Annotated in this window: 31 protein-coding genes and 1 pseudogene (1 of these 32 running past the window's edge); 5 read left to right on the top strand and 27 right to left on the bottom strand. The window is 73.8% G+C overall.

Features of this window, described 5'->3' with window-relative positions; all coding sequences use genetic code 11:
• From EV374_RS33665 to EV374_RS30915, 7 genes and pseudogenes are all read right to left on the bottom strand, one after another.
• On the bottom strand, positions 1 to 5,123 hold the 5' portion of the coding sequence (locus EV374_RS33665; RefSeq protein WP_132240702.1) for a type I polyketide synthase. 5,728 nt of this gene lie to the left of the window's left edge; only the first 5,123 of its 10,851 coding nucleotides appear in the window; its start codon is at positions 5,121 to 5,123; its stop codon lies off the left edge, out of view.
• A gap of 22 nt (positions 5,124 to 5,145) precedes the next feature.
• Positions 5,146 to 15,510, bottom strand: coding sequence for a type I polyketide synthase (locus EV374_RS30940; protein WP_132240701.1), 10,365 nt, complete (start codon positions 15,508 to 15,510; stop codon positions 5,146 to 5,148).
• A 4-nt stretch (positions 15,511 to 15,514) separates the two neighbouring features.
• Positions 15,515 to 20,701, bottom strand: a pseudogene (locus tag EV374_RS30935) (SDR family NAD(P)-dependent oxidoreductase); the annotation flags it as partial.
• Between the two features lie 51 nt (positions 20,702 to 20,752).
• Positions 20,753 to 21,085, bottom strand: a complete 333-nt coding sequence (locus EV374_RS30930; protein ID WP_132240699.1) for a hypothetical protein — start codon at positions 21,083 to 21,085, stop codon at positions 20,753 to 20,755.
• A 5-nt stretch (positions 21,086 to 21,090) separates the two neighbouring features.
• The gene (locus EV374_RS30925; RefSeq protein WP_207914682.1) at positions 21,091 to 22,659 is read right to left on the bottom strand and encodes a fatty acid--CoA ligase; all 1,569 of its coding nucleotides are present in this window, start codon (positions 22,657 to 22,659) and stop codon (positions 21,091 to 21,093) included.
• 37 nt (positions 22,660 to 22,696) lie between these two features.
• Positions 22,697 to 23,269, bottom strand: a complete 573-nt coding sequence (locus tag EV374_RS30920) for an FcoT family thioesterase (protein ID WP_132240698.1) — start codon at positions 23,267 to 23,269, stop codon at positions 22,697 to 22,699.
• Between the two features lie 55 nt (positions 23,270 to 23,324).
• Positions 23,325 to 24,353, bottom strand: a complete 1,029-nt coding sequence (locus EV374_RS30915; RefSeq protein WP_165947957.1) for an AfsR/SARP family transcriptional regulator — start codon at positions 24,351 to 24,353, stop codon at positions 23,325 to 23,327.
• A gap of 193 nt (positions 24,354 to 24,546) precedes the next feature.
• Here EV374_RS30915 and EV374_RS30910 point away from each other — a divergent pair, with 193 nt between their 5' ends.
• From EV374_RS30910 to EV374_RS30900, 3 genes are all read left to right on the top strand, one after another.
• Positions 24,547 to 26,952 carry a TOMM precursor leader peptide-binding protein gene (locus tag EV374_RS30910; RefSeq protein WP_207914681.1) on the top strand — a complete coding sequence of 802 codons (2,406 nt, stop codon included), beginning with the start codon at positions 24,547 to 24,549 and terminating at the stop codon, positions 26,950 to 26,952.
• A gap of 44 nt (positions 26,953 to 26,996) precedes the next feature.
• On the top strand, positions 26,997 to 28,466 hold the full coding sequence (locus tag EV374_RS30905; RefSeq protein WP_132240695.1) for a SagB family peptide dehydrogenase: 1,470 nt from the start codon (positions 26,997 to 26,999) through the stop codon (positions 28,464 to 28,466).
• A 138-nt stretch (positions 28,467 to 28,604) separates the two neighbouring features.
• Entirely contained in the window at positions 28,605 to 29,201 is a 597-nt protein-coding gene (locus EV374_RS30900; protein ID WP_425858299.1) for a response regulator transcription factor, read from the top strand.
• On the opposite strand, the gene EV374_RS30895 is transcribed toward EV374_RS30900, so the two are convergent.
• From EV374_RS30895 to EV374_RS30885, 3 genes are all read right to left on the bottom strand, one after another.
• Positions 29,097 to 30,296, bottom strand: a complete 1,200-nt coding sequence (locus EV374_RS30895) for a histidine kinase (RefSeq protein ID WP_132240693.1) — start codon at positions 30,294 to 30,296, stop codon at positions 29,097 to 29,099. The genes EV374_RS30900 and EV374_RS30895 overlap by 105 nt on opposite strands.
• A 545-nt stretch (positions 30,297 to 30,841) precedes the next feature.
• On the bottom strand, positions 30,842 to 31,417 hold the full coding sequence (locus EV374_RS30890; protein ID WP_132240692.1) for a sigma-70 family RNA polymerase sigma factor: 576 nt from the start codon (positions 31,415 to 31,417) through the stop codon (positions 30,842 to 30,844).
• 242 nt (positions 31,418 to 31,659) lie between these two features.
• On the bottom strand, positions 31,660 to 32,439 hold the full coding sequence (locus tag EV374_RS30885) for an ABC transporter ATP-binding protein (RefSeq protein ID WP_132240691.1): 780 nt from the start codon (positions 32,437 to 32,439) through the stop codon (positions 31,660 to 31,662).
• A 155-nt stretch (positions 32,440 to 32,594) separates the two neighbouring features.
• Here EV374_RS30885 and EV374_RS30880 point away from each other — a divergent pair, with 155 nt between their 5' ends.
• Positions 32,595 to 33,806, top strand: a complete 1,212-nt coding sequence (locus tag EV374_RS30880; RefSeq protein WP_132240690.1) for an RNA-guided endonuclease InsQ/TnpB family protein — start codon at positions 32,595 to 32,597, stop codon at positions 33,804 to 33,806.
• A gap of 14 nt (positions 33,807 to 33,820) precedes the next feature.
• Here EV374_RS30880 and EV374_RS30875 read toward each other — a convergent pair whose 3' ends face one another.
• The 10 genes from EV374_RS30875 to EV374_RS30825 all read right to left on the bottom strand — a co-directional run bounded on the left by EV374_RS30875 (position 33,821) and on the right by EV374_RS30825 (position 48,100).
• Entirely contained in the window at positions 33,821 to 34,921 is a 1,101-nt protein-coding gene (locus EV374_RS30875; RefSeq protein WP_132240689.1) for an iron ABC transporter permease, read from the bottom strand.
• Positions 34,922 to 34,926: 5 nt separating this feature from the next.
• Positions 34,927 to 35,955 carry an ABC transporter substrate-binding protein gene (locus EV374_RS30870; RefSeq protein ID WP_132240688.1) on the bottom strand — a complete coding sequence of 343 codons (1,029 nt, stop codon included), beginning with the start codon at positions 35,953 to 35,955 and terminating at the stop codon, positions 34,927 to 34,929.
• On the bottom strand, positions 35,952 to 37,433 hold the full coding sequence (locus tag EV374_RS30865) for an MFS transporter (RefSeq protein ID WP_132240687.1): 1,482 nt from the start codon (positions 37,431 to 37,433) through the stop codon (positions 35,952 to 35,954). Before EV374_RS30865 ends, EV374_RS30870 begins: the two co-directional genes overlap by 4 nt.
• A complete protein-coding gene (locus EV374_RS30860) occupies positions 37,430 to 41,260 on the bottom strand; it encodes a non-ribosomal peptide synthetase (protein WP_207914680.1) in 3,831 nt (1,276 codons plus the stop codon). The genes EV374_RS30865 and EV374_RS30860 overlap by 4 nt, the downstream gene beginning before the upstream one ends.
• Positions 41,253 to 41,489, bottom strand: coding sequence for a phosphopantetheine-binding protein (locus EV374_RS30855; RefSeq protein WP_132240708.1), 237 nt, complete (start codon positions 41,487 to 41,489; stop codon positions 41,253 to 41,255). Before EV374_RS30855 ends, EV374_RS30860 begins: the two co-directional genes overlap by 8 nt.
• Positions 41,490 to 41,582: 93 nt before the next feature.
• On the bottom strand, positions 41,583 to 42,455 hold the full coding sequence (gene scoE, locus EV374_RS30850) for a (3R)-3-[(carboxymethyl)amino]fatty acid oxygenase/decarboxylase (protein WP_132240686.1): 873 nt from the start codon (positions 42,453 to 42,455) through the stop codon (positions 41,583 to 41,585).
• Positions 42,456 to 42,560: 105 nt separating this feature from the next.
• On the bottom strand, positions 42,561 to 43,406 hold the full coding sequence (locus EV374_RS30845; protein ID WP_132240685.1) for an alpha/beta fold hydrolase: 846 nt from the start codon (positions 43,404 to 43,406) through the stop codon (positions 42,561 to 42,563).
• Between the two features lie 45 nt (positions 43,407 to 43,451).
• Positions 43,452 to 46,001 carry a heavy metal translocating P-type ATPase gene (locus EV374_RS30840; RefSeq protein WP_207914679.1) on the bottom strand — a complete coding sequence of 850 codons (2,550 nt, stop codon included), beginning with the start codon at positions 45,999 to 46,001 and terminating at the stop codon, positions 43,452 to 43,454.
• Positions 45,988 to 47,001, bottom strand: a complete 1,014-nt coding sequence (locus EV374_RS30830; protein WP_207914678.1) for a hypothetical protein — start codon at positions 46,999 to 47,001, stop codon at positions 45,988 to 45,990. The genes EV374_RS30840 and EV374_RS30830 overlap by 14 nt, the downstream gene beginning before the upstream one ends.
• A 76-nt stretch (positions 47,002 to 47,077) precedes the next feature.
• Positions 47,078 to 48,100, bottom strand: a complete 1,023-nt coding sequence (locus EV374_RS30825; RefSeq protein ID WP_132240684.1) for a ketoacyl-ACP synthase III — start codon at positions 48,098 to 48,100, stop codon at positions 47,078 to 47,080.
• Positions 48,101 to 48,715: 615 nt separating this feature from the next.
• Between EV374_RS30825 and EV374_RS30820 the strand changes: the two genes are divergently transcribed.
• Positions 48,716 to 49,906 (top strand): histidine kinase, encoded by a 1,191-nt coding sequence (locus tag EV374_RS30820; RefSeq protein ID WP_132240683.1) that lies wholly within the window; start codon positions 48,716 to 48,718, stop codon positions 49,904 to 49,906.
• 81 nt (positions 49,907 to 49,987) lie between these two features.
• On the opposite strand, the gene idi is transcribed toward EV374_RS30820, so the two are convergent.
• Genes idi through EV374_RS32825 form a run of 7 tightly spaced genes read right to left on the bottom strand, consistent with a single transcriptional unit; the run spans position 49,988 to position 57,218 of the window.
• Positions 49,988 to 50,572, bottom strand: a complete 585-nt coding sequence (gene idi, locus EV374_RS30815) for an isopentenyl-diphosphate Delta-isomerase (protein ID WP_132240682.1) — start codon at positions 50,570 to 50,572, stop codon at positions 49,988 to 49,990.
• 21 nt (positions 50,573 to 50,593) lie between these two features.
• On the bottom strand, positions 50,594 to 51,559 hold the full coding sequence (locus EV374_RS30810) for a UbiA family prenyltransferase (RefSeq protein WP_132240681.1): 966 nt from the start codon (positions 51,557 to 51,559) through the stop codon (positions 50,594 to 50,596).
• A 58-nt stretch (positions 51,560 to 51,617) separates the two neighbouring features.
• Positions 51,618 to 52,424: a TauD/TfdA family dioxygenase gene (locus tag EV374_RS30805; RefSeq protein ID WP_132240680.1), complete on the bottom strand. Its 807-nt coding sequence runs from the start codon at positions 52,422 to 52,424 to the stop codon at positions 51,618 to 51,620.
• On the bottom strand, positions 52,421 to 53,407 hold the full coding sequence (locus EV374_RS30800; protein ID WP_132240679.1) for an isocyanide synthase family protein: 987 nt from the start codon (positions 53,405 to 53,407) through the stop codon (positions 52,421 to 52,423). Before EV374_RS30800 ends, EV374_RS30805 begins: the two co-directional genes overlap by 4 nt.
• Entirely contained in the window at positions 53,404 to 56,151 is a 2,748-nt protein-coding gene (locus EV374_RS30795; RefSeq protein WP_132240678.1) for a LuxR family transcriptional regulator, read from the bottom strand. Before EV374_RS30795 ends, EV374_RS30800 begins: the two co-directional genes overlap by 4 nt.
• A gap of 46 nt (positions 56,152 to 56,197) precedes the next feature.
• The gene (locus EV374_RS30790; protein ID WP_132240677.1) at positions 56,198 to 56,989 is read right to left on the bottom strand and encodes an alpha/beta fold hydrolase; all 792 of its coding nucleotides are present in this window, start codon (positions 56,987 to 56,989) and stop codon (positions 56,198 to 56,200) included.
• A gap of 55 nt (positions 56,990 to 57,044) precedes the next feature.
• On the bottom strand, positions 57,045 to 57,218 hold the full coding sequence (locus EV374_RS32825; protein WP_165947956.1) for a hypothetical protein: 174 nt from the start codon (positions 57,216 to 57,218) through the stop codon (positions 57,045 to 57,047).
• Positions 57,219 to 57,671: the final 453 nt, after the last annotated feature.

Genomic DNA, 57,671 nt, shown 5'->3' with positions numbered 1-57,671 from the left:
CCCGGCGTCGACATGGCGGTGACGCCGCCCGCGACCGCCATCGCGCACTCGCCCGAGCGCAGCGCCCGCACCGCCAGGTGCATCGCCACCAGCGACGACGAGCAGGCGGTGTCCACGGTCACGGCCGGGCCCTCCAGCCCCAGCACGTACGAGAGGCGACCGGAGAGGATGCTCGCGGCGTTGCCGGTGGCCATGAAGCCTTCCGCGCTCGCCCCGGCCGCGCCGGTGATCCGGGCGTAGTCGACGTTGTTGGCGCCGACGTACACGCCGGTCGCGCTGCCCCGCAGCCCGGTCGGGTCGATGCCGGCGTCCTCGAAGGCCGCCCAGGACGCCTCCAGCACCAACCGCTGCTGCGGGTCCATGGCCTCCGCCTCGCGGGGGCTGATGCCGAAGAAGGCCGCGTCGAAGCCCGGCAGGTCGGCGAGGAAGCCGCCCTCGCGGACGTAGCTGGTCCCGGAGTGCTCCGGGTCGGGGTGGAACAGGCCGTCGAGGTCCCAGCCGCGGTCGGTGGGGAACGGGCCGATGCCGTCGCGCCCCTCGCGCAGCATCGCCCACAGCTCCTCGGGCGAGCTGACGCCCCCGGGGAAGCGGCAGCTCATGCCGACGATGGCGATCGGCTCGTCGGCGGCGACGGTGCCGACGACCACCTCGGTGCGACCGGTCTCTAGCAGGTGCTCGGCCAGCGCGACCGGGGTCGGGTAGTCGAAGGCGACGGCCGCGGAGAGCCGTACGCCGGTGGCTTCGACCATCCGGTTGCGGAACTCCACGGCGGTGACCGAGTCGAAGCCCAGTTCCTTGAACGCGGAGGCCGGCTCGACCGCCTCCGGGCCCGCGTAGCCGAGCGTGAGCGCAACCTGGGTGCGGACCAGCCCGACGACGTGGTCGAGGCGCTCCGCCTCGGGCAGGTCGGCGAGCCGGCGGGCGAAGTCCGACGAGGTGGAGGCCTCGGCCGGCGCCTCGTCGACCACGGCCTCGGGGATGGTGTCGAACAGCCGGCTCGGCCGCAGCGCGGCGAACGACGGCACGAAGGTGGCCCAGTCCACGTCGGCGAGCACGACGTCCGTGTCCCCGGCCGCCAGGGCCGTACGCATGGCCGCGACGGCCCGCTCCGGCGCCATCGGCGCCAGGCCCCGCTTGCGCAGCGAGGCCGAGATCTCGTCGTCCACCAGCGTGCTCTCGGCCCACGGGCCCCAGGCGAGGGCGGTGGCGACCTGCCCCCGGGCGCGCCGCGCCTCGGCGAGGGCGCACAGGTGCGCGTTGCCGGCGGCGTAGGCGGCCTGCCCGCCGCTGCCCCAGACGCCGGCCACGGAGGAGAAGAGCACGAACTCGTCGAGGTCGCGGTCCGCGAAGATCGCGTCGAGGTGGGTGGCGCCGGCGACCTTGGCGGAGACGACGTCGGCGTACTCGGCGAGGTCCATGTCCGCGATGCCGGTCAGCTGTGCCAGCCCCGCCACGTGCACCACGGCGCGTACGTCGGGGTAGTCGTCGACGACCGCCGCCAGGGCGGCCCGGTCGGCCACGTCGCAGGCGACGACGTCGACCTGCGCGCCCAGTCCGCGCAGCTCGTCGAGCGCCTCGGCGGGGGCGGTGCCGCGCCGGCTCAGCAGCACGACCCGCTCGGCGCCGTGGCGCGCGTACAGGCGGGCGGCCTCGATGCCGAGGGTGCCGGTGCCGCCGGTGATCAGCACGGTGCCGGACGCGCCGCGCCAGCGCGGGGCGCCGGTCACCGGCGCGCGGTGCAGCCGGCGGACGAACACCCCGTCCGGGCGCACCGCGACCTGGTCCTCCCCGATGCCGGCGAGCACGCCGGCCAGCGCGGCGGCGGTGCGCCCGTCCAGCTCGGCGGGCAGGTCGACCAGGCCGCCCCAGGTGTCGGGCAGCTCCAGCGCGGCGACCCGGCCGAGGCCCCACACCTGCGACTGGGCCACGCCGGTCACCGGATCGGCCGGGGAGGTGGCGACGGCCCCACGGGTGAGGCACCACAGCCTGGCGCCCCGCCCGGCGAGCGTGCGGATCAGGTCCAGGGTGGCGGCGGCGCCCGCCGGGACGCCGGGGTGGCCGGGCAGGAACGCCTCGTCGAGCGCGAGGAGGGAGACCACGCCGGCCGGAGCTGCGTCGAGGTGGCCGGCCAGGTCCGCCGGGCCGGTGGTGACGACCGTGGCGCCGTGCGCGGCCAGCGCGTCGGCCACCGCTGCGCCCGCGTCGCCCGGCGCCGCCGGGTCGGCGACCACCAGCAGCCAGGTGCCGGTCAGCGCCGCCGGGGTGCCGCCGGGGCGGCGCTCCCACCGGGCCTCGTAGCGCCAGCGGTCCAGCGCGGAGCGCTCCTGCCGTCCCCTGCGCCACGCGGAGAGCGCGGGCAGCACCGACGCCAGGGGCGCCTGCGGGTCCACGTCGAGCGTGGTGACCACCGTGTCGAGGTCACCGCTGTCCACCGCCGCCCACAGGCCGTCGTCGTCGCCGGCCTGGCCGGAGCCGGCCGGGTCCACGCTGTCCTGCCAGAAACGCTCGTGCTGGAAGGGGTACGTCGGCAGGTCCACCCAGGACCGCCCGGACCGGTGGTAGAACGCCTCCGGGTCCAGCGCGACGCCCCGGGTCTCCAGCCGTGCCAGCGCCTCCACCAGGGCACTCGGCTCGTCGCGGTCCCGGCGCAGCACCGGCGCGGTCAGCACGTCGCCGTCGAGGCAGTCCGCCGCCATGGTGGCGAGCACCGAGTCCGGGCCCAGTTCGAGGAACGTCGTGGCGCCGGTCGCGGCGGCGGCGCGTACCGCGTCCGCGAAGCGTACGGTCGCGCGGACCTGCCCGACCCAGTAGTCGGGCGTCGCCAGCTCGTCACCCGCGGGCGCGCCGGTGACCGTGGAGACCAGCGGGATGCTCGGCGGCGCGTACGAGACCGTCTCGGCCACCGCCCGGAACTGCGCGAGCATCGGGTCCATCAGCGGCGAGTGGAAGGCGTGCGACACGGTCAGCCGCCGGGTGCGGCGGTCGGCGAACCGCTCGGCCACCGCCGCCACCGCCTCCTCGGTGCCGGAGACGACCACCGAGTCCGGGCCGTTGACGGCGGCGATGTCGGCGTCCGCGCCGAGCAGCGGCGCGACCTCGTCCTCGGTGGCCTGCACGGCGAGCATCGCCCCGCCGGCCGGCAGCGCCTGCATCAGCCGGCCCCGGGCGGCGACCAGGCGGGCCGCGTCGGCGAGCGTGAACACCCCCGCGACGTGCGCGGCGGCCAGCTCGCCGATCGAGTGCCCGGCCAGGACCGAGGGGGTGACGCCCCACGACCGGACGAGCCGGTACAGGGCCACCTCGACGGCGAACAGGGCGGGCTGGGTCCAGCCGGTCAGGTGCAGATCCTCGGTGTCGAGGACGTCGCGCAGCGGCCGGTCCAGGTGCGGGTCCAGGGCGGCGCACACCTCGTCGAACGCCGCCGCGAACTCGGGGTACGCCGCGTACAGCCCACGGCCCATGCCGAGCCGCTGCGCGCCCTGCCCGGAGAAGAGCATCGCGACCCCGCCGTCGGCCACCCGGCCGCGGACCAGGTTGGCGGCCTGCTCGTCGCGGGCCAGGACGCCCAGGCCGGCGGCCAGTTCCTCGGCGGTGCCGCCGAGCACCGCGGCCCGGTGCGCGAAGCGGGACCGGGTGGTGGCCAGGGCGTAGCCCAGCTCGGCCGGCTCCACCTGCGACACCACGGCGGAGAGCCGCCGCGCCTGGTCCCGCAACGCGTTGGCGTCGCGGGCGGTGAGCAGCAGCGACGTCACCGGCGCGGCGGCCGGCTCGGGCGCGACGACGGTGTCCGGCGCCTGCTCCACGATCACGTGGGCGTTGGTGCCGCTGAACCCGAACGACGAGACCGCGGCCCGGCGCGGCTGCCCGGTCTGCGGCCACTGCGTGGCGGCGGTCAGCAGCCGTACGTTGCCGGCCGTCCAGTCCACCTGGTCCGACGGCTGCTCGGCGTGCAGCGTCGCGGGCAGGACGCCGCGCCGGATCGCCTCCACCATCTTGATGACCCCGGCGACCCCGGCCGCAGCCTGGGTGTGGCCGATGTTCGACTTCACCGAGCCGAGCCAGAGCGGGTCCTCCCGGTCCTGGCCGTACGTGGCGAGCAGCGCCTGCGCCTCGATCGGGTCGCCCAGGGTCGTGCCGGTGCCGTGTCCCTCGACCACGTCGACCTGGCGCGTCGACAGGCCCGCGTCGACCAGCGCGGCCTCGATGACCCGCTGCTGCGACGGCCCGTTGGGCGCGGTCAGCCCGTTCGACGCGCCGTCCTGGTTGACCGCGGAGCCCCGCACGACCGCCAGGACGCGGTGGCCGTGCTCGATCGCGTCCGACAGCCGCTCCACCAGCAGCACGCCGGCGCCCTCGGCGAACCCGGTGCCGTCGGCGTCCGCCGAGTACGAGCGGCACCGCCCGTCCGGTGACAGGCCACGCTGGCGGGAGAACTCGACGAACGTCAGCGGCGTCGCCATGACCGAGACGCCGCCGACGAGCGCGAGGGTGCAGTCGCCCCGGCGCAGCGCCTGGATCGCCAGGTGCAGCGCGACGAGCGACGACGAGCAGGCGGTGTCGACGGTGACCGCCGGCCCCTCCAGCCCCAGGGTGTAGGCGACCCGGCCGGAGACCACGCTGCCGGAGCTGTTGCTGCCCGCGTAGTCGTGGTACATCAGGCCGGTGAAGACGCCGGTCGGGCTGCCGGCGAGCGAGGCGGGGTCGATGCCGGCGCGCTCCAGCGTCTCCCACGCGACCTCCAGCAGCAGCCGCTGCTGGGGGTCCAGGCCGACCGCCTCGCGGGGGCTGATGCCGAAGAACGTCGGGTCGAAGTCCGCCGCGTCGTACAGGAAACCGCCGCGCGAGGTGTACGAGGTGCCCTCCCGCTGCGACTGGGGGTCGTACAGCGACTCCAGGTCCCAGCCGCGGTCGGTCGGGAACGCGCCGGTGGCGTCGGTCCCGGACTCCACCAGCCGCCACAGGTCCTCGGGACTCGTCACGCCGCCGGGGTAGCGGCAGGCCATGCCGACGATCGCGACCGGCTCGTGCGCGGACGCCTCCACCTCGTGCAGGCGCTGCCGGGTCTTCTGCAGGTCGACCGTGACCCGCTTCAGGTAGTCCCGGAGCTTGTCCTCGTTGGCCACTACGGTCGCCCTCCTCGCACTGTCATGAGATCCCCAGCTCGCTGTCGATGAGAGCGAAGACCTCGTCGTCGGTCGCGGATTCGATGTCGTTGCCGGTGGACGCCGGCTCGCCGCCCAGCTTCGAGAGCACGTCGCGCAGCCGCAGCGTCAGCCGGGTGCGGGACTGCTCGTCGACGTCCGACAGGACCGCCTCGAGGCGGTCGAGTTCGGCGAACGCGGCCAGCACCGCGTTGGTGTCGCCCGCCTCGCCGGAGAGTTCGGCCCGCAGGTACCCGGCGAGGGCCTTCGACGTGGGGTGGTCGAACACCAGCGTCGCGGGCAGTCGCAGCCCGGTCGCCGCGTTCACCCGGTTGCGCAGCTCGACCGCGGTGAGCGAGTCGAAGCCGAGCTCGTTGAACGGCCGGTCGGCGGCGACCGCGCCCGGGTCCGGGTAGGCCAGCACCCCCGCCACCTGGGTACGCACCAGGTCGAGCAGGATCGCCTCGGCCTCCTCGGCGTCCCGGCCGGCGAGCCGCTGCCGCAGCGCGTCGGCCGCTCCCGCGTCGGCGCCGGCCGTCCGCCGGGCGGGCACCCGGACCAGCCCGCTCAGCACCGGTGGCACCATGCCCGCTACGGCGCGTTCCCGCAGGGCCCGGTGGTCGAGCTTGATGGGCGCCACCATGCCCCCGGTGTGCAGCGCCGCGTCGAAGAGCTCCAGCGCCTCCTCGACTCCGAGTGCGCCGACGCCGGAGCGCGACATGCGCCGCAGGTCGGCCTCGGTCAGCTGCTCCGCCATGCCCGCCTGCTCCCAGCGGCCCCAGGCCAGCGACACGGCCGGCAGGCCGTTCGCCCGCCGGTGCTGGGCGAGCGCGTCCAGGTAGGCGTTGGCGGCGGCGTAGTTGCCCTGGCCGGGGCCGCCGAGCACCCCGGAGGCCGAGGAGAACAGGACGAACGCGGTCAGGTCCCCGGTCAGCTCGTGCAGGTTCGTCGCGGCGTCGACCTTGGGCCGCAGCACCCGGTCTACCTGCTCGGGGGTGAGCGAGGAGATGACGGCGTCGTCGACGACGCCGGCCGTGTGCACCACCCCGCGCACCGGGTGCGCCGCGAGCAGCGCGGCGAGGGCGGGCCGGTCGGCGACGTCGCACGCGGCGACGGTGACCTCGGCGCCCAGGGCGACGAGTTCGTCGCGCAGCTCGGCCGCGCCCTCGGCGGCGGGGCCGCTGCGGCTGACCAGCACCAGCTCGCGTACCCCGTGCCGGGTGACCAGGTGCCGGGCGACGAGCCGGCCGAGCGCGCCGGTGGCGCCGGTGACCAGGACGGTCCCCTCGAACCCGGTCGCGGCGGTCTCGTCGATGGCGCCGGCCCGCGCCAGGCGGGGCACCAGGACGTCGGCGCCGCGGACGGCGAGCTGCGGCTCGTCGGAGCCGAGCGCGGCCGACAGGCCGGTCCCGGCGGTCCGGTCGTCGTCGGCGTCGACCAGGACGAACCGGTCGCCGTGTTCGGACTGCGCGGAGCGGACCAGGCCCCAGGCCGCCGCCCCGGCGAGGTCGGTGACGTCGCCGTCGGGACGGGTGGCCACCGCGCCGACGGTCAGGACGGCGAGGCGGGCGGCGGCGAACCGCTCGTCGGCGAGCCACTGCTGCGCCAGGGCGAGGACGTGGTGGGTGGCCGCCCGGGCCCGCGCGTCCTCCGCGACGCCCCGGTCCGGGGCGCACCGCGCCACCACCACCTCGGGCACCGCGGCGCCGGCGTCGACGGCGGCGGCGAGGGCGGCCAGGTCGGGGTACGCGGTCGCGTCGAGGCCGTCGATCCGCTCCCCGAGCACCGCGAGGGTGCGTGGCCGGGGCGACCCGGTCAGTGGCGTCCAGTCCAGGCGCAGCAGCGACTCGTGCCGGTCGCGGCGCAGCGACGCCAGTTGTTCGGGCGACACCGGGCGTACCGCCAGCGCCTCGACCGAGGCCACCGGGGCCCCGGTCGCGTCGGCCAGGGTGATGGCCACCGTGCCGTCGCCCGGCACGATCCGGGCCCGCAGCCGGTCGGCGCCCGCCGCGTGCACGGTGAATCCGCGCCACGAGAACGGCAGCACGGGGTCGCCGTCGCCGGTCGACGCCACCGCGTGCAGGACGGCGTCCAGCAGCGCCGGGTGCAGGCCGAAGCGGCCGGCGTCGTCGTGGGCCTGCTCGGGCAGGGTGATCTCCGCGAACACCTCGTCGCCGCGCCGCCACGCCGCGGTCAGGCCCTGGAAGACCGGGCCGTAACGCAGGCCGCGCGCGAACAGGTCGTCGTACGCCGTGGCGACGTCGACCGGCTCGGCGTCCGGCGGCCAGGCGCGCAGGTCGGCGCCGGCGGTCCCGGCCGGGGTCAGCCGGCCCACCGCGTGGGTGGTCCACCCGTCCCCGTCCTCGGTCCGCGAGTGGACGCCCACCTCCCGGCCGCCGTCCGACGCCGGTTCGCCCACCGTCACGCGCACCTGGACGCCGCCGGAGTCCGGCAGCACCAGCGGCGCCTCCAACGTCAGCTCCTCGACGCGCGGGCAGCCGACCTCGCGGCCGGTGTGGGCCGCCAGCTCGACCAGCGCCGCACCGGGCAGCAGTACCAGGTCCGCCACCGCGTGGTCGGCCAGCCACGGGTGGGTGGTCAGCGCGAGGCGGCCGGTGAAGACCGCGCCGCCGTCCGGCAGCTCGACCGCCGCGCCCAGCAGCGGGTGGTTCGCCCGTGTCTGGCCCAGCCCGCTCGCGTCGCCGGTGCCGGCGCCCGCCCGGGGCCAGTACGGCTGGTGCTGGAACGCGGACGTGGGCAGTTCGACGGTCCGCCCCGGCACCACCGAGGGCCAGTCGACGGGCGCGCCGCGCACCGCGAGCCGGGCGAGCGCGGTGGCGACGGTCTCCGGCTCGGCGCGGCCCTTGCGGCACGCCGGGATCCACTCGCCGTCGGCCACGTTGCGCCCGAGCGCGGTCAGCACCGCGTCGGGGCCGATCTCCAGGAAGGTGGTGGCCCCGGACGCGGCCAGCGTGGCGACGGCGTCGGCGTACCGGACCGGTTCGCGCACCTGCCGCACCCAGTGCTCGGCGTCCAGGGTGGTGGGCCCGCCCGTGACGGTCGAGACCAGCGCGACGGCCGGCTCCCGGCAGTCCACCTGGGCCACGACCGCGCGGTAGGAGTCGAGCATGGGGTCCATCAGCGGCGAGTGGAACGCGTGCGACACGGTCAGCCGCCGCGCCCTGCGGCCCTTCCCCGACAGCTTCTCGGCCACGGCGAGGGTGGCGACCTCCTCGCCGGAGAGCACCACCGACTCCGGCCCGTTCACGGCGGCGATCGCCACGGCGTCGGAGAGCAGCGGGACGACCTCGTCCTCGGTGGCGCGTACGGCCACCATCGCGCCACCGGTCGGCAGCGCCTGCATCAGCCGGCCCCGCGCCGCGACGACCCTCGCGGCGTCGGCCAGCGACCAGACCCCCGCCACGTGCGCCGCCGCCAGCTCACCGATCGAGTGCCCCGCCACGAAGTCCGGCCGCACCCCCCACGACTCGAACAACCGGAACAGCGCCACCTCCACCGCGAACAACGCCGGCTGCGCCCACCCCGTCTGATGCACCTCCTCGGAACCCAACACCTCCCGCAACGGCCGCTCGAGGTGCCGGTCGAGTTCCGAGCACACCTCGTCGAACGCCGCCGCGAACACCGGGAAGGCCATCAGCTCCGCCGTCATGCCGACGCGCTGCGACCCCTGCCCGGTGAAGACCATGGCGAGCTTCCCGCCGTCGGCCGTGCCGGTCACCACCTCGTCGCCGAGCAGCACCGCGCGGTGCGCGAACCCGGCCCGCCCGGTGGCGAGGGTGTACGCGACGTCGACGGGGCGCAGCGTCGGGTCGGCGGCGACGTGGGCGCGCAGCCGCGGGATCTGCTCCCGCAGCCCCTCCTCGGTCCGCGCGGAGAGCAGCCACGGCGTGAACGGCACGGCCGGCTCGTCGGCCGGCGGCGCCGGGTCTGCCTGCTCCAGTACGACGTGGGCGTTGGTGCCGCTGATGCCGAAGGAGGACACCGCGGCCCGCAGCGGGCGGTCGGCGGCGGTGAGCGGCACGGTCTCCGAGGCGACGCGTACCGCGCCGGCGGACCAGTCCACGTGCGGCGAGGGCTCGTCCACGTGCAGGGTCTGCGGGAGCACGCCGTGGCGCAGCGCCAGCACCATCTTCATGATGCCGGCGACCCCGGCGGCGGCCTGCGTGTGCCCGAGGTTCGACTTGACCGAACCGAGCAGCACGGGCGTGGCCCGGTCCTGCCCGTACGTGGCGAGGACGGCCTGCGCCTCGATCGGGTCGCCCAGCGTGGTGCCGGTGCCGTGCGCCTCGACCACGTCGACCTCGGACGGCGACAGCCGCGCGTCGGCCAGGGCGGCCCGGATCACCCGCTGCTGCGACGGCCCGTTGGGTGCGGTGAGCCCGTTGGAGGCGCCGTCGGAGTTGACGGCCGAGCCGCGCACCACGGCCAGTACGGGGTGTCCGTGGCGCCGGGCGTCGGAGAGCCGCTCGACCACCAGCACGCCGACGCCCTCGGAGAGCGACGTGCCGTCGGCCGCGCCCGCGAACGACTTGCACCGCCCGTCGGGGGCGAGGTTGCGCTGCCGGGAGAACTCCAGGAAGGTGCCCGGCGTCGACATCACCGACACGCCACCGGCGAGCGCGAGGGAGCACTCCCCGTTGCGCAGCGCGGAGATGGCGAGGTGCAGGGCGACCAGCGACGACGAGCAGGCGGTGTCGACGGTCATCGTCGGGCCCTCCAGCCCGAGCGTGTACGAGATCCGGCCGGAGATGACGCCGCCGGAGTTGCCGGTGGAGAGGAAACCGTCGACCGACTCAGCGGAGCGGCTCAGCACGGTGCCGTAGTCGTTGTACATGACGCCCGCGTACACCCCGGTGCGGCTGCCGCGCAGCCCGGTCGGGTCGATGCCGGCCCGCTCCAGCGCCTCCCACGAGGTCTCCAGCAGCAGCCGCTGCTGCGGGTCCATCGCCAGCGCCTCGCGCGGGGAGATGCCGAAGAAGCCGGGGTCGAAGTGGGCCGCGTCGTGGAGGAAGCCGCCCCGCTCGACGTAGCTGGTGCCCGGCGTGTCCGGGTCGGGGTCGAAGAGCGCGTCGAGGTTCCATCCCCGGTTGCCGGGGAACGGCCCGATCGCGTCGCCGCCGCCCACCAGCAGCCGCCACAGGTCCTCGGGCGTACGCACGTCGCCGGGGAAGCGGCAGGCCATGCCGACGATCGCGACCGGCTCGTGGTCGTGCCGGGTCACGGCGACGTCCGCCGTCGCGGTCCGCCCGCCCGCCAACTGCGAGACCAGGTGACCGGCCAGCGCCTCGGGCGTCGGGTAGTCGAACACCAGGGTCGCCGGCAGCCGCAGCCCGGTCGCCGCGCCGAGCTGGTTGCGCAGGTCGAGCGCGGTGAGCGAGTCGAAGCCCAGTTCCTTGAAGGGGCGTCCGGCCGGCAGCTTGTCCGCCCGGGCGTAGCCGAGGACGGACGCGACCCGGGTGAGCACCACCTCCAGCACGACCTCGGCCCAGCGCTCGCCGGGCACCTCGGCCAGCCGCTGGGCGAGGGAGGAGCCGCCCACCGCCCGGCGGGCCGGGGCGCGGACCAGGCCGCGCAGCAGCGCCGGCGGTTCCCGGTCGTCGCGGCCGAACGCGGCGAGATCCACCGGCACCGGCGCGAGCAGCGCGTCGGCCGACCGGACCGCGGCGTCGAACAGCGCCAGGCCGTCCTTGCTGGACAGCTCGCTCATGCCGCTGCGCGCCATCCGGCCCAGCTGGGCGCCGCCCACGTCGGCGGTCATCTCGCTGCGCTCGGCCCACAGTCCCCAGGCGAGCGAGTGGGCGGGCAGTCCCGCGGCCCGGCGCCGCGCCGCGAGCGCGTCGAGCAGCGCGTTCGCGGCGGCGTAGGCGCCCTGGCCGGGGCTGCCGAAGATGCCGGCGGCCGAGGAGAACAGCACGAAGGCGGTGACGTCGCCGGCCAGCTCGTGCAGGTGCCAGGCCGCGTCCACCTTGGGTCGCAGCACCGCGGCCAGCTGGTCGGGGGTGAGCGTGGCGATGGTGGCGTCGCCCATCACGCCCGCCGTGTGCACGACGCCGGTGACCGGGTGGGCCGCCAGCAGCGCCGCGACCTGGTCGCGGTCGGCGACGTCGCAGGCCAGCACCGTCACGGTCGCGCCCAGCTCGGCGAGTTCGTCGCGCAGTTCCGCCGCGCCGGCGGCGGCGAGGCCGCGGCGGCTGGTCAGCACGAGATCGCGTACGCCGTGCCCGGTGACCAGGTGGCGGGCGACCAGCCCGCCCAGGGTGCCGGTGCCGCCGGTGACGAGCACCCGGCTGTCCGGCCCGAACACCGCCGGCCCGGCGACGTCCTGCTCGGGCACCCGGGCCAGGCGGGGTGCGCGCACCACGCCGTCGCGGACGGTGAGCACCGGCTCGCCCGTCGCCAGCGCCGCCGCCACCAGTTCGTCGGCGGTGTCGTCGGCCTCCAGCAGGACGATCCGCCCCGGGTTCTCCGCCTGCGCGGAGCGGACCAGGCCGTGCACCGCCGCGCCGGCGAGGTCGTCCGGGCGGGTCACCACGACGAGCCTGGTCTCGGCCTGGCGGGGGTCGGCGAGCCACTGCTGGATCGTGGTCAGCGCATGCGCCGTGAGGCCGGGCACCGCGGCGATGCCGGGCGCGGCGGAGAAGCACGGCAGGAAGAGCGTGTCGGCGGCCACGTCGGCCAGCGCCACCGGCGGCGCGCCGAAGGCCGCCGTGTCGCCCAGCGTCTGCCACGTGCCGCGCTCGCCCCGGCCGGCGGGCAGCGGCACGTGCTCCAGCCGGAACAGCGACTCGACGAAGCCGCTGCGTCCCTTGAGCGCCTGCGGGGCCACCGTGCGTACGGTGAGCGCCGCCACGGAGGCGACGGGGGCACCCGTGTGGTCCGCGAGGAGCAGGGTCGCGCTGTCCGCCCCCGTCCTGGTGAGCCGGACGCGCAGGCTCGTCGCGCCGGCCCCGTGCAGCGTCACGCCGCTCCACGAGAACGGCAGCTTCGCCGCCCCGTCCCCGACGTCCGCGGCGAGCGCGTGCAGGGCGACGTCGAACAGCGCCGGGTGCAGGCCGAACCCGTCGACGTCGACGCCCTGCGGCAGGGCCACCTCGGCGTACGTCTCGTCGCCGCGCCGCCACGCGGCCCGCAGGCCCTGGAACACCGGGCCGTACCGCAGGCCGAGCCCGGCGAGCCGGTCGTACAGGTCGCCGAGGTCGACGGCCAGCGCGTCGGCGGGCGGCCACTCGGTGAGCTGCTCCCCCGCTGCCGTGGCGGCGGCGAGGACACCGGTGGCGTGCCGGGTCCACATGCCGATCCTCGCCTCGGTGTCGGTCTGCCCGTAGACGCCGAGCGCGCGCCGGCCGTGCTCGTCCGGCGCCTCCACGGTGAGCCGAAGGGCCACGCCGCCGTGTGCCGGTACGACGAGCGGGGCGGTGATGACGAGTTCCTCGACGGCCGGGCAGCCGACCTCGTCGCCGGCGCGGACGGCCAGCTCGACGAGCGCCGTGCCGGGCAGCAGGACGGTGTCCAGGACGGCGTGGTCGGCCAGCCACGGGTGTGTCTCCAGGCTGATCCGGCCGGCGAGGACGACGAGGTCCCGCTCCGGGACGGTGAGCGCGGCGCCGAGCAGCGGGTGGCCGACGACGTCGATGCCGAGACCGCGGGCGTCCACGGCGGACGCCGCCGCGAGCTGCCAGTAGCGCTGGTGCTGGAACGCGTACGTCGGCAGCGGGGCCGCGACGCCGCGGGTGTGCGGGGACCAGTCGACGGCGACCCCGCGCACGTACGCCTCGGCCAGGGAGAGCAGGAAGCGCGACAGGCCGCCCTCGTCGCGCCGCAGCGAGCCGACGAGCGCGGCCGGGGCGCCGGCGCGGTCCAGGATCTCGCGTACCCCCATGCCGAGCACGGGGTGGGGGCTGATCTCCACGAGGACGTCGTGCCCGTCGGCGAGCAGGCGGTCGATGGCATCCTCGAACCGGACCGTGCCGCGCAGGTTCGCGTACCAGTAGTCGGCGTCGAGGGTGGCGGTGTCGACGACCTCGCCGGTGAGCGTGGAATACAGCGGCACATCGGCGCTTCGCGGCCGCACGTCGGCGAGGACGTGCAGCAGCTCGTCCCGGATGGCCTCGACCTGCGCGGAGTGCGAGGCGTAGTCCACGGGGATCATCCGCATCCGCACGCCGTCGGCCTCGCACGCGGCCAGCAGCTCGGCGAGGGCGTCGGGCTCGCCGGAGACGACGGTGGCGGCGGGGCCGTTGACCGCCGCGACGGAGATCCGCTCGCCCCACCGGGCGAGCAGCGCCTCCACGTCCGCGCGGGGCGCCGCGACCGAGGCCATGCCGCCGCGCCCGGCCAGCCCGGCGGCGATCGCCCGGCTGCGCAGCGCGACCACGCGGGCACCGTCGTCGAGGGTGAGCGCGCCGGCGACGACGGCGGCGGCGATCTCGCCCTGCGAGTGCCCCACCACGGCGGCGGGCCGCACGCCGTACGAGCGCCACAGCGCCGCGAGCGACACCATGACGGCGAACAGCACGGGCTGCACCACGTCCACCCGCTCCAGCGACGGCGCGCCGGGCACGCCCCGGACGACGTCCAGCAGCGACCAGTCGGTGAACGCGTCGACGGCGCGGGCGCACTCGTCCATCCGGTCCGCGAACACCTCGGCGGTGTCCATCAGCTCGACGGCCATGCCCGCCCACTGCGAGCCCTGGCCGGGGAACATGAAGACGACCCGGGGCTCGTCGCCCAGCACGGCGCCGGTGGCGACGGTCGGCCCGGGTTCGTCCGCAGCGACGGCGGCCAGGCCGGCCCGCAGCTCGGCGGGGTCCGCGCCGACCACGACCGCGCGGTGCTCGAACCGGGCGCGCGTCGCCAGGGCGGCGGCGACGTCGGCCGGGGCGGCGGGGTGCCGGTCAAGGTGGGCCACCAGCCGGGCGGCCTGCTCGCGCCGGGCCTCGGGCGTACGGCCGGACACCACCCAGGGCACCGGCCCGGTCGTCGCCACGGCGGGCTGCGCGGCCTCCGGCGCGGGCGGCTCCTCGATGATCACGTGGGCGTTGGTGCCGCTCACGCCGAACGACGAGACGCCGGCGCGGGACGGCTCCGCGCCCCGGGGCCAGGCGACGGCCTCGGTCAGCAGGTCGACCGAGCCCTCGGTCCAGTCGACCTGATCGCTGGGGGCGTCCACGTGCAGCGTCTTCGGCAGCAGCCGGTGCCGCATGGCGAGCACCATCTTGATGATGCCGCCCACGCCGGCGGCGGCCTGGGTGTGGCCGATGTTGGACTTGACCGAGCCGAGCCACAGCGGCCGGTCCCGGTCCTGGCCGTAGGTGGCGAGGATGGCCTGGGCCTCGATCGGGTCGCCGAGGGTGGTGCCGGTGCCGTGCGCCTCGACCACGTCGATCTGGTTGGCCGACAGCCGCGCGTTGGCCAGCGCCGCCTGGATGACCCGCTGCTGCGCCGGCCCGTTCGGGGCGGTCAGGCCGTTGGAGGCGCCGTCCTGGTTGACCGCCGTCCCGCGGACGACGGCGAGCACCTGGTGCCCGTTGCGCCGGGCGTCGGTGAGCCGCTCCACGATCAGCATGCCGACGCCCTCGGCGAAGCCGGTGCCGTCGGCGGCGGCGGCGAAGGACTTGCACCGGCCGTCCGGCGACAGCCCGCGCTGCTTGGAGAACGCGACGTAGGTCTCCGGGGTCGCCATCACGGTGACCCCGCCGGCCAGCGCGAGCGAGCACTCGCCGTTGCGCAGGGCCTGCACGGCCAGGTGCAGGGCGACCAGCGACGACGAGCACGCGGTGTCGACGGTGACGGCGGGCCCCTCCAGGCCGAAGGTGTACGCCACCCGGCCGGAGGCGATCGCGCCGGTGGCGTTGTTCTCCGCGTAGTCGTGGTACATCATCCCGGCGAAGACGCCCGTGTCGCTGCCGCGCAGCCCGGTCGGGTCGATGCCGGCGTTCTCCAGTGCCTCCCACGACGTCTCCAGCAGCAGCCGCTGCTGCGGGTCCATCGTCAACGCCTCGCGCGGGCTGATCCCGAAGAACTCCGGGTCGAACTGGGCCGCGTCGTGCAGGAAGCCGCCCTCGCGGGTGTACGAGCGCCCCGGCGTGCCGGGCGTGGGGTCGTAGAGTTCCGCGACGTTCCAGCCGCGGTCGGTGGGGAAGCCGGTGATGCCGTCCCCGCCAGCGGCGACGAGGTCCCACAGGTCGTCGGGGGTCCGCACCCCGCCGGGGTAGCGGCAGGCCATGCCGACGATGGCGATCGGCTCGCGCAGCGTCGAGTTGAGCTTGCGGTTCTGCTCCCGCAGCCACTCGTTCTCCTTGAGCGAGGCCCGCAGCGCGGTGACGAGCTTCTCCTGCGAGTTGGCCATGTGGTCAGCTCCCCGCTTCCGTCGTCGCTTCACCGAGGTCGGCGAGCGCCATGCTGATCAGTGCGTCGGCGTCCATGTCGTCGATGGATCCGCTGGGTGCGGCGTCCGGCTCGGCGGCGGCGACCCGGACGCCGCCCAGTTCGAGCAGGCTGTCCATCAGGCCGGCGTCCCGGAGCCGGCTGAGGGGGATGGCGAGCAGGATGCGGCGGACCTCGTCCTCCGGCAGCCCGCCGTCGCTGCCGGTGTCGGGGACGAGCCGCTCGTACAGCAGCTCCGCGACCGCGCGGGTGTTTGGCCGGTCGAAGGTCAGGGTGGCGGGCAGCCGCAGGCCGGTCGCGGCGTTGAGCTGGTTGCGCAGTTCCAGCGCGGCGAGCGAGTCGAAGCCCAGCTCGGTGAAGGCGCGACCGGGGTCGACGGCGTCGGGGTCCCGGTGCCCGAGCACCGTCGCGACGTTCGTGCGGACCAGGCCCAGCAGCAGGTCCGCGCACTCCGGTCCGGAGAGGCCGGCCAGGCGCGCGGCGAGGCCGTCGCCGGTGGACGCCGCCCGCCGGGTCCGGGGACGGACCAGGCCGCGGTAGAGCGGACCGTCGACCACACCGAGGTCGAGCCCGATGGGTACGAGGACCGGCGCGGCGCAGGTGAGCGCGGCGTCGAAGAGGCGCAGGCCCTCGTCGACCGGCAGGGCGCGTACGCCCGCCTGGGCCAGCCGCTGCCGCTCTGCGGCGGTCAGCTCGCCCGCCATCCCCCCGTCCCACATGCCCCACGCCAGGGACTGCCCGCTCAGGCCGGCCGCCCGGCGCCGCACGACCAGCGCGTCCAGGAACGCGTTCGCGGCGGAGTACGCCGCCTGGCCCACGTTGCCGAACACGCCCGCCGCCGACGAGAACACCACGAACGCCGACAGGGGCGTCCCGGCCGTCACCTCGTGCAGGTGCCACGCCGCGTCCACCTTCGGCGCCAGCACCCGGTCGAGGCGCTCCGGCGACAACGACGCCAGCAGACCGTCGTCCACCACGCCGGCGACGTGCACGACCGCCGACAGGTCGCAGCCGGCGACCAGCTTCGCCACCGCGTCCCGGTCGGCCACGTCGCAGGCCGCCCAGCGCACCGACGCGCCCGACGCGGTCAGCTCCGCCGCCAGCTCCTCGGCGCCCGGGGCGCCCGCGCCACGGCGGGACACCAGCAGCAGGTCGCGCACCCCGTGCACGGCCACCACGTGCCGGGCCACCACCGCGCCCAACGCGCCGGACGCGCCGGAGACCAGCACCGTCCCGGCGCCGAGGTCCGTGGTGACCGGGTCGGCGGTGGCCGCCCGGGCCAGCCGGGCGGCGTGCGGGACGCCGTCGCGGACCACGAGCTGCGGCTCGTCGTCGGCCAGCACCACGTCGCCGTCGATGAGGACGACGCGGTCGGGGTGCTCGGCCTGGACCGAGCGGACGAACCCCCACACGGCGGCGCCCGCGAGGTCGGTGACGTCCTCGCCGGGCAGGGCCACCGCGCCGCGGGTACGCACGACGATGCGGGAGCCGGCGGGTTCGGCCAGCCACGACGTGAGCTCGTCGAGGACGCGGTGCAGCACGGCGCGGACGCCGGCCGGGGTGTCCGCCGGGGCGGGGCCGGGCGGGAACGTGGTCGTGTCGAGCAGCCGCACGTCCCCGTCCTGCCCTGCGGCGGCCGGCACGGGGGTCCAGGTCAGCTCGTACAGCGAGTCGTGGTGGGCCGGGCGGGCGTCGAGCGCGCCGACCGGCCGGGTCTCCAGCCGGCCCACCGACACCACGGGGGCGCCCGTGCCGTCGGTCGCGGTGATCGCCCAGCCGGAGTCGACGGGGGCGATACGGACCCGCAGGGCGGTGGCGTTCGTGGCGTGCAGCACGACCTGCTGCCACGAGAACGGGAGCACGGTGTCGCCCGTGCCGGCGGGGTCGGAAAGCAGCGGGGCGTGCAGCGCGGCGTCCAGCAGGGCGGGGTGCAGCGCGAACCGCTCGTCCGCCTCGGGGAGGGTGACCTCGGCGAACAGTTCGTCGCCGCGTTCCCAGACCGCCGTGACGCCACGGAACGCCCGCCCGTACTCGTAGCCGGAGTCGGCGAGCCGGTCGTAGGCGTCGGTCAGGTCGACCGGTCGGGCGTCGGCGGGGGGCCACTCGGTCACGGCGTCCGGCGCGGTGACCGCGTCGGCGGCGACGGTTCCGGTGGCGTGCGCCGTCCAGGTCCCGGTGTGCTCGCCGCGCGAGTGGATCTCGACGGTGCGGCGGCCCTCCTCGTCCGGCTCGCCGACGCGCAGCCGCAGTTGCACCGCGCTGTCGGTGGGCAGGACCAGCGGGGCGACCGTGGTCAGCTCCTCCAGCACCGGGCAGCCGACCGCGTCCGCGGCGTGCAGCGCGAGTTCGACGAGCGCCGCGCCGGGAACGAGCACGACGCCCGCGACGACGTGGTCGGCGAGCCACGGGTGGGTGCCGGTCGACAGCCGGCCGGTGTAGACGACGCCGTCGAAGTCGGGCAGCGCGACGGCCGCGCCGAGCAGGGGGTGCTCGGTGTCGGCGAGCCCGAGCCGGCTCGCCGCCCCGGTCGCGGCGGCGTTCTCCGCCCAGTACCGCTGGCGTTCGAAGGGGTACGTGGGCAGCTCCGTGCTCCGGGCGCCGGCGAAGAACGTGGGCCAGTCGACCGGGACGCCGCGGGTGTGGAGGGCGGCGACGGCCCTGGTGAGGGTGTGCGTCTCGGGTTGTCCCCGGCGGGTGGTGGCGATGGCGGTGGCGTCGCCGGTGGCGGCGGCCGTGGCGAGGACGGTGTCGGGGCCGATCTCGAGGAAGGTGTCGACGTGGTGGGTGGTGGTGAGGGTGGTGACGGCGTCGTGGAAGCGGACGGCCCGGCGGACCTGGTCGACCCAGTGGTCGGCGGTGGGTCGCAGTGGTTGGCCGTCGACGGTGGAGACGAGGGGGATGCGGGGTTCGTGGTGGGTGACGGACGCGGCGACGGCCCGGTAGTCGTCGAGCATGGGGTCCATCAGGTGGGAGTGGAAGGCGTGCGAGACGGTGAGGCGCTTCGTCCGGTGGCCCTGGGCGGCGAGTGCGTCGGCGGCGGCGCGGGTGGCGGTGTCGTCGCCGGAGATGACGAGGCTGGTGGCGGTGTTGACGGCGGCGATGCCGACGGTGCCGGTGAGGTGGGGGGTGACCTGTTCCTCGGTCGCCTCGACGGCGATCATGGCGCCGCCGGCGGGGAGTGCCTGCATGAGGCGGGCGCGGGCGGCGACGAGGGTGGCGGCGTCGGTGAGGTCGAGGACGCCGGCGATGTGGGCGGCGGCGAGTTCGCCGATGGAGTGCCCGGCGACGGCGTGGGGGTGGACGCCCCAGGATTCGAGGAGTCGGTGCAGGGCGACCTCGAAGGCGAACAGGGCGGGCTGGGTGTAGCCGGTCCGGTGCAGCTCGTCGGTGTCGATGACCTCGCGTAGGGGCCGGTCGAGGTGCTTGTCGAGGGCGGCGCAGGCTTCGTCGAAGGCGGTGGCGAAGACGGGGTACGCGGCGGCGAGTTCGGCGCCCATGCCCAGCCGCTGCGCACCCTGCCCGGTGAACAGGAAGGCGAGCCGCCCGCCCGTGCCGGCGGGGGTCGGCTGCACGCCGGCCTCCAGCGCGCGTACCAGCTCCGCGAGGTCGCGGCCCACCACCGCGGCGCGGTGCTCGAACGCGGTGCGCCCGACGGCCAGCGTGAACCCGACGGCCAGGGCGAACCCGGCGTCCCGGGGGTCGCGGCCCGCCACCGCGCCGGCCAGGCGCGCGGCCTGCGCCCGCACCGCCTCCGGCGTCCGTCCGGAGAGGACCCACGGGATCACCGGCGGCTCGGCCGCGGCGACCGGCTCCGGCGTCTCCGCCGGCTCGGGCTCCTCCAGCACCACGTGCGCGTTGGTGCCGCTGATGCCGAACGACGACACGGCGGCACGACGCGGGCGGTCGCCGGCGGGCCACGCCACCGGCTCGGTCAGCAGCGACACCGCCCCCGCCGACCAGTCGACCTTCGGGGACGGCTCGTCGACGTGCAGGGTGCGCGGCAGCAGCCCGTGTCGCAGCGCGCCCACCATCTTGATCAGGCCGGCGACGCCGGCCGCGGCCTGGGTGTGGCCGATGTTCGACTTGATCGAGCCCAGCCAGAGCGGCCGGTCCCGGTCCCGCCCGTAGGTGGCCAGGATCGCCTGCGCCTCGATCGGGTCGCCCAGGACGGTGCCCGTGCCGTGCGCCTCGACCACGTCGACCTGGCTCGCCGACAGCCGCGCGTTGGCCAGCGCGGCCCGGATCACCCGCTGCTGCGCCGGCCCGTTCGGGGCGGTCAGGCCGTTCGAGGCCCCGTCGGAGTTGACGGCCGTGCCCCGGACCACCGCCAGCACGCGGTGGCCGTTGCGCCGCGCGTCCGACAGCCGCTCCAGCACGAGCACGCCGACGCCCTCGGACCAGCCGGTCCCGTCGGCGGCGGCGGCGAAGGACTTGCAGCGGCCGTCCGGCGACAGCCCGCGCTGCCGGGAGAACTCGATGAACGTCTCCGGGGTCGCCATCACCGTCACGCCGCCGGCCAGCGCCAGCGTGCACTCGCCGTTGCGCAGCGCCTGCCCGGCGAGGTGCAGGGCGACCAGCGACGACGAGCACGCGGTGTCGACGGTGACCGCCGGCCCCTCCAGCCCGAACGTGTACGCCACCCGGCCCGAGGCGATCGAGCCCGTGGAGCTGTTGCCCGTGTAGTCGTGGTACATCATCCCGGCGAACACGCCGGTGGCGCTGCCCCGCAGCCCCGCCGGGTCGATGCCCGCGTTCTCCAGCGCCTCCCACGAGGTCTCCAGCAGCAGCCGCTGCTGCGGGTCCGTGGTCAACGCCTCGCGCGGGCTGATCCCGAAGAACTCGGCGTCGAAGTCCGCGGCGTCGGGCAGGAAGCCACCCTCGCGGGTGTACGACCGGCCCGGCGTGCCCGGGGTCGGGTCGTACAGCTCCCCCACGTTCCAGCCCCGGTCGGTGGGGAAGCCGCCGATCCCGTCGCGTCCGGCGGCGACCAGGTCCCACAGGTCCTCCGGCGTACGCACGCCCCCCGGATACCGGCACGCCATGCCGACGATCGCGATGGGCTCGTGCGCGGCCTCCTCCGCGTCACGCAGCTTCCGCCGCGTCTCGCGCAGCTCCGCTGTCGTCCGCCTGAGGTAGTCGAGCAGCTTTTCCTCGTTGTCGGGCATCGACGTCACTCCAAGGGCGGACCGGTGGGGGATCGTGTGCTAGAGCGGGATGCGCCCGTGCGCGCCGCGCCGCCGGACGGGGCCGGCGGCGGGCGCGGACACGGGACGGGCCCGGGTGTCCTCCGGGCGGACGACCTCGGCGACCACGCCGAGGTCGGGTGCGCGGTCGGGGCCGCCCACGACCCGCGCGTGGTCTGTGACGCTCCGCGCCACGGGTTCGCGGCGTCCGGTCCCGCCGGGCGCCGCGATCGTCGTGTGGTGGATGGCGGCGACCTCGGCGAGGGCGTCGGGCAGCGTGGCGTCGAGCAGCGTGGCGCCGCGCCGCCGTGCCGGCCGGGGCAGCGGGGCGCGGCATTCGCGCTCGGTGGCCATCGCGATCAGCTCACCCTGCGCTCGTGACCCTGCCAGAATCGCTCGCGCAGCTCGCGGCGCAGGATCTTGCCGCTGGGGTTGCGGGGCACCCGGTCGATGAACTCGTAGTGCAGGGGCTGCTTGAAGGCGGCGAGCTTGCCGCGCAGGTGCAGGGCGAGGTCGCTCTCGGTGAGCTGCTGCCCCTCCACCGGCACCACGAACGCGTGCACGGCCTCACCCCAGCGCTCGTCCGGCACGCCCACGACGGCCGACTCGGCGACCAGCGGGTGGCGTCCGATGACGTGCTCGACCTCCGCCGGGTAGACGTTCTCCCCCGCCACGATGATCATGTCCTTGATCCGGTCCCGGATGAACAGGTAGCCGTCCTCGTCCAGCACGCCCGCGTCACCGGTGACGACCCACCCGTCGACGAGCGTCTTCGCCGTGGCCTCGGGCAGGTTCCAGTACTCGACCATCGCCGCCGGCGTACGCAGCCAGACCTCGCCGATCTCGCCGGGCGGCAGCGGCTCGCCCCGGCTGTCGGCGATCTTGACCTCGAAACCCGGGTAGGGGCGCCCCGCCGCCTGCATCCGGCCGCTGTCCGGCGTGTGGTCGGCCGGGGGCAGGCAGATGGCCGTGTTGCCGGTCTCGGTCAGCCCGTAGATCTGGGCGAACTCGCAGCCGAAGCCCTCGACGCAGCGGGCCAGCAGCGCCGCCGAGATGGGCGCGCCGCCGTAGACCACCTTGCGCAGCGAGGTGAAGTCCTCCTTCGACACGCCGGGCTCCGCCAGCAGCAGCCGCAGCATCGCGGGCACCAGGCAGGCGGTGGTGACGCGCAGCGTCCTGATCAGCTCGACCGCGCCCGCCGTGGTGAACTCGCGCATCACCACGTTCGTCACGCCCGACACGAAGCCCTGCGTCGCCCACCACAGGCCGCCGATGTGGAAACCGGCCATGCCGACGAGGCTGACGTCGCCCTCGCGCCAGTCGATCCAGTCCAGCTCCGCCGAGGCGAGTGCCTGGCGTACCGCGAAGAAGCTGCGGTGCGCGAGGACGACGCCCTTCGGCAGGCCCGTCGTGCCGCTGGTGTACATCTGCACCAGCGGCGTGTCGGGGGTGACCCTGGCCAGCACGTTCGCGTCCGGCTGCGTCGACACCCAGGCGGTGAAGCCGGCTCCGGCGGCACCCGGCTCGTCGAGCCCGACCACCCCGGTCAGCGTCGGCAGTTCCGCCGCCAGCTTCTCGGCGACGGCGGCCGAGTCCGAGTCGACGAAGAGCAGGGCGGCGCCCGAGTCGCGCAGGATGTGCTCGACCTCGCCGGCGGCCAACCGCCAGTTGATCGGCACCAGCACCACGCCCGTCTTCGCGGCGCCGAAGAGCAGCTCGTAGTAGTGCTCGGACTCCCTGCCCAGATAGGCGATGCGGTCCCCGGGGCGCAGGCCCGCCGCCTGGAGGGCGCGCGCGACCTGGTTGCTGACGCGGTGCAGGGTGGCGTAGTCGACGCGCCGGCCCTCGCAGACCATGGCGACGACGTCCGGCTGCTGGACGGCGTGCCTGCGCACCACGTCGACGAGGGTGCGCAACTGAACAGTCACCGGGGTCCTCCTCAGGGGACGTACGGGTGGGGGCGGCTCACGCCGCGTCGGCCTGGAAACGCATGCCGGGCGGGTTGACCAGCGCCATCCGTACCTCGCCGTCGGCGACGCCACCCTGGGTGTCCCAGAAGCGCCAGGGCATGTCGATGATCTGGACCGGCTTGCTGCGGTTGCGCTCGCTGAACTCGGCGAAGGAGACCTCGCCGTGGAACGACGACGAGTCGATCGGCCGGCGGAACCTGCTGGTGAAGTTCGCGATGAGCATGTCCGGCAGCTGCTTGGCCCAGTAGTCCTCCATCGTCCAGGCGGCCAGCGCTGGCACCGTCCGCTCCTGGACGCACTTGGCGATCAGGTAGTACATGAGCTGGTTGAAGCAGATGTTCACCTCGACCGAGTTGAGGTGACCGGTGTCGTCGATGTAGCACGGGTACGGGATGGCGAACTCGCCCTCCGCGCTCGCCAGCCCGTTGGCGACGGTGACCGTCGCGGACTTGAGGTACTGGGTCTTCGGCCTCGCGTACGGGCGCAGCACGTCCGAAAGCAGTCCCGGGTCGTTGGCAAATGTCGCACGCCCGATAGGCGCACTGTTCTTCACCGGCGATGTGGTCATTGCTATTCCTCCTTTGCGCACGAGTGCGAAATTGAAGGTAATCGCGGCCGGCCCATCAGCCGGTAACAGCGGAAGAACTCAGCCGACGCCCGTGGCGGACCCGGCCGACGAGCCGGTCCAGCAGCATGTCGGAGGTGAGCGACAGGTCCGCCAGCAGCGGGTCGGTCGACAGCAGCGCCAGGTGCAGCGCCTGGATCCGCTCCGAGGGCTCGATGCCGAGTTCGTTCATCATCCGCCGCCGGAACCGCAGGTAGACCTCCAGCGCCGCCGGCGTGCGGCCCGACCGGTGCAGCGCGAGCATCAGCATCGTGTGCGCCGACTCGTGCAGCGGGTGCTCCACGACCAGCGACGCGAGCTCGGAGGTCGCCTCCCGGTGCCGGCCCAGGCAGAGGTCGGCGTCGATCCTGGTGGTGTACGCGTAGAACCGCCGCTCCTCGAGCCGCGCGGCCTGGGCGCGCAACTGCGGGCCCCACTGGCCCTGGTGCACGACGTTGCCGCGCCAGAGCGCCAGCGACCGGCGCAGGTGCGCGCCCGCCTGTTCGTAGTCGCCCGCGTGCATCGCCGCGGTGCCCGCCGTGACCAGCTCGTCGAACTCGACGATGTCGAGCTGCTTCGGGTCCGCCCGCAGCGTATAGCCACCGGAGCAGGTGAGCAGGACGTCGCGTGCGATGTCCTCGACGGAGCCGCCGAGCACGCCGCGGAAGAGCTTGCGCACCTTGAACATGTACGTCTGGAGGGTGGCGTGGGCGGTGCGGGGCGCCCCCGTGCTCCACAGCTCCCGGACGAGCACCGACGCGCCGACCGGCTGGTTCACGTTGAACAGCAACGCGGACAGGACCAGCCGCAGCTTCGGTGCACTCGGTGCGATGTCGACCCCGTCGTGCCGGATGACGAGCGGGCCGAGCAGTTCGAACCGCAGTCCGGCGAGCGGGTTCCCCGCCGGGTGCCGCGGCGGCACGACCGGCGGCGGCTCGGGGCGCCGGACTTCCGTCGCGGGTTCGGCCGCCGACTCCAGCAACGCGGCGAGGAGCGTCAGTTTCTCCTCGTGCGACATCGATCCCAGTTCCGCAAACTTGGTAATCATTTCGCCGACCTCGCTATCAGTCGGATCCACCGCACTTTCCACCGCCGACGATCGTGTCGGCGTACTGGTTCCGTGACGGGAGCGACGATTCCGACCAGGGGGAGTCAGGACAGGCTTCCACGCTATTCCAAGCGAAGGTCGAGCCGATAGTGACCGCGTCATGGACGGGCATGACCAAACGAGGGAGCAGCATGTGAGCGCGGCACTTGCCCGCAGCCTGCGCTGCCGCAAGGCTGGGCTGGAGGCACGCTGGAGTGTCGCTGGAGCGGCACTGGTCGAGCAGGGAGCAGCCATGTCGGGTGGGAATGCACAGCTGCGCGTCGGGTTCAAGCGGCACCTGCGGGCCCACGTGGTACGCGGTGACGCGGTCTACCTGCTCTCCGAGCGCGGAGCGACCTCGGTCAGCGGGGCACACGTCGAGGCCCTGGCCCCGCTGCTCGACGGCACCCGTGACCTGACGGAACTCGTCCGGGACAGTCCGGCCGGGATGTCGCCCGCCGAGATCGGCACGGTGGTCCGGCGGCTCGTCGACGCCGGCCTGGTGACGCTGCGACCGGCGCGGGAGGCGGAGGCCGACGAGCCCGCGCTCGCGTACTGGGAGTCGGCGGGTCTGGACCCCACCGCCGCCGTACGGGCCACGGCCGCCGCCCGGGTCGACCTCGTCCGCGTCGGCGGCCGTGCGGAGGATGCCGCGGCGGCGACGGACGCGCTGCGCGCGGCCGGGTTGACGGTGACGCCGGTGTCCGGGAACTTTTCGGCCCCGCCCGCCGACTTATCGATTGTGCTCTGTGAGGACTACCTCGACGAGGGGTTGGCCGCCGTCGACGCCGCGCATCGCGCGGCAGGCCGGCCCTGGCTCCTCGCGAAGCCGGGCGGCGCACAGGTGTGGGTGGGGCCCGTGTTCGACCCCGCCGCCGCGACCGGGTGCTGGCACTGCCTGGGGCACCGGCTGCGCGGCCACCGCCAGGCCGAGACGCGCCTGCGCGCCGTCGTCGGCTCCGGCACGGCGATCGGCACCCCGCCGGTGTCGCTGCCCCCGCTCGGCGCCGCCGCCCTGCACCTGGTGGCGTTGGAGGCCGCGAAGTGGACGGCCGGGCTCCGGCACGACGGGCAGCGCGCGGTGTGGACGTTGGACAGCGTCACGCTGCGCGGCGCCCACCACGAGGTGCGCGCCCGGCCGCAGTGCCCCGAGTGCGGCGACCCCGGCATCGAGCGGGAGCGGGCGTTCCGCCCCGTGCCGCTGCGCAGCCGGCCGAAGGCGTCCCGCAGCGGCGGCAGCCACCGCGCCCTGCCGCCGGAGCGGGTGCTGCGCGACTACGGGCACCTGGTGAGCCCGGTCAGCGGCGTGGTCAAGGAGATCACCCGCGACGGGCGGGGCCCGGCCTTCTTCAACTCGTTCCGCTCCGGCCCGAATCTCGCGATGACCACCCGCCGGAACGCCGAGCAGATGCGTTTCGCGCTGCGGGCCGAGAACGGCGGCAAGGGCGTGACCCCCGTGCACGCCGAGGTGAGCGCGCTGTGCGAGGCCATCGAGCGACACAGCGCGTACTTCCACGGTGACGAGGCCCGGGTCACCGGCAGCTACACCGAGCTGGCCGACAGCGCCGTCCACCCCGACGACTGCCTGCTGTTCGACGAGCGGCAGTACGCCGACCGCGACCGCTGGAACGCCACCTGCTCGCCGTTCCAGTACGTGTGCGCGCCGTTCGACGACGCGGCCGTGACGAGCTGGACCCCGGTGTGGTCGCTCACCGAGCAGCGGCACCGCCTGCTGCCCACCTCGATGCTCTACTTCAACGTGCCGGAGCAGCACGGCGGCATGTCGCTGTGCGCGGACTCCAACGGCAACGCCGCCGGCAGCAGCCTGGAGGACGCGCTGCTCCAGGGCCTGCTGGAGGTGGTGGAACGCGACGCCGTGGCCCTCTGGTGGTACAACCGCACCCAGGCCCCCGCCGTCGACCTGGACAGCTTCCGCGACCGCTGGATCGACGAGCTGCGCGAGGTCTACGCGGGCCTGCACCGCGAGGTGTGGGTGCTGGACGTGTCGTCGGACGTCGGGATCCCCACCATGGCCGCGCTGTCCCGGCGCACCGACAAGCGGTGCGAGGACATCATGTTCGGCTTCGGCACCCACCCCGACCCGCGGGCGGCGCTGGTCCGCGCGCTCACCGAGATGAACCAGTTGATGCCGACCGTGGCGGAGGTCGGCGGCGACGACGACGGCGGGTACGGCTGGTCCGATCCGGACGCCGTACGGTGGTGGCGCACCGCCACCTGGGCCGGGGACGCCTACCTGCGGCCCGATCCGGCGGTGCCGGCGCGCCGGCTCGCCGACTACCGCCACACCCCGACGGACGACCTGCTGGCCGACGTCCGCTCGGTGCAGCACAGGTTGGAGGCGCTGGGACTCGACGTGCTCGTGCTCGACCAGACCCGCCCGGACGTCGGGCTCCCCGTGGTGAAGGCCATCGTGCCGGGGATGCGCGGCTTCTGGGCGAGGTTCGCGCCGGGCAGACTGTTCGACGTCCCGGTGCAGCTCGGCAGGCTCGACCGCCCCACGGAGTACGAGAACCTCAACCCGATACCACTTTTCGTGTAGAGCGGGGTGCACGTGGCCCCAGCCACGCCCGTCGAGGAGCCAGGTTGCCATCCGACGCCGACACGTCCCGCCCCGGACCGAGCCTGTCGCTGTGGTCCTTCCGGGACGACGTGACCATCGAGACGGCTGAGGACGGCAGTCTGACCATCCTCACCCGCTGGGGCGACGTCCCGGTGGGCCGCCCCGCGCCCGCCGTCGAGGAGGTCCTGCACCGCATGACCTACGGACCGGTCGCGCTCGGCAACGTCGCCGGGCTGGACGGGCGCGCCCTCCGGTCGGTCCTCGACCGGCTGCCCGGCCGGATAGTCCGCTCGCTCGGCTCGCGGGACTCGCCGGTGCCACTGCTGTCCGTCCAGCCGGTGTCCCCGCTGGGGGTCTTCGAGCTGCCGGAGGTGGCCGAGGACCAGCCCGTCAGGCTGTCCCGTTTCGCGTTCGCCCACCAGCGGGACGGCGAACTGGTGCTCGAGTCCCCGTTGTCGCACCACCGGGTGGTGCTGCACAGGCCGCAGGTGTCGCTGGTGCTCGGCGCGCTCCCCCGCGCGACCACCGTCGTCGAGGTGGCGCGGCGGGTCGGCCTGGCGCTGCCCGGGGTGGCCGACGTCGTCGCCTACCTGGTCGGCGCGGGCATGGTCGTCGTCGGTGCGGCCGGCACGTCGCGGTTCCACGAGGACTCCGACCCCACGCTGGCCATGTGGTCGCCGTACGACCTGCTGTTCCACTCGCGCAGCAGGCTCGGCACGCACGACGACCCCGCCGGCGCGACGTTCCGTCACGTCGCGACCCTGCCGCCCCCGGCCGCCGTCAAGCCGGCGCCCGCCGGGCCGCGGATCCCGATGTACCGGCCGCCCGTCTCGGTGCCGCACGGGATGACGCTGACCGAGGCCGTCGACCGGCGCCGGTCGACCCGCACGTTCGCCGAGGCGGCGCCGTCGACCCGCGAACTCGGGGAACTGCTGTTCCACGCGGCGCGGGTCCGGATGCAGACGGTGGCCACGGCTCCCGACAACGTGCGGTACACGGTGACGCGACGGCCGTATCCCAGCGCGGGTTCGCTGTACGAGCTGGAGTTGTACCTGACGGTGGACCGCTGCCCGGACCTGCGGCGCGGGATCTACCACTACAGCCCGGTCGAGCACGCGCTGACCCTCGTCAACGCCAGTCCGGCGGACATCGACGAGATGCTCGACAACGCCCGGGTGTCCGTCGGGGACCGCCGGCCCCCGCCGGTGCTGATCACCATGACCGCGCGGGTGGGCAGGCTCTCCTGGGTGTACGACAGCATCTCCTACGCCACCACCCTGAAGCACGTCGGCATGCTCCAGCAGACGCTCTGCCTCGTCGCCACGATGCTCGGGCTCGCCACGTGCGCCCTGACCATGGGCGACGCCAGGGTCTCCGCGTCGGCGTTCGGGCTCGACTGGCCGGCGGAAATCGGGGTGGGCGAATTCGCCATCGGACTACCCGAAAACGACATGTCCTGTAACGACGAGTACCTGGGCGTGCACGGAATGTGAATGGGTCGACCGACCGTCGACAAATGGCGCGGCGACCCTTCGCAGGCGGGCGCGAAAACAGCATTCATGATGCGGGCGGGCGCGTGATAGAACGGGGTTAATTGCGCCGGCCCGACAGGGGATGCCAAGTTGATCAAGGTGTTGTTGGCCGAGGACATGCACATGGTCCGCGATGCGCTGGTCGCGTTGCTCAACCTGGAGCCGGACATCGAGGTCGTCGCCGCGGTCGCCTCGGGCACCGAGATCCTCCCCATGGCGCGGCGGTTCCGGCCCGACGTCGCCGTGATCGACATCGACCTGCCGGGCAAGGACGGGCTCTCCGCCATCGCCGACATCCAGGCCCACCTGCCGGAGATCCGCACCCTGGTCCTGACCGCGCTCGGCCGACCGGGCACCCTGCGCCGGGCGTTGTCCGCGAAGGCGACCGGCTTCCTGCTGAAGGACGCCCCGACCGAGCAGCTGGTGGACGCCATCCGCAGCGTCGCCGCGGGCCGCCGGGTCGTCGACAGCCAGCTCGCGATGTCCGCCTGGGACAGCGCCGAGTGCCCCCTCACGGCGCGCGAGACCGAAGTCCTCCGCCTCACGGCGGAGGGACTCCAGGCCGTCGACATCGCGGCGCAGATGTTCCTGTCAGTCGGCACCGTCCGCAACTACCTGACCACGATCGTCAACAAGCTCTCCGCGCGCAACCGCGTCGACGCCATCCGGGTCGCCCGGGAGGCCGGCTGGTTGTGACCGGGACGCCCCGTGGCGCTCCAGCCGCAGGGGCACCCGGGCGCAGAGCCGGAACTGGTCCGGCTGCTGGTCGACCGTCAGCGAGCCGCCGATCTCCTCGGCGCGTACGCACAGGTTGCGCAGCCCGTTCCGGCCGCTGCCCGGGTCCCTGGGCGGCCCGACGGCCAGGTCGTCGTTCACGATCTCGATCCAGGCGTCGTCCTGCGTCTGCCGGATGGTGATGTCGCAGCGCTTGGCCTTGCTGTGCCGCAGGATGTTGGTCACCCCCTCCCGCAGCACGGTGGCGAGCACCGTGCTCACCTGGACCGGCAGGTCCAGGTGGTCGCTGTCCAGCCGCACCTGGATGTCCGCGGCGGACAGCACGGACACGGCGGACCGGCACTCCTCCTCCAGCGACAGTTCGCGGTAGCCACTGGCGACGGTCCGCGCGTCGGAGAGCGCGACCCGCGATATCTCCAGGATCTCCAGCAGCTGGTCGCTCGCCTCCTGTGGTGACTTCTCCATCAGCCGGTGCACCAGCTCGATCTTGAGCGAGATGGCGGACAGGCTGTAGCCGAGCAGGTCGTGCAGGTCGCGGGCGAACCGCAGCCGCTCCCGCAGCACCGCCATGCGCGCGATCTCCGCACGGCTCTCCTGCACCTCGACGACGAGGGCGGTCAGCCGGGACAACCCGTACACGACGAGCCCCGTCGTGACGGTGGAGATCGCGGTGTAGAGCATGTCGATCGGCGCGCGGGTGAAGATCCACTGTGCGACGGCCATCGAGGCGACGATGAGGACGAAGGTCACCCACGCCGTGACCGCCCGCAGCACGAGCAGCACGCTGCCGGCCAGGAAGCCCGGCATGCCGACCCACGCCTGCCCGAAGGTCAGGATCGGCAGGTAGACCAGCGCGGCCTGGGTGGCGAGGACGCCGTAGCCCAGCGGCGTGCGCAGGCGTCCGTGGTCGCGGCCGTACCACAGCAACTGCATCGCCATCAGGACGGCGATGCACGTGAACGACAGCGCGATGGCCACCGGACCGACCGGCAGGAACATGACGTGGAGAAAACCGATGAGACTGATGCTTGCGAAGACGGCGGTGACGACGCCCATCGCGAGACGGGGCGCCGGTAGCGGCGCGGCCCCTCGCGATGATGAGCGCCCTGGTGTGACGGAGAGGTTCACGGCAGCAGCGCTCTCGTTTGCTCTAGCGCAGCCGGCGTACGCCCAGAGGCCAACTGGCCCCGTACCCGGTGTGGCCGGCCCCCCGCCAGCCGCGATGCCCGGTGACGGGCGTCGATCCAACAACCACGACACGCTCCCCAGTGATCGACCCGAGGGCGGGAATGCCTCGTCGACCCCGCGCAACAACCCGGTGCGGCCGATCGAACGCCGACAGGCGTCGCACCCCACAGAGTTGTTACGCAACGCAAACGTTTTTGACGGATTCCCGGCCCCGAATTGCGATGTGCCCTTACGGACACCTTCCCCCTTGAGGGTCGACCTTTCCACAAAAAAATGACGGCCGTCAAGCCGTCCATCCCTGGCCGCCGTAGCGCGAAAGGGTCCTAATCGATGCTAGGGAACATTTGCCACCGTCACGTCATATCCTCTAGTAGGGACATTTGACGCGTTGGCCGCCGCGCGGCGGCGAGGGCCTACCGGGGCAGCGCCGGACGCCGCTGAGGGGCCGGTGCCAGGACCGACACGAGGTCGCGGCGGGCCCGCGCGACGCGGGAGCGGATCGTGCCGACGGGGCAGCCGCACAGTGCGGCCGCCTCCGCGTAGCCGAGGCCGACGACCTGGGTGAGCACGAACGCGTCACGGCGGGCCGCGGGCAGCGTGCGTACCGCGAGGTTGAGCGCGACCGTGTCGTCCGGGCCGGGCAGCTGGTGGGCCGCGGAACGCTCCGCGGTGGCCTGCCAGTCCTGGTCGGACACGACCCGGGGCCGGCTCGCGGCGGCGCGGAAGTGGTCGGCGGCCACGTGCCGCGCGATGGCCAGCAGCCAGGACCGTGCGTGGTGGCGCCCGGTGAACAGGTGCGCGCTGCCCAGCGCGCGGACGAACGTCTCCTGCGTCAGGTCCTCGGCGTCGGCGTGCCCCACCAGATAGACCAGGAATCGCCAGACATCACGCTGCGTGTTGCGGACGAGAGGATCCGCCGCGGAACGGTCGCCGCGCCCGACGGCCAGGGCCAGAGCCGTGACCGCGCTTTCTTCCAGTGGCTCCGACATGAATTCACGGTAGCCGTGCGGGATGCGGAGAAGAACGGATTCCAGTGGCAGTCCAGTCGGCCTCATCGCCGGGAACCAGAATTCGATGGAACCGTTCGGGCAGCGTGCCGGGCGTCCCGGGGACCGCGCGGCGCACGGGCGCGCGCCCGACGACGGCCGCCCGCCCGGGGCGCGCCGCCCGCCCGACGGGACGCCGCCCGGCCGGGTCCGGCCGGGCGGCGGGCACGTCCGCCGCACCCGGCTCAGCCCGTCCTGGCCAGCGGCCGGGCGCCGTACGTGACGCGGACGACCCCGTCGTCGTGACGTTCCGTCTCGGCAGTGACCCCGAAGACCCCGGACAGCACCTGGGGCGTGAGCGCCTCCAGCACCGGCCCCGACGCGACCACCTCCCCGCGGTCCAGCACGACGAGGCGGTCGCAGCTGCGCACCGCGAGGTCCAGATCGTGCAGCACCGCCAGCGTGGTGACGGCCAGCGTGTGCACCAGTTCCAACAGCTCGAACCGGGCCCGGATGTCCAGGTGGTTGGTCGGCTCGTCGAGCACCAGGAGCTGCGGCTGCTGGGCCAGCGCCCGGGCGAGCAGCACCCGCTGCCGCTCACCGCCGGACAGCGAGCCGTAGATCCGCTCCGCGTGCCCCAGCATGCCGGTACGCTCCAGCGCGTCGACGACGATGTCGTTGTCGTCGGCCGTCTCGCGGTCGAACACCCCCTTGTGCGGGGTCCGGCCCAGCGCGGCGACCTCGCGCACGGTCAGGCCCGGCGGGGTGGGGCTGTTCTGCAACACGGCGGCGGTCCGCCGCGCGGCCGCCCGCGCCGACAGCGACCAGACGTCCTCGTCGCCGAGCAGCACCTGCCCGCCGGCGGGCCGGACCGACCGGTAGATGGTCCGCAGGAGCGTGGACTTGCCGCTGCCGTTGGGGCCGATCAGGCCGACGACCTCGCCGGGCGCCACCTCCATGCTGACGTCGCGGAGGATCGGCGTACCACCGATGGAGACGCACACCTGCTGCACCTGAAGCTTCATCGAAAACCTCCGTGGAAACCCCCGGCTTCAGCCGTGGGGAGGAAACGGAACTCCTGCGGAGCAGGACAGGAAAGGCCGATCCGCGGCCAAGGAGGATGGGCGTCCACCCGCATGTCAACGCAAGGCTTACTGGCTATCTTGCTAGGCTGTGAGCCATGGCCAGGGCTGTGAAGCGGGCATTCAAGTACCGCTTCTACCCGAGCTCCGAGCAGGCTTGCGAGCTTGCCCGCACGTTCGGCTGTGTCCGGCTGGTCTACAACATGGCATTGCAGGCACGCACCGAGGCGTGGACGCTGCGCCAGGAACGGGTCAACTACAACACCACGTCGGCGATGTTGACCGCGTGGAAGAAAACCGACGACCTGGCGTTCCTCAACGAGGTGTCGTCCGTGCCGTTGCAGCAGACCCTGCGGCACCTGCAAGTCGCGTTCACGAACTTCTTCGCCAAGCGCGCCCGGTACCCGAGCTTCAAGAGTAAGAAGAAGTCGCGCCGGTCGTTGGAGTACACCACCAGCGGGTTCCGCTACCGCGACGGCCAGTTGACGCTGGCGAAGATGGCCGAGCCGCTGGATATCGTGTGGTCCCGGCCGCTTCCCGAGGGCGCGGCGCCGTCCACGGTGACCGTGTCGCAGGACGCGGCCGGTCGCTGGTTCGTGTCGCTGCTGTGCGACGACCGGATCATCGAGCAGGCTCCGGCGCCGAGCCCGGCCGTCGGGGTCGATGCCGGCCTGGACAGCCTGCTCACGCTGTCCACCGGCGAGAAAGTCGTCAACCCGAAGCACGAACGCCGCGACCGGGCCGCGCTCGCCCGCGCCCAACGGAACCTGTCCAAGAAGGAGAAGGGCTCCGCGAACCGGGCCAAGGCCCGACTCAAGGTCGCCCGCGTGCACGCCCGGATCACCGACCGCAGGCGGGACCATCTGCACAAGTTGACCACTCGACTCGTTCGTGAGAACCAAACGATCGTCGTCGAGGACCTGACCGTGCGCAACATGGTCACAAACCACAGCCTGGCTCGCGCCATCAGCGACGCGGCCTGGCGGCAGTTCCGCACCCTGCTCGAATACAAGGCCGACTGGCACGACCGCAACCTCGTTGTCGTGGACCGCTGGTTCCCGTCGTCCAAACTGTGCTCGGCGTGCGGTGCGCTCGCGCAGCGGATGCCGCTGAACATGCGGTCGTGGACCTGCCGATGCGGGCAGACCCACGACCGCGACGTCAACGCGGCCCGCAACATCCTCGCGGAGGGGCTCTCCGTGATTGCCTGTGGAGGCGGTGTAAGACCCCAACGGACGAACGTCCGGACGGGGCGGCCGTCGGTGAAGCAGGAAACCCAGCGGGCGACCGCTGAAATCCCCCGCCTCTAGACGTGGGTAGGAAGTCAAGAGTGGGACAGGCTCCTATCCCGGCGCATCAGCCAGATGAAGAACGGTGCGCCGAAGAGGGCGGTCAGGATGTTGAGGGGCAACTCGTTCGGCGGATCGACCGTCCGGCACAGCAGGTCGACGATCACGAGGTAGACCGCGCCGACGAGGGCCGCGAGGGGCAGCACCCGGCGGTGGTCCACGCCGAACGCGAGCCGCACCAGGTGGGGCACCATCAGCCCGACGAAGCCGATGCCGCCGGCCACGGCGATGAGCACGCCCGCGAGCAGCGACGTCAGGACGATCGACACGATCCGCAGCCGCTTGACGTCGATCCCGAGGGCGGTCGCCGACTCGTCGCCGGTGACGAGCGCGTTGAACTGCCGGGCGTACAGGGTCAGCAGCACGGTCACCGCGAGGACGACCACGCCCGCGACCTGGAGCTGCTCCCAGCGGGCTCCCGCGACGCTGCCGAGCAGCCAGAACATGATCTGACGCATGTTGTTGGGCGTCGTCTGCAACTGGAGCAGGCTCGTGATCGAGGTGAACACGTAGCTGATCGCGACGCCCGCGAGCACGAGCCGGACCGGATTGAGCCGGCCGTGCTGCTGCCCGAGGGTGAAGACCAGCGCCACCGCCAGCATCGCGCCGACGAACGCCGCGCCCGACACCCCGAGCCCGCCGGCCGCGCCGGCACCCAGCGCCATCACGGTGACGGCGCCGACCGAGCCGCCCGCCGACACCCCGAGGATGAAGGGGTCGGCGAGCGGGTTGGCCACGAGGGCCTGCAACACGACGCCCGCGACCGCGAGCCCGGCGCCGCACAGCGCGGCCAGCAGCACCCGTGGGATCCGGAAGGTCCAGACGATCTGGTCGTGGGCCGGGTCCACGGCGGGGGTCGCCCCGGTCAGGTGCGCCCAGACGATCCGGCCGGTGTCGCCGATGGAGACCGGCACCGAGCCGACGGCCGCCGCGACGAGGATCAGGACGACCAGCAGTACGCCGAGCACGAGCAGGCACAGCGGCAGGGGCGCGCCGTGCAGGGGGGCCGGCCGGGTGGTGTGGCGCTTCGGCGCGGCCGAGACCCGGCTGTTCGTGGAACGCGACAAGGTGGTCATGGCGCTCAGAACGCCTCGGGGTGCGCGGCCTGCGCGATCTTGGCGACCGCGAGGTGGTTGCTGGGACCGAGGTAGATCGAGTCGGACAACACGACGTAGCGGTTGTTCTTCGCCGCGTCCCACTGCGGGAACTGGGCGAGCAGCTTCTTCGCGTCCGCGTCCGGATCCTTCGACATGTAGTTCACGACGAGCAGGACGTCCACGTCGGCCTTGGCGACCTGCTCGCGGGAGAGGTTGGCGAACATCTGGTCGGTGGCGCCCTCGAAGGCGTTCACCGCACCCGACTTGGCCATGATGTCGTTCCAGATCCCGTTGCCGCCGACCGAGCTGAACTCCCCGCCCATCGCCATGCCGGGGATGATCAGCATGACCTTCTGCTTCGGCAGGCTCGCGGTCTTCGTCCCGACCTCGGCGATGCGCGCCTTCGATTCGGCGATGATCTTCTCGGCGCGCTCGGACACCCCGAAGATGGCCCCGAGGTCGCGCAGCAGCGCGTAGCTGTCCTCGACGGTCGGCGTGCCGGAGACGGTGCCGACCTCGCCGCACGAGCTCTTCGGGGCGTACGTGTTGGCCCCGACGGCCGCGAGGTCGTCACGGGTGGCGAAGCCCGCCTCGGCGCGGAAGCCGCCGTCGTACGTGGAGATCACGAAGTCGGGCCTCAGCCCGATCATGGCCTCGCGCGGGATGTCCGACATGTCGTTGAGCTTGATGTTGCCCGTCGGCAGCTTCTTGATCGCGTCGACCCGGCCGTCGACCTCGGAGGCGCCGTAGGACTGCGCGTTGGCGACGATCCGGTCGGCGACGCCGAGTTCCAGCAGCGCGGAGACCTCCGCCACCGACCCGCCGTTCATCACGACCACCCGGCTCGGCGCCTGCTGGTAGGTGTACGACTTGCCGCAGTTGGTGATCGTCACCGGGTAGCCCGCCTTCGGCGGGTCGTCCGACTGGCCGGCCTCGCTCTTGGCCGTCGAGCAGGCCGTCGTGAGAAGCAGGGCGGCGACGGCCGCCGCGAAGGGGAGTCGCTTGAGTTTCATCCGGTCCTCCGAGCAGTTGACGTGGCGACGGGCGACGGCGCCGCCGCCCCTTCCGGTTCCGCTGCCGCGGCCGCGGGTTTGGGCAGGTGGTGCAGACGGACACTGACCAGGCCGGCGCAGATCGCGGAGGCCGCGAGCAGGAGCGCGGTGACCGCGAAGGCCGTCGCGTGGTCGGCGAAGGGCACGTCGGGGTCGCCGGGCGTCGCGCCGAGCACGGTGCGGTAGCAGACCCCCGCGACCGCGACCCCGAGCGCCAGGCCGAACTGCGTCACGGTGGTCGCCATGCCCGACGCCGCGCCCGCCTCGGCGGGCCTGACCCGGCCGAGGATCCCGGCCACCAGGGGTGAGACGACCAGGCCCTGCCCGAAGCCGGCCAGCGTGACCACCGCGACGAGCATGGGCGCCTGCGCGGACTCGGGCGCCTGGACGACGGCCGCGCTGGCCAGCAGGACGGCGGCGAGCAGGCCGCAGCCCACGGCCGGGGTCGGCGCCGAGACCAGGCGTGCCACCCGGCGGCTCGCCGCGGAGCCCAGCGAGAAGCCGATCCCGAGCGGTACGAACATCAGCGCCGCCGTGAGCGGCGTGAAGCGCAGCCCCGTCTGCAGGTAGTACGTGAACACGAGGAAGAGCCCCGAGTTCGTGGCGAACAGCGCCAGCACCGTCAGCAGGGACAGCCGCATCCCGGGGGCGGTGACGACCCGCGACGGGAACAGCGGCTCGCCGCCCTCGCGGTGCAGACGCCGCTGCTGGCGCACCAGCACGACGGCCAGGACGAGGGCGAGCGGCACGCCGAGCCACAGCCACGGCGAGCCGTCCGTCCCGAAGACCAGGGGCACGAGCAGGGCCGGCGCCGCCACGATGGTGAGCGCAGCGCCCGCGAGGTCGAGGCGGTGCGGCGCCTTCGGCACGGTACGCGGCAGGATCCCGCCCAGCGCCAGGATCGCGATCCCGACGGGCACGTTGACGAGCAGCGCCGGCCGCCAGCCGAGGCCGAAGAGGTCGGCCTCGACGATGAGCCCGCCGCCCGCGATGCCGCTGATCACGCCCAGGCCGATGACCACGCCGTAGACGCTGATGGCCCTCGCCAGCCGGTCCGGGTCCTGCATCGTGGCCCGGATGATCGCGAGCACCTGGGGTGCCATGAACGCCGCCGTGGCGCCCTGGAGGAAGCGGGCCACGATGAGCAGGTCGGCGTCCGGCGCGATGCCGCACAGCAACGAGGTCACCGTGAAGCCGGCGACGCCCCAGAGGAACACCGTGCGGTGGCCCAGCCGGTCGCCGAGCCGCGCGCCGGTGACCATCAGGGCCCCGAAGGCGATCACGTACGCGGCGCCGACGAACTGGATCTGGTCGAAGCCCGCGTCGAGGTCGCGCTGGATGGACGGGCTGGCCACGTTGACGACGAAGCCGTCCACCTGGGTCATGAACGTCGCGGCGAGAACCGCGCCGAGTCCGAGCCACTCACGCCGTTCGCTCATGTTGCCCTCCGAAGGTCGCCGACAGGTGCGAGTACGGCGCCGACCCGCGCCAGGGGACCGGCGGCGAGCATGCCGTCGTGGGTGCAGTCCAGCCGGTGCACGTCGATGCGCCCGTCGACGTGTGGCTCCCAGCTCCGCGGGCCGGGCCAGTCCGGTGTCTTGCCCTCGGTCGCCTCGACGACCAGCACGTCGCCACCGAGGCGCCGGGGCGTCCAGCCGGCGGCGAGCCGCGAGTTGCGCGCGAAGGCGTCGTACGCGAGGCGACGCTGCGCCTCGTCGAGGCCGCCGAGCACGGCCTGGCCGAGCACCGCGGCGGCGGCGTCGTGCTCGGCGGGCGGCGGCAGCTCCCGCCAGGCGGCCGGCACCGGATACGAGTCGAGCAGCGCGAGCAGGGCCACCGCCTCGCCGGCCTCCGCGAGCTGCGTGGCCATCTCGTGGGCCACCAGGCCGCCGAACGAGGCGCCGAGCAGGTGGTACGGCCCGGCGGGCTGGATCTCACGGATGCGGCGCACATGGTCGGCGGCCAAATCGGCGACGCTCGCGCACCCGGCGGCGGTGACCGACTGGAGTCCGTACACCGGGCGGTCGGGCAGGCTCGCCAGCAGCGCGGCGTACGACCACGCCAGCCCGGTCGCCGGCGCGACGCAGAACAGCGGCGGCCCGCTCCCCCGCGTCCGCAGCGGAAGCAGCACCTCCGTCGAGCCGCCGCCGGTGTCCGTGGCGAGCGCCGGCGCGAGCTTCGCGACGGTCGGCGCCTCGAACACCGTCCGGATGCTGATCTCCACGCCGAACTCGGCGCGTACCCGGCCCATCAGCCGGGCGACGAGCAGGGAGTGCCCGCCGAGCGAGAAGAAGTCGTCGTCGATGCCGACCTCCGGCAGGCCGAGCAGGTCGGCGAAGAGACCGCACAGGATCGCCTCGCGGTGGTCGCGGGGCGCGCGGCCGCCGACCGTCGCGGTCAGGTCCGGCGCGGGCAGCGCCGCGCGGTCGAGCTTGCCGTTCGTGGTACGCGGGATCGCCGCCAGCGCGACGAACGCGGGCGGCACCATGTAGTCGGGCAGCCGCTCCGCCACGAACTGCCGCAGCGCGGCGGGCTCCGGCGCGGCGTCGCCCACCGGCACGACGTAGCCGACGAGCCGCACCTGACCGGGCGCGTCCTCGCGGGGCACCACCGCTGCCTGGGCGACCGCGGGGTGGGCCAGCAGGACCGCCTCGATCTCCCCGGGTTCGATGCGGAAGCCACGGATCTTGACCTGGTCGTCCGCGCGGCCGAGGAACTCCAGGGTGCCGTCGCGCCGCCAGCGGGCGAGGTCGCCGGTGCGGTACATCCGGCTGCCCGGGGGCCCGAAGGGATCCGTCACGAACCGCTCCGCGGTCTGCTCCGGACGGTCGTGGTAGCCGCGGGCGACCGGCGCCCCGGCGAAGTACAGCTCGCCCACCGTGCCGGGCGGGACGAGCCCACGCGCCGGGTCCAGCACGTACGCCCTGGTGTTGGTCAGCGGCCTGCCCACGATCGGCTCGGCGCTCTCGGAGAGCCGGCACCAGAGGGTGTCGACCGTGCACTCGGTGGGGCCGTACAGGTTGTAGACGGTCGTGCCGGCGTCGCGCAGGGCCGTCCAGAGCGCGGGGCCGGTGGCCTCGCCGCCGAGCGCGAGCACGGCGGGCCGGTGCCGGCCGGCGTCGAGGAACCCGTTCGCCACCAGCTCCTCGGCGTACGTGGGGGTGATGTCCATGAAGTCGATCCCGTGCCGGTCGACGTAGTCGAGCATCGCGGCGGGGTCCCGACGCCGGTCGTCGTCGACGAAGTGCAGCTCGTGGCCGTCGAGCAGCCACAGCAGGCCTTCCCACGACGTGTCGAACGACAGCGACGCGGACAGCGCGGCCCGGCACACCCGGCCGGCGGCGGCCGGCCGGATCATCGTGTCGCGGTGGTGGTGGAAGAGGTTGACCAGGCCACGGTGCTCGACCACGACGCCCTTCGGCACTCCGGTGGAGCCGGACGTGTAGATGAGGCAGGCCGCGTGCTCCGGCGCGAGGCCGGTGTCCGGTACGGGCGCGTCGGGCGCCTCGGCCAGCTCCGCGGCGGTCGCGGGGGCGTCCACGAGCAGGACCGGGACCTCCGACTGCCGGTGCCCGGCCCACAGCGCCTCGGTGGCGAGCAGCACGACGGGCGCGCTGTCGGCGAGCATCGCCGCGACCCGCCGGGCGGGCAGGTCCGGGTCGACGGGCACGTACGCGGCGCCGGCCTTGAGCACGGCGAGAAGCGCCACGATCGCCTCGGAGGTGCGGGGCAGCAGGAGCCCCACGTGCCGGTCGGGGCCGGCCCCCCGGGCGACGAGCAGGTGGGCGAGGCGGTCGGCGCGGCGGTCGAGTTCGGCGAAGGTCAGCGTGGCGTCGCCGGCCACCAGCGCCGTACGGTCCGGCGTCGCGGTGGCCTGTGCCGCGAACAGCGCGGGGACGGTCACCGTCGGCAGGGGCCGGGCCGTGTCGTTCCACTCCTCCAGGAGGAGCCGGCGCTCGCCGTCGAGGAGCAGGTCGACGTCGGCGACCGGAGTGTCGGCGGCGTCGGTCACGCGGCGCAGGAAGGCCAGGAAGCGGGTCAGGTGACCGGTGAGCTCCTCGTCGTCGTAGCAGTTCGGGTTGGCGTCGAGGACGATCCGCAGCCCGCTGCCGTCCGCCCGGTCGTACACGTGGACCACCAGGTCCTCGACGAGCCCGGCGCTGACGTTGTGCACGACGCCCCGGTGCCCGGCGAAGCGCAGGCCGTAGTCGAACGGCATGATGTTGACCGACGGGCCGAACAGCTTGCGCTCGCTGGCGACCATCCGCAGGTCGCGGCGCAGTTGCTCGTAGCGGTAGCGCAGGTGCGGGCGCCCGGCCCGCAGCTCCGCCGCGACCTGCGCGGCGAGGCCCGCCAGCGTGGCGGTGGGCTCGACGCGGACCCACAGCGGCACGACGTTGGTGACCATGCACGGCACCCGCAGCGACACCGAACCGAGCCGCGACATGACCGGCAGCGCGAGCGTCAGCTCGTCCGCGCCGGTCATCCGGTGCAGGTACGCCGCGAAGGCCGCGATGACGGTCTCGCTCCACGTGGTTCCGGTGGCCTTGGCGACCGCCTTCAAGGCGTCGATGCCGGCGGCGTCGAGGTCTGCGGTGGCGCGCAGCACCGTCCGCGCCAGCTTCCCGGTGCGGCGGGCGAGCACCACCGGCGCCGGCCGGCCCTGCGCCCGGGTCGTCCAGTGCTCACGCGCGGCGGCGTACCTGTCCGAGTCGGCGTAGGCCCGGTCCTCGTCGACCACGGCGGCCAGCGACCCGAACGTCCGGGGCGGGGGTTCACGCCCCTCGACGAGGGCGGTGTAGAGCTCGGCGACCCGGCGGGCGACCAGGGACAGCCCGTACCCGTCCAGGGCGATGTGGTGCACCCGCTGGTACCACAGGAGGTGGTCCGGGCCGAGCCGGAGGAACGCCTGCCGGAACAGCGGGTCCTTGCGCAGGTCGACGGGGGTGTCGAGGTCCGCGCGCATCCAGGCCGTCGCGGCGGCGAGCGGGTCCGCCTCGGCGCTGGTGTCGATGGTGTGCAGCCGCCACGACCCGTCGTCGCGGGGGCGTTGCCACGGGCGCCCGTCGGCGTCCTCCTCGAACACCACGTTCAGCGCCTCGGCCTCGCCGACCGCCCCGCGCACGGCCGCCTCCAGCAGCCGTACGTCGACGGGGCCGTGGATCTCCACGTACTCGGCGGTGTTGAAGGCGGGGCTGTCCGGGTCGAACTGCTGACCGGTCCAGATGCCCTCCTGGGCGGCGCCCAGCGGCAACGGCTCAGCCATCGCCGCCCACCAGCAGCTTCACCCAGTGCTCCACCGTCGGCCGCTCGGCCAGGTCGACGAAGCTGACCTCGGCGCCGGCGTCGCGCCACCGCTCGATGAGCGTCATCAGCCGCACCGAGTCCAGGCCGCAGTCGAACAGATCCTCCGTGTCGAAACTCTCGTCCGGGCGACGGTGGAGCATCTCGGCGACGTCCGCCCTGATCCTCGCCGCCGTCAACTGACCTGCCACGTCATGCCTCTCGACCTCGTGCGATGTGGACACCGGTGGGATCCGACGGTCGACGCCGTCGGATCCCACCGCGGAGCGAACGTCCGTGCGGGACTAGGCGGCGTCCACGTCGTCGTAGACGGTGACGCGGTAGGACACGGCCGGCTCCGGCGTCGCGGTGTGCAGCGCCCGGTGGACCAGGCTCTGGTTGTCCCAGAGGAGCATGTCGCCCTTCTCGAACGTCTGGAGGTGGATGTTCTCGTGCTCGTAGGTGCGGTCGAGCTGGCCGGTGGCCGTGAGCAGCTCGGCCAGCAGTTCCGGCCGGTCGTTGCCGTCCGCATCCTGCACCGACAGCGTGAAGCCCTCGCTCAGGTAGAGCAGGGTCTCGTCCGTGTGCGGGTGCGGGAACGCGAGCGGGCTCGTCACCGGCGGGGTCTTCGCGTTGACCTCGTCGATGATCTCCGAGATCGGCCGGTAGACGTCGGTCGGCCGGATCTTGAAGTACCGCAGCACGCTGTGCGTCGCCGTCTTGTCCTTGACGGCCAGCTTCAGCTCCTCGGAGAGCTGCTCGTAGGCGGTCGCCAGGTTGATGAAGTAGGTGCCCCGGTTCTTCGACGGCACGACCTGCGGGTAGATCATGGTGATGTCGAACGGACGCGGCATGAACTGGTAGTCCGAGTGCCAGAACTTGCCGGTCTTCGGCACCCCGATCTGGCGGCCGTCCTCCTCCTTGACGTTGGAGGAGACGAACACCTCCTTCACCTCGGGGTGGTGGTAGACCGGCTCGTAGTACTCCGCGACCCGGCCCAGCCGCTGGCCGAGCGCCAGGAACTGCCGCGGCGACAGGTCCTGGTTCTTCAGCACGACGATCTTGTTCGAGTAGATGGCCTTCTTCAGCTCGACGATGTCCTCCGGCGAGGCGGTTTCCGCGTCGAAACCCTCCACGATCACGCCGAACTTCTTTCCAGCCTGCGGGGTGATTTTCATTCGCACTCCTCTGAGCGGTGGTCCCGGGCTCCGCGTACCTCAGTAGTCGCGTCCGGTCGGTCAACAGTTCCCGCCCCGACAGATGTGCGGGGCCGAATTGCCTGCTCAATTACCGCGCTGTGGGTTCACATTTCCGCGAACTCCTCTGCGAGTCTCGGCCTGCCTCTCCCGCAGCACCTGGGCGTGACAGGCGTGGATGACGGCAGCGGCGGTGTGCGGGTCGTCGCGTACGACGAAGTGACCGCTGCCGGGGATGACGTAGTGCTGCGCCCTCGGGAGCACCTGCCGGGCCCGGAGCGCGTCGCGCAACGGGACCACGCGGTCCTGGTCGGCCCAGACGAGGTTCACCGGCGTCGTGTCGGTGGCGTCGGCGCGGAACGAGTAGAGCCCCGCGTACCGGCTCAGGGCGGACAGGTCGCTGGTGATCATCGAGGTCACGTCGGCAGCTGCCACGTCCGGCCGGAGGGCGGCGGGCCGGGCCGACACGCTGCCCATGACCATCCTGCGGACGACCCCCCGGTTGAGCAGCCGCCCCCGCGTCCTCGGCCCCACCGCGGCGGTCATCCGCAGGATCGCGTGGGTCCGCACCACGCACATCGAGGCGTGGCAGACCGCCCGGAACCCGATGCTGCACAGGGCGGTCACCGCCGCCACGGGCACCCGACGCGCCAGTTCGAGCGCGATCACCCCGCCGAGCGAGTGCCCGACCACGTGCGGCCTGCGCAGCCCCAGCGCGGCGATCCGCTCCGCGACGTACTCGGCGAGCCTCGGCACGACGTCACGGTCGTACGCGAGCCCCGGCACGCTGCCATGACCGGGCAGATCGATCGCGAGGGTCCGGGCGAAGCCCGGGATGCGTTCGACGACGGCGTCCCAGCTCGCCCGGCCGAGACCGGCCGCGTGCAGCAGCAGGAGCTGAGGATCCTCCGCGAGCCGGCTCGGCTCGGCCATGGTGCGGCTCCGTTTCTTTCCGTGCGGACGTGCGCGCTCGACGCGTCAGGAGGCGGTGACCATCGGGGCGCGCGACGCCTCGGCCGTGTCGGCGCGGCCCGGGAGTTCGTTGCCGGCAAGCGCCTTGAACCGCCGCAGCCGCAGGCTGTTCGACACCACGAACACCGAACTGCCGGCCATGATCAGGCCCGCCAGCATCGGATTGAGCAGCCCGCTCGCCGCGAGTGGGATGGCCGCGACGTTGTACGCGAAGGCCCAGAACAGGTTGCCCTTGATCGTGGCGAGGGTGCGGCGCGACAGCCGGATGGCGTCCGCGACCACCCGCAGGTCGCCGCGGACCACCGTCAGGTCGCCGGACTCGATCGCCACGTCGCTGCCGGTGCCCATCGCGATGCCCAGGTCGGCCTGCGCGAGGGCGGCGGCGTCGTTGACGCCGTCGCCGACCATCGCGACGACCTTGCCGTCGGCCTGGAGCCGCTTGACCAGCTCGACCTTCCCGGCGGGGAGGACCTCGGCGACCACGTCGTCGATCCCCACCTCCGCCGCGATCGCCGCCGCCACCGCGGCGTTGTCGCCGGTCAGCAGGATCGGGTGCAGCCCGAGCCGCTTGAACTGCGCCACCGCCGCCGCGCTGGTGGACTTCACCCGGTCGGACACGACGAGCATCCCCCGCAGGGCGCCGTCCCAGCCGACCATGACCGAGGTACGGCCCGCCGCGTCGGCCGTCGCCTTGGCGGCGACCAGCTCCGGGGGCAGGTCGGTCGCCCACGCGCCCAGCAGCGACGCCCGGCCGACGACGACCTCGTGCCCGTCGACGGTGCCACGCACGCCGACGCCGGTCTCGCTGGCGAAGTCCGCGACCGGGGGCAGTTCGCCGCACCGGTCCCTGGCTCCCGCGACGACGGCCCGGGCGATGGGGTGCTCCGACGCGCTCTCCAGTGCGCCGGCGAGCCGCAGCAACTGGACGTCGTCCTCCCCGTCGACGGGCACGACCTCCACGACGGACATCTCGCCGGTGGTCACCGTGCCGGTCTTGTCGAGCACGACGGTGTCGACGGTCCGCGTGGACTCCAACACCTGCGGTCCCTTGATGAGGATGCCGAGCTGGGCGCCCCGGCCGGTGCCGACCAGCAGCGCGGTCGGCGTCGCCAGTCCCAGCGCGCACGGGCAGGCGATGATCAGTACGGCCACGGCAGCGGTGAACGCGGCCGCCGCCGGCTGGCCGGAGCCGAGCCAGTAGCCCAGCGTGGCGAGCGACAGCGCGATCACCCCGGGCACGAACACCGCCGACACCTGGTCCGCGAGCCGCTGGACGGCGGCCTTGCCGGTCTGCGCGTCCTCGACGAGCCTGGCCATCTGCGCGAGCTGCGTCTCGCCGCCCACCTTCGCGGCGCGCACGACGAGCCGCCCGCCGGCGTTCACCGTCGCGCCGACGACCTCGTCACCCGGTCCCACCTCGACGGGCACGGACTCGCCGGTGAGCATGCTCGCGTCGACCGCCGAGGAGCCCTCCTCCACGACGCCGTCGGTCGCCACCTTCTCGCCGGGCCGCACGAGGAACCGGTCGCCGACGGCGAGCGCCGAGATCGGCACGATCGCCTCGGCGCCGTCGCGCAGCACCGTCACGTCCTTGGCGCCCAGCGACAGCAGCGCGCGCAGCGCGGCGCCGGAGCGGCGCTTCGCGCGGGCCTCGAAGTACCGGCCGCAGAGGATGAACAGGGTCACGCCCGCGGCGACCTCCAGGTACATGTTGCCCTCGCCGGGCGTCCGCTCCAGGGTGATCCGGAACGGGTGCCGCATGCCGGGCACGCCGGCGGTGCCGAGGAACAGCGTGTACAGCGACCACACGAACGCGGCGAGCGTGCCCACCGAGACCAGCGTGTCCATCGAGGCGGCGGCGTGCCGGAGATTGGCGAAGGCGGCCCGGTGGAACGGCCACGCCCCCCACACCACGACCGGTGCGCTCAACGTGAGGCAGGCCCACTGCCAGTACTCGAACTGGAGCTGGGAGAACATCGACATCGCGATGACCGGCACCGCCAGCACGGCGACGACCCAGAGGCGGTGGCGGGCCGCCCGCAGCTCACGGTCGTGCTCGGCCTCCTCCGCCGCCGCCGGATCCGGAACGTCCGCCGCCGGTGCCGCGGGCGCCAGCACCGGCCGGGCAGTGAAGCCGATCTCCTCGACGGCGGCGATCACCGTCTCCCGCGAGACCTGGGGCGCGAGGAGCACCTTCGCCTTCTCGGTGGCGTAGTTGACGGTCGCCTCCACCCCGTCGATGTCGTTGAGGCGCTTCTCGATGCGCGCCGCGCAGGCCGCGCACGTCATGCCGCCGATCAGCAGTTCCAGGTGGTTGTCGGCCCTGGCCGCGCGCGGCTGCACCGGCCGGGCGGTGAAGCCGATCTCCTCGACGGCGGCGATCACCCGCGCCTGCGTGATCCCGGGCGGGAGGAGCACCTTCGCCTTCTCGGTGGCGTAGTTGACGGTCGCCTCCACCCCGTCGATGTCGTTGAGGCGCTTCTCGATGCGCGCCGCGCACGCGGCGCACGTCATGCCGCCGATCAGCAGTTCCAGGTGGTTCTCAGCCGTGGCCATGCTCGGTGCCCCCCTCCGTACCGCCGCCGGTCGTGTCGGCCGGGACAGCGGCTCCGCCGTTGCGCACGGCCTCCTCGTTGCGGGCCTTGGCCGCCGCGAAGGCCTCCTCGCTCAGGCCGTGCGGCGGCGGGTTGGGGCCCTTCACGCGCAGGGTGAACGACGCCGTGCGCACGACGCCCTGGTGCTGGAAGTCCAGGAACAGCCGGTAGTCGCCGAAGCTCGGCGCGGTGGCGTGGAACAGGACGTCCGGACCGGGTGCGGTCTGCCCGTCGCCCGGCGTGCCGTCGGGGTGCACGTGCAGGTACGCCATGTCGCCGTCGCGGAGCGCGACCAGGTGCCCGAAGGCGCCGAGGTACGGCTCCAGGTCGGTGACCGGCTTGCCGTCCTTCGCGACGCTGAGCGTCAGCTTGCCGCTCTTGCCGGGCGACAGCTCACCGCCGAGGGTCACCGTGTACCCGTCGACCGTCGAGGTGGTCGACGGCGCGGGCAGCGCCTCCGGCCGGTAGTCGCCCGACACGGACACGTCCGCCCCGAGCGTCTCGCCGTGGATGCCCCACAGCGGCATGTAGTCGGCGAAGACGCGGTACTCGCCCGCCGCCGCGAAGGTCAGCGGCACCCGCCACACGCCGTCCGAGCCGAGGTTCGGGTGGACGTGCTGGAAGTTCGTCAGGTCGCGCCGCGCCACGATCAGGTGCATCAGCTTCTCGTGCTGCGGCTTGTACTTCACCAGCGGCGTGCCGTCGTGCTGCAGGATCTGGAAGGCGAAGGTCTGCTTCGTGCCCGCCCGGACGTTGTCCGTGATCACCTTCAGGTTCATGCTCTCGTGGTTGAGGGTCAGGCCGTACGAGGACTCCTCGGCCACGGCGGCCGGCTTGGCGGCGGGTGCGGCTGCGGGTGCGGCGGTCGGCGGCGGCCCGACCACGCGGCCGACGGTGTAGGCGCTTCCCAGCACCAACACCAGGGCGAGCGCGAACGCGCCGAGCTTCGTCAAGGTCTTCATGAATAACCGTCCTGTTTCGACAGGGTTGGCGTGGAAGCGGGCAGGGTTTCGGGGGTGCGGTGGTCGGCCGGTGGGCTCACCGGTCCCCGCCGGGGTCCGGGCCGGATGTCCGGCCCCACCGCAGCAGGCACGCCCCGAGCGACATCCCCCCGCCGAACGCCAGCAGGAGGACGAGGTCGCCGTCGCGGAGCAGCCCGGCCCGGTTGGCGTGGTCGAGGGTGAGCGGTACCGAGGCGCTGCCGACGTTCGCGTACTCCTCCACCGTGCGGTGCGTGTGCGCGGCGGTCAGCCCGCACGCGCGTACCAGCTCGTCGAGGAGCAGGCCGTTGGGCTGGTGCGGCACCACGTGCGCGACGTCCGCCGCGCCGACGCCCGCCCTGGCCAGCAGCTTGTCCACGAACGGCGGGACGTCCTGGAGGACGAGCTCGGTGACGCCGCGGCCGTGCATGCGGAAGAAGTGGCCGCCGTCCGCCACCGTCGTCGCGGACGCCGGCAGCCTGCTGCCGCCCGCCGCCACCCCGATCAGGCCGCTGGCGTCGCCCCGGCTGGCCAGCTCGTACTCGACGACACCGCGCCCCGGTGCCGTCGTCCCCACGACGGCCGCGCCGGCGCCGTCGCCGAACAGCACGGCCGTGCGCCGGTCGTCGAAGTCGAGGATGCGCGAGTACACGTCGGCGCCGACCACGAGCGCGTGGGTGCCGGGCCGGTCCGCCACCAGTGACTGCGCCAGCACCAGGGCGTGCACGAATCCCGCGCACACCGCGTTGACGTCGAAGCACGCGGCCCCGTACGCGCCGAGACGGTCCTGCACGAGGCAGGCCGTCGGCGGCTGCGGGTGGTCCGGGGTCGACGTCGACACGACGAGGTAGTCGACGCGGTCGGCGCCGAGTCCCGCGTCCCGCAGGGCGCGGGACGCGGCCCGCACGGCCAGGTCCGACGTGGCCTCCTCCGCCGCCGCGAAACGGCGCGAACGAATGGCGGTCTTGCGTACGATCCATTCCGGGCTGGCGCCCGGTACGCGACGCGCGATTTCCTCGTTCGGCAATGCTCGCGCGGGCACCCAGGATCCGGTGCCCAGAATTCCGACGGATGAGGACACAGCAGCCTCCAGAGAGGAGAGGCATTTCGTGTCTGCAAATTAGCCGAGTCGAACCATCGGCCGCAATCATGTTCGCCATCCGTCGACACGACTCGAAGCGCAAATTACCGACCGATGGCGGTAACAATTTCAGGGCGATGGAACGCGCAATTTCCGGGCCGCCCGGGAACCCGCCGGCGACACACCGGCGCACGGTTCACCCGTGCAGTTCTCCCGGGTCGTACGTGACGCGCGGGGATGGGATCCGGCGCGTCCTCGCCGCCATGCTGACGGCACGACCGACCGCGTGGCGACGCCTGCGGCACGGCCGGCGACCCGCGGGGCGGACCGGCGCCCGCCGGCGCCCACGCGACCAGGACCGGACGGAGGCCCTCCGATGACAGCGCAACTCCTCGAGACCACCCACCGCACGGGCGGGCCCGGCGGGTGGCGGCCCCGGGACGCGACGGCAGGGACGGATCCGCGTCGGCACGAACCGACCGTAACCGATACCATGCATTCCGTGGCGACCGTGATCCGGCAGACGACGGCACCGGGAGCGCCGCTGCCCGGGTCGGCGCGGCCGGGCGTGCCGGGGCCCGGCACGCGCCACGTCCGCCGGGAGCCGTGGCGTTGATGGTCACCGGGATCCGGCCCACCGGCCTGACGGAGACCCCCGCCGCGCCGGCTGACGCCCTCTCCACCCCGGGGATGCGGCGGGCGAGGCTGTGCATCCTGGCGGGCGCCGCGAGCGGGGTGGCAGCCTGCGTACTGCTCGCCGCCCTGGAGCTGCGTCGCGAGCCCGACCCGCGCGGGATCGTGCTCGGCGCGGCGGGGTCGCTGCTCCTGGTCCTGGCGCTGGCCGCGGCGCTGCACCGGTCGGTCATGCCGTGGCGGGCGACGACGACCGGCCGGTGGCTGGTCGCCGGCTGCGTCACGGCCGCCGTGCTGTCCGTCCCGCTCGTCGGGCCGGTCGGCGACACCCCGGGGCGGGCCTGGGCGTTCGTGGGAGCCGCGCTCGTCGGGGCCGCGCCGCTGCTGCTGCCGGTCCGGTGCGCGGTGACCCTGATGGCCGGGACGGGGCTGGTGGCCGCGGCGACGGCCTGGTGGCTCGGCGGTCCCGTGCGCGACACGGTCACCGTCACGGTGGTGCTCGGGCTGACGGTGGCGACGTGGAACGTGCTGCACCTGTGGTTCTGGACGTTCCGGGCGCAGGCCCGGGAGGGGCACGACGCCCTGGCCCGCCTGGCGGCGGCCGAGGAACGGCTGCGGTGCGCCCGGGACGTCTACGCCCTGCTCGCGAACGAGCTGTCGGCCCTCGTCCTCAAGGCGGAGCTGGCGTCGCGGCTGGCAATGGTCGACGGGGAGCGGACCAGGAAGGAGACCGCCGAGATGCGGGCGCTCGCGGCGGCCGCGTCGGCCCGGATGCGCGAGGCCGTGCACGGCTACCGCAGCGTCGGCCTGCGCGAACAGGCGCAGACGGTGGCACGGGTGCTGCGCAACGCCGGCGTGCGGTGCTCCGTGACGCAGCCGGAGCGCGACCTGCCGCCCGCGCTCACCGGGCCGCTGGTGTCCGTGCTGCGCGAGGCCGGCGCCCACGTGCTGCGGCACGGCGAGGCGCGGTGGTGCACGATCGAGATCGCCCGCGAGGGGTCCGGGGCGCGGCTGACGGTGGTCAACGACGGGGCCGGCGACGGGGCGCCGGACCTCGACGGCAGCGGGCTGCCGGAGCTGGCCGACCGGCTGCGGGACGCGGGCGGCACGCTGCGCGCCTGGCGGGAGGACGGCACGTTCACCGTGCAGGCCAGCGTCCGGGCCGGGTCGTGAGCGGGCCCGACAGCAGCACCCGCCGCAACGGACGGCGGACCGCGCCCACCCCGCCGGTGGACACGGTCCGCCGCGCGCCGCTCAGCCGGTGGCCGTCAGCGTCCCGCCGGGCAGGAGGCACTCGTCGGCCGTGGGCCACCGCGTCGGATCGTCGCCGAGGGTGACGAGTTCGGCGACCTGGAGGCGACACCACGGCGACACGGAGATGTCGCCGGTGCCCACCGCGTACACGAAGTCCGCCCAGGCGACCCACTCGAAGTCGCCGATGGCGGCCGGGTCGGGGGTCGGGCGGTCGTCGGTCACGACTCGGAACACCGGGGACACGGCGTTCTCCGCCACGCCGTTGTCCATCGTGGCGCGGTACCGGAAGGCGGGCAGGACCAGCTCCGGCGCGGGCGCGGCCAGGCCGAGCTCGGCGCGTACGGTGCGGGTCACCGCCGCGGGGACCGGTTCCCCCGGCACGGGGTGCCCGTAGCACGAGTTCGTCCAGATCCCCGGCCAGGTGCGCGTGCGGTCGCTGCGCATGGTGAGCAGCAGCTTGGCGTCGCTGGTGAAGACGTAACAGGAGAACGCCAGGTGCAACGGCGTACGCAGGTGGTGCACCGTCGCGCCCTCGGTGGCGCCCACCGGCCGTCCCTCCTCGTCGAGCAGCACGACCTGCGCCATGGTGTCCCTCCCCACCGGGACTCAGCTCCCCTGGGCGAAGGCGGCGGCGATCACGGTTCCCCAGCCGGTGCTCGCCACCTGCAACGGCACCAGCTTCGCCCGGGGCCGCAGGAACGCCAGCGCGTCCGTGAGGGGCTTGCCGCGCACGCCGCGCCAGGTGCCCGACACGTGCACCAGCGCGAACGCGATGGCGACGATCATCGGCACGGCACCCCAGGTGAACCCGCCGATGGCGAGCACCGACACGCACACCGTGGAGCCGCCGACCGCGATCAGCCCGCTCGCGACGGCCATCGCGCGGGTCAGCCCCAGCGCGCGTACGCACGTGCGGATGTTGAACGCCGCGTCCTCCGGCCAGTCCTCGGCCGTGTTGACCATGACGATGCCGACCTGGTTCAGCCCGAAGCCGATGATCACGGCCAGCAGCGGCCACGACAGCTCACCGGGCACCGACCGGACGACGACGAGCATCGGCAGCCAGATCAGCACGGCGGCGAGGCCGGGGATCTGCCCCACGCCGGAGCTCTTCAGGTGGACCGGCGGGATGGAGTACTGGGCGCCGATCCAGAGGGTGAACGCGACCAGGGGCAGGATGTCCCAGTGCCCGGTGCGGAAGGTGAAGTAGGTCGCGAGGGCCAGCACACCCACGCCCGTGGCGGCGATCTGCCACCGCACGTTGCGCAGCCCCAGCCCGTACACCGCCTGGGACAGCCACGTCTTGTACACGGCGTCGACGTCGCGGTCGGCGTACGCGTTGGTCATGTCGATGAAGTGCATGATGGACAGCGCCATCACGATCACCAGCGCGAAGTGGACCGAGGCCAGGGTGCTCAGGTCGTCGACCGACAGCAGCGACGGGATCGCGTAGATGGCCAGCATCACGGGCAGGAACTCGACCCGGCGGATGCGGATGGAGTGGTAGATCGGGCGCCGCGCGATGGCCGGCGCCGGTGTGGACGCGCCCGCGCGCGCCTCTTCGACGGTCATGGTGTCTTCCTTCGGGGTTGAGGACCTTCGGTGGCACCCGCGGGGCCCCTGACCGGGGTCAGAGGATCTGGATCCGCTGGAGGTGCCGGGAGGAGTTGCCGCGGAAGGCGTTGCGACCGTGCAGCAGCGCCTGGTTGTCGACGACCACGATGTCGCCGTCGACCCACTCGTGGTGGTAGCAGACGTCCGGGTGGTGCAGCCGCTCGCGCAGGTCGGCCATGAACGGCTCGGCCTCCTCCGCCGACCTGCCGCCGATGGTCACCCACACCGGGTTGCGGTAGCGCTCCGGGTCGAGCGGCTCGCCGTACCGCATGATCGTCTCGCCGGTCTCCGAGTGCGTGGTGAGCAGCGGCGACACGGTCTCGCCGCCGTAGTAGCCGAGCTTCTCCGTGCGGTAGCTGACCTCCGTCGCCGCCCACTCGCGCACCAGCTCCGGCGAGGCGCGCCGGATCACGTCGGTGCTGTCGGAGAACACCGTCTCGCCGCCGCCGCCGGGCACCGGCGCCTCGAGGCACTGGAAGAGGAAGTACCGCGGCGCGGCCCGCGCGAACGCGCCGTCCCAGTGGAACGGCACGTCCGTACGGCTGAAGAGGTAGTTCTTCGGGTCCTCCTGGACCACCAGGTCCAGGACGGCGCCGAAGTCCCAGGTCAGCACCTCGCCCCAGGTCTCGCAGTAGGCGATCAGGTCCTCCCTGCTCAGCAGGGGGAAGCCGCGCAGCACGACCACCTTGGACTCGATCGTCCAGCGCTCCAGCATCGCGGGCGCGATGTCCCGCAGGTCGGCGCCGTCGTGCTCCGCCGTCACCAGCGTGCCGAACGGCGCCAGCGCCGTCCGCTCCACCCGCAGCTCGTCTGCCGTGGTCATGAGGCGATCTCCTCCTGCCGGAAGTGGGGGTTCACGTAGTGGCTCGGCCGGCCGTTGCGCCAGACCAGCGAGGCCCGGTCCCGCTCGGCCTGGCTGCGCTTGACCAGCGTCAGGTTGACGCCGTCGTCGAGGACGACGCCGTGCCACGGCGTCAGCCAGCTGTCCCTGGTCCGGATGAGGTGCAGCCCGATCTTCTCGGCGTGCCGGGGCTGCGGGTGGATCGACAGCCGCAGCGAGTCGGGGAACTTCGTGCCGACCAAATCTCCCCAGGCCCGGCTGCGCCGGATCATCTGGTACGCGAACTCCTTGCAGTGCTCGCGCAGCTTGGTCCGGCTGAGTTCGGGGTGCAGCGGACCCTGGTCCTCGAGCATGAACCGGTGCATGCCGTTGAACAGCGACCGGGCGCCCAGGTCGGTCAGCACCTCGGCGCGGATGTCCGCGAGCGGCGTGGCGTACCCGGCGAGGAGCCGAGCGCGCATCTCGTCGTAGGACATCGCCCCGAACGCGTCGTCGAGCGAGTACATCGAGACACAGGACGCGCCGGTCTGGTCGATGATGCGTTGCAGTTCCGTGCGGTACGCGGTCACGTCCTCGTCGGGGATGCCGAGCAGGTCGGAGAAGACGTGGCCGTCGGAGCAGATGAGGATCCGCGCGCCCGCCGGGTGGTAGTGGCTGACCTGCTCGCAGAAGGACTGGAGGAACTCCACGGAGATCCGCTCACCGAGGTCGGGCAGCGAACCGACCACCTTCTCCGGGTTGCGGGACTTCGCGGGGAACGCCGGCAGCACGAAGTGCAGCGGCTCGCCGCTGCGTACGTACCGGCCCACCCGTTCCTCGTGGGTCGCGAAACAGTCGTCACACGGCTGCGCCCCGCACGGGTCGTCGGCGTGCTCGAGACGGCGGAAGCGGAAGACCAGCTCGAGTATCTGCCGGGCGAGCGTGCGCTCCCGGCTACCGACCTGTTCGTCCTCGGCAACGGTCATGTCGTGTCCGATCGCATCGTGGTTTCCTTGTCGCCCGAGGGCGGGCCGACCGGGGCGACGCGCCGGCGCCGCGCGCCGAGCGCGCCCTTCGGCGGGTCGATGTGCACCAGCTCCGTACGCGTGCTGATCTTCAGCTTCCGGTAGGCCCGCGTCAGGTGCTGCTCGACGGTGCTGACGGTGATGAACAGCCGGTCGCCGATCTCGCGGTTGGTGTGCCCGCGGGCGGCCAGGTTCACGACGCGACGCTCGGCGTCGGTCAGCGTGGCGAGCCCGTCCTTCGCGCCGGCCACCCCGGCTTCGAGGGTGTCGTCGGACGGCTTGAGCTTGCGCCGCAGCAGCTCGGCGTGGCAGCCCTCGGCGAGCTGGAGGGCGTGCGCGCCCATCATCTTGGCGCGCCCGAACTCGCCGAGGGCGTGCCCGGTCTGGCTCAGGTCCGCGAAGACGTGCGCGAGTTCGTGCCGGTCCCCGCTGGCGTGCAGCAGGTCCATCGCCTCGCGCAGCATCACCTGCCGTTGCTTGGGCGCGTACGCCGCCGCCAACGCCCGCAGCCCCATGCCCTTGGCGCGCGGGGCGTCGCCACCCGGCAGCGCCAAATGTTCGGTGACCAGCTTCCGGGCCTGGTCGGGCCGGCCCATCCGCACGTACAGCCGGGCCAGGTCGACCCGCCACGGCAGCGCGGACGGGTCGTCGGCGCCCCAGCCGACGGCGAGCTGCCCGGCGGTCTGGAAGTCGGCGAGCGCGGCGTGCCGCCGGTCCACGGCGTCGTAGTAGACGCCCCGGGCCCGCAGGTAATGCGGCCAGAACAGGCTCTGGCGCATCGCGGCCGGCGTCGGCTCCCGCAGGGCCGCCTCGGCATCGGCGAGCTGCCCGGTCATCGTGCAGGCCTGGACCAGGTGCGCGAGCGGCGAGCCGACGGCGACGCCCCAGGCGGCGGGCGGCATCGTGGCCAGCGCGTCGCGCGCGTGCCGCTCGGCGGCGGCGAGGTCGCCGCGGCACAGCGCGACGGCGGCCCGTACGTCGGTCAGGACGGCCCGCCAGCTCGTGATCCCCTGCGACTCGGCCTCCTCCGCCAGCTTCTCGCACCAGTCGGCGGCACGGTCGAGCTGGTCGGCGCCGATCAGCACCCGCAGCGCGTGCCACACCGACACCAGGAGGGAGTCACCGGGGCGGGCGCGTTGCAGCACCTCCTCGGCGCGGTCGACCGCCGCGCCCGGCCCGGGGTCGCCCGGATCGTCGCCGCCGTGCGGGCGGCAGTGCCGCAGCCACTCGCGGGTGGCGAGGTGATCGGCGCCGAGGTCGGGGTCCGGGTGCGTGGTGAGGTCGCCCACCCCGTCGAGCGCCTCCACCGCCTCGTCGTGCCTGCCCTGCCAGGCGAGCGACCGGGCGAGCAGCAGCGTGTCGGCCTCGTCGAGGAGGCCGGCGCGAGCCGCCGCCGCCAGCGACGACAGGTGCCGCGGAACCGCCTCGGGGTCGCTGCGCCAGTGCACCCGGACGAGGGCCGCCTCCACGGCGGCCCGCTCGCGGTCGTCCTCGGTGGATCGCAGCGCCAGTTCCAGGCAGTCCACGGCGTGCCGTGCGGCGCCGCCGGCGACGGCCTCCCCGGCCGCCGCGACCAGCACCGGCCCGGCCCAGGATCCGGCCGGCCCGCCGACGCCCACGAGGTGCGCGGCCACCTCGGCGGCGGACGCGCCGTCCTCGTGGAGCAGGAGCGCGGCCCGCGACCGCAGGGCCGACTGCGTCTGCGGCGGGCAGTCGTCGAGCACCGCCGCGCGTACCGCCGGGTGGTGGTAGGAGTGCCCCTCGGTGAGGCCCGCCTCGGCGAGCGCGCCGAGCACCTGCCGGGTGGTCGCCGCGCAGAGGCCCACCAGCCCGGTGACGAGCCCGGGGGACGCGGACGGGCCGACGACCGCGAGGGCGCGGGCCACGTCGAGCAGCCGGGGGTCGCTGCGGTGCAGGCAGGCGAGCGCGGCCTGGACGAACGACGCGCCCACCGTGGGCGCGACGTCCCCGTCGGCGCCGGTGAGGGCGTCGTCGAGCAGCGCGTGTACGAGCATCGGGTTGCCGCCGCTGACGGCGTGCGCCGACGCGGCGAGCCGCCGGGCGGCCTCCGGCCGGATCCGCTCGGCGAGCAGTCGCCCGACGCCGTCGGGTGACAGCGGGAGCAGCCGCAGGTGACGGCAGTGCGGCTGCCGCGTGAGCTCCGCGCGGAACGCCGCCGCCTCGGGCCGCGCGCCCACGCATCCGCTCAGCACGAGCAGCACCCGCGCGAAACGGATGCGCCGTTGCAGGTACAGCAGCGCCTGCAACGACAGGGAGTCCGCGAACTGGACGTCGTCGACGACCACCACCAGGGGCCGGTCGGCGGCCACGTCGAGGAGGACCTGGCAGACGTCCTCCAGCAGCTGCGCGTCACCGTGCCGCAGGGTGGGGGCGTCCGGGTTCCCCGCCGGCCCGGTGTCGCGCCGCAGCAGCGGCAGGTGGCCGGTCGAGGTGGTCTGGGCCCGGAGGCTGTGGAACAGCTGTCCCACCACCCCCAGGGGGATCATGCTCTCCGCGACCGAACAGGCGGCGGTCAGCACCAGCGCGCCCTCGCCGACGGCCACCTCGGTCACGGCGTTCACCAGTCGGGTCTTCCCGCTGGCGACGCCGCCGTCGACCAGCGCGACCCGGCCCTGGCCCGCGGCAGCCGTCGCGTACGTCTCGACGAGGTCGGACAGCAGGTGTTCTCTCTCGATCAATGCCATGTGGGTCACCTCCGGACACTCCTGAGGCTCGGGGTCGACCGGCGACTCACCCCGGTTGTTCGGCGTGGGCGACCGTGGCGGCGCCGCGCGTGGCCGAGCTGAGCGACCGGGTGTGCGCCCTGATGCTGCGCAGCACCGCGGACATGTTGTCGTTGAGATAGAAGTGACCGCCCGGGTGGACGACGAACTCGAACCCCGCGTCGGTGTGTTCCCGCCACGCCTTCGCCTCGTCGACCGACACCCGCGGGTCGCTGTCGCCGATGTGCGCGACGATCGGGCAGTCCAGGCGTGGCCCGGGCCGGTACTCGTAGGTCTCGGCCGCGGTGTAGTCCGAGCGGATGGCCGGCAGGACCATCCGCAGCACGTCCTCGTCCTCCAGCAGCGCGCTGTCGGTGCCAGCCAGGGCGCGTACCTCGGCGATCAGGCCGGCGTCGTCCCGCAGGTGGGTCCGCTCCTCCTTGCGCAGGTGCGGAGCCCGCCTGCCGGAGACGAACAGCGCGGTCGGGCCGGCGCCCGCCTGCCGCAGCCGCAGCGCGACCTCGTAGCCGATGGTCGCGCCGAGGCTGTGGCCGAAGACGGTGAGCGGCCGGTCGACCAGCGGCAGCAGCACCGTCACCAGTCGGTCCGCGATCTCGTGGACCGAGGTGAGGCCCGGCTCCCGCAACCGGTCCTGCCGACCGGGGTACTGGACGGCGAGCACGTCGACCTCGGGGGCGAGCGTCCTGGCCACCCGGGCGAAGTAGCTCGCCGAGCCGCCGGCGTGCGGCAGGCACAGCAACCTGGTCGCCGCCTCGTCCGCCGGGTGGAACCGTCGCACCCACAGGTCGGTGTCCGTCATCTCGTTCCCCCCGCGATTCAGCTCGTGGTCGCCGGTGGCGGTCGCCCCGGTCGCGTCAGCGGGCCGCGTCCACCCGGGCCTCGCTCCAGCTGATGGTGGTGGGCCGGACCGCCGCCAGGTCGCTGGTGGTCCAGCTGTCCACGACGTCGATGCGCACGTCACCGTCCGCCGGAGCGTCGGCACCGTCGAAGAAGAAGGCATTGAGAATCTCGGTCGCATTGACAGACATGGGAGTCCCCTCTCACACAGCTTGGCCCGGTGGTGCGGAACGCCATCTAAACCTGCTGGACGGGCACGTGTTTCAACAAGGTCTGCGTTCACCGTCTGCGCGAAGGTTCGTCACAACGCATTCGTGAATCGCTCATACCCGTCACACGTGGCAGGCCCGGTGACTTTTGTCAATACCCGGCCCCGGCCGTCCGGGCGCCGCGAGCGCCGTGTCCAGGGTGGACCTGCGGTCCGGGAAGCCCTTGCGTGGCAAGGGTCACGTGCGGCAGGCCGGCCGGCGCAGCGGGCCGGAGGAATTGCTCCCGACCGGCCGTGGGAGCAACCTTAGGCAGCTCACCGGCACCTTTCCCCGTACGAACGTGCGCCGTTCATCGGACCCGGATGACGGACTCATGCCCCACCACCACCCGACAATGCCTGACCAGCAACTCCACACTGCCAACCCAATGACACC

Source organism: Micromonospora sp. CNZ303, from assembly GCF_004345505.1.
This window is presented reverse-complemented; position numbering and strand designations above follow the sequence as displayed.

Excerpts from the sequence above, each read along its gene's own strand:
- EV374_RS30940 (WP_132240701.1), bottom strand. The coding sequence starts at position 15,510 with ATGGCCAACTCGCAGGAGAAGCTCGTCACCGCGCTGCGGGCCTCGCTC.
- EV374_RS30930 (WP_132240699.1), bottom strand. The coding sequence starts at position 21,085 with ATGGCCACCGAGCGCGAATGCCGCGCCCCGCTGCCCCGGCCGGCACGG.
- EV374_RS30920 (WP_132240698.1), bottom strand. The coding sequence starts at position 23,269 with ATGACCACATCGCCGGTGAAGAACAGTGCGCCTATCGGGCGTGCGACA.
- EV374_RS30915 (WP_165947957.1), bottom strand. The coding sequence starts at position 24,353 with ATGATTACCAAGTTTGCGGAACTGGGATCGATGTCGCACGAGGAGAAA.
- EV374_RS30895 (WP_132240693.1), bottom strand. The coding sequence starts at position 30,296 with ATGGGCGTCGTCACCGCCGTCTTCGCAAGCATCAGTCTCATCGGTTTT.
- EV374_RS30890 (WP_132240692.1), bottom strand. The coding sequence starts at position 31,417 with ATGTCGGAGCCACTGGAAGAAAGCGCGGTCACGGCTCTGGCCCTGGCC.
- EV374_RS30885 (WP_132240691.1), bottom strand. The coding sequence starts at position 32,439 with ATGAAGCTTCAGGTGCAGCAGGTGTGCGTCTCCATCGGTGGTACGCCG.
- EV374_RS30880 (WP_132240690.1), top strand. The coding sequence starts at position 32,595 with ATGGCCAGGGCTGTGAAGCGGGCATTCAAGTACCGCTTCTACCCGAGC.
- EV374_RS30875 (WP_132240689.1), bottom strand. The coding sequence starts at position 34,921 with ATGACCACCTTGTCGCGTTCCACGAACAGCCGGGTCTCGGCCGCGCCG.
- EV374_RS30870 (WP_132240688.1), bottom strand. The coding sequence starts at position 35,955 with ATGAAACTCAAGCGACTCCCCTTCGCGGCGGCCGTCGCCGCCCTGCTT.
- EV374_RS30865 (WP_132240687.1), bottom strand. The coding sequence starts at position 37,433 with ATGAGCGAACGGCGTGAGTGGCTCGGACTCGGCGCGGTTCTCGCCGCG.
- EV374_RS30860 (WP_207914680.1), bottom strand. The coding sequence starts at position 41,260 with ATGGCTGAGCCGTTGCCGCTGGGCGCCGCCCAGGAGGGCATCTGGACC.
- scoE (WP_132240686.1), bottom strand. The coding sequence starts at position 42,455 with ATGAAAATCACCCCGCAGGCTGGAAAGAAGTTCGGCGTGATCGTGGAG.
- EV374_RS30845 (WP_132240685.1), bottom strand. The coding sequence starts at position 43,406 with ATGGCCGAGCCGAGCCGGCTCGCGGAGGATCCTCAGCTCCTGCTGCTG.
- EV374_RS30840 (WP_207914679.1), bottom strand. The coding sequence starts at position 46,001 with ATGGCCACGGCTGAGAACCACCTGGAACTGCTGATCGGCGGCATGACG.
- EV374_RS30830 (WP_207914678.1), bottom strand. The coding sequence starts at position 47,001 with ATGAAGACCTTGACGAAGCTCGGCGCGTTCGCGCTCGCCCTGGTGTTG.
- EV374_RS30820 (WP_132240683.1), top strand. The coding sequence starts at position 48,716 with ATGGTCACCGGGATCCGGCCCACCGGCCTGACGGAGACCCCCGCCGCG.
- idi (WP_132240682.1), bottom strand. The coding sequence starts at position 50,572 with ATGGCGCAGGTCGTGCTGCTCGACGAGGAGGGACGGCCGGTGGGCGCC.
- EV374_RS30810 (WP_132240681.1), bottom strand. The coding sequence starts at position 51,559 with ATGACCGTCGAAGAGGCGCGCGCGGGCGCGTCCACACCGGCGCCGGCC.
- EV374_RS30805 (WP_132240680.1), bottom strand. The coding sequence starts at position 52,424 with ATGACCACGGCAGACGAGCTGCGGGTGGAGCGGACGGCGCTGGCGCCG.
- EV374_RS30800 (WP_132240679.1), bottom strand. The coding sequence starts at position 53,407 with ATGACCGTTGCCGAGGACGAACAGGTCGGTAGCCGGGAGCGCACGCTC.
- EV374_RS30795 (WP_132240678.1), bottom strand. The coding sequence starts at position 56,151 with ATGGCATTGATCGAGAGAGAACACCTGCTGTCCGACCTCGTCGAGACG.
- EV374_RS30790 (WP_132240677.1), bottom strand. The coding sequence starts at position 56,989 with ATGACGGACACCGACCTGTGGGTGCGACGGTTCCACCCGGCGGACGAG.
- EV374_RS32825 (WP_165947956.1), bottom strand. The coding sequence starts at position 57,218 with ATGTCTGTCAATGCGACCGAGATTCTCAATGCCTTCTTCTTCGACGGT.